General features: G+C 69.9%; 57 protein-coding genes and 1 pseudogene (2 of these 58 cut by a window edge). 33 read left to right on the top strand and 25 right to left on the bottom strand.

The annotated features are described in order from the left end of the window. Positions 1-804: the 3' portion of a long-chain-fatty-acid--CoA ligase gene (locus tag BJ964_RS06255; RefSeq protein WP_188119789.1), read on the top strand. Its footprint begins 747 nt before the window's first position; the window shows 804 of its 1,551 coding nt (coding positions 748-1,551); its start codon lies off the left edge, out of view; its stop codon occupies positions 802-804. Here BJ964_RS06255 and BJ964_RS06260 read toward each other — a convergent pair. Beyond that, entirely contained in the window at positions 801-1,226 is a 426-nt protein-coding gene (locus tag BJ964_RS06260; protein WP_188119790.1) for a (deoxy)nucleoside triphosphate pyrophosphohydrolase, read from the bottom strand. The two genes, BJ964_RS06255 and BJ964_RS06260, sit on opposite strands and share 4 nt — an antisense overlap. Positions 1,227-1,409: 183 nt before the next feature. Between BJ964_RS06260 and BJ964_RS06265 the strand changes: the two genes are divergently transcribed. Then, positions 1,410-1,721, top strand: a complete 312-nt coding sequence (locus BJ964_RS06265) for a 4a-hydroxytetrahydrobiopterin dehydratase (RefSeq protein WP_188119791.1) — start codon at positions 1,410-1,412, stop codon at positions 1,719-1,721. 24 nt (positions 1,722-1,745) lie between these two features. After that, positions 1,746-2,108 (top strand): PH domain-containing protein, encoded by a 363-nt coding sequence (locus tag BJ964_RS06270; protein ID WP_188119792.1) that lies wholly within the window; start codon positions 1,746-1,748, stop codon positions 2,106-2,108. A gap of 6 nt (positions 2,109-2,114) precedes the next feature. Here BJ964_RS06270 and BJ964_RS06275 read toward each other — a convergent pair whose 3' ends face one another. Further along, positions 2,115-3,014, bottom strand: coding sequence for a hypothetical protein (locus BJ964_RS06275; RefSeq protein ID WP_188119793.1), 900 nt, complete (start codon positions 3,012-3,014; stop codon positions 2,115-2,117). Between the two features lie 274 nt (positions 3,015-3,288). Between BJ964_RS06275 and BJ964_RS06280 the strand changes: the two genes are divergently transcribed. Beyond that, complete coding sequence (locus BJ964_RS06280; protein ID WP_229806592.1) at positions 3,289-3,471, top strand: hypothetical protein; 183 nt, start codon at positions 3,289-3,291, stop codon at positions 3,469-3,471. 185 nt (positions 3,472-3,656) lie between these two features. On the opposite strand, the gene BJ964_RS06285 is transcribed toward BJ964_RS06280, so the two are convergent. Further along, positions 3,657-4,490: a nucleotidyltransferase domain-containing protein gene (locus tag BJ964_RS06285; protein ID WP_188119795.1), complete on the bottom strand. Its 834-nt coding sequence runs from the start codon at positions 4,488-4,490 to the stop codon at positions 3,657-3,659. 25 nt (positions 4,491-4,515) lie between these two features. Further along, positions 4,516-5,385, bottom strand: coding sequence for a G5 domain-containing protein (locus BJ964_RS06290; RefSeq protein WP_188119796.1), 870 nt, complete (start codon positions 5,383-5,385; stop codon positions 4,516-4,518). Between the two features lie 186 nt (positions 5,386-5,571). Here BJ964_RS06290 and BJ964_RS06295 point away from each other — a divergent pair, with 186 nt between their 5' ends. The 3 genes from BJ964_RS06295 to BJ964_RS06305 all read left to right on the top strand — a co-directional run bounded on the left by BJ964_RS06295 (position 5,572) and on the right by BJ964_RS06305 (position 7,566). Next, the gene (locus tag BJ964_RS06295; RefSeq protein ID WP_188119797.1) at positions 5,572-6,060 is read left to right on the top strand and encodes a MarR family winged helix-turn-helix transcriptional regulator; all 489 of its coding nucleotides are present in this window, start codon (positions 5,572-5,574) and stop codon (positions 6,058-6,060) included. 117 nt (positions 6,061-6,177) lie between these two features. Next, positions 6,178-6,789 (top strand): phosphoesterase PA-phosphatase, encoded by a 612-nt coding sequence (locus tag BJ964_RS06300; protein WP_229806593.1) that lies wholly within the window; start codon positions 6,178-6,180, stop codon positions 6,787-6,789. Between the two features lie 195 nt (positions 6,790-6,984). Further along, positions 6,985-7,566 carry a Uma2 family endonuclease gene (locus BJ964_RS06305; RefSeq protein WP_188119798.1) on the top strand — a complete coding sequence of 194 codons (582 nt, stop codon included), beginning with the start codon at positions 6,985-6,987 and terminating at the stop codon, positions 7,564-7,566. A 385-nt stretch (positions 7,567-7,951) separates the two neighbouring features. Here the strand turns inward: BJ964_RS06305 and BJ964_RS06310 are convergent, their stop codons facing one another. Genes BJ964_RS06310 through ychF form a run of 3 tightly spaced genes read right to left on the bottom strand, consistent with a single transcriptional unit; the run spans position 7,952 to position 9,759 of the window. Beyond that, positions 7,952-8,365, bottom strand: a complete 414-nt coding sequence (locus BJ964_RS06310) for a DNA-binding protein (RefSeq protein WP_188119799.1) — start codon at positions 8,363-8,365, stop codon at positions 7,952-7,954. Further along, a complete protein-coding gene (locus BJ964_RS06315; protein WP_188119800.1) occupies positions 8,347-8,631 on the bottom strand; it encodes a hypothetical protein in 285 nt (94 codons plus the stop codon). The genes BJ964_RS06310 and BJ964_RS06315 overlap by 19 nt, the downstream gene beginning before the upstream one ends. 39 nt (positions 8,632-8,670) lie before the next feature. Next, positions 8,671-9,759 (bottom strand): redox-regulated ATPase YchF, encoded by a 1,089-nt coding sequence (gene ychF / locus BJ964_RS06320; protein WP_188119801.1) that lies wholly within the window; start codon positions 9,757-9,759, stop codon positions 8,671-8,673. 347 nt (positions 9,760-10,106) lie between these two features. Here ychF and BJ964_RS49025 point away from each other — a divergent pair, with 347 nt between their 5' ends. Next, complete coding sequence (locus BJ964_RS49025) at positions 10,107-11,537, top strand: GGDEF domain-containing protein (RefSeq protein ID WP_188119802.1); 1,431 nt, start codon at positions 10,107-10,109, stop codon at positions 11,535-11,537. A 72-nt stretch (positions 11,538-11,609) separates the two neighbouring features. Here the strand turns inward: BJ964_RS49025 and BJ964_RS06330 are convergent, their stop codons facing one another. Continuing rightward, positions 11,610-12,404, bottom strand: coding sequence for an alpha/beta fold hydrolase (locus tag BJ964_RS06330; RefSeq protein ID WP_188119803.1), 795 nt, complete (start codon positions 12,402-12,404; stop codon positions 11,610-11,612). A 635-nt stretch (positions 12,405-13,039) separates the two neighbouring features. On the opposite strand from BJ964_RS06330, the gene BJ964_RS06335 reads away from it, so the two are divergent. The 6 genes from BJ964_RS06335 (at position 13,040) to BJ964_RS06360 (ending at position 19,676) form a co-directional block, all read left to right on the top strand. Continuing rightward, positions 13,040-14,611 carry a DNA-3-methyladenine glycosylase 2 family protein gene (locus BJ964_RS06335; RefSeq protein WP_188119804.1) on the top strand — a complete coding sequence of 524 codons (1,572 nt, stop codon included), beginning with the start codon at positions 13,040-13,042 and terminating at the stop codon, positions 14,609-14,611. A gap of 146 nt (positions 14,612-14,757) precedes the next feature. Further along, entirely contained in the window at positions 14,758-15,252 is a 495-nt protein-coding gene (locus tag BJ964_RS06340) for a methylated-DNA--[protein]-cysteine S-methyltransferase (RefSeq protein ID WP_188119805.1), read from the top strand. A 51-nt stretch (positions 15,253-15,303) separates the two neighbouring features. Next, complete coding sequence (locus BJ964_RS06345; protein ID WP_188119806.1) at positions 15,304-16,029, top strand: protein DA1; 726 nt, start codon at positions 15,304-15,306, stop codon at positions 16,027-16,029. A 232-nt stretch (positions 16,030-16,261) separates the two neighbouring features. Then, positions 16,262-16,981: a vWA domain-containing protein gene (locus BJ964_RS06350; RefSeq protein WP_188119807.1), complete on the top strand. Its 720-nt coding sequence runs from the start codon at positions 16,262-16,264 to the stop codon at positions 16,979-16,981. 20 nt (positions 16,982-17,001) lie between these two features. Beyond that, positions 17,002-18,540 carry a protein phosphatase 2C domain-containing protein gene (locus tag BJ964_RS06355; RefSeq protein WP_188119808.1) on the top strand — a complete coding sequence of 513 codons (1,539 nt, stop codon included), beginning with the start codon at positions 17,002-17,004 and terminating at the stop codon, positions 18,538-18,540. Continuing rightward, positions 18,537-19,676, top strand: a complete 1,140-nt coding sequence (locus BJ964_RS06360) for a protein kinase family protein (protein WP_188119809.1) — start codon at positions 18,537-18,539, stop codon at positions 19,674-19,676. Before BJ964_RS06355 ends, BJ964_RS06360 begins: the two co-directional genes overlap by 4 nt. A gap of 13 nt (positions 19,677-19,689) precedes the next feature. Here the strand turns inward: BJ964_RS06360 and BJ964_RS06365 are convergent, their stop codons facing one another. Beyond that, entirely contained in the window at positions 19,690-21,030 is a 1,341-nt protein-coding gene (locus BJ964_RS06365) for a DUF4407 domain-containing protein (protein WP_188119810.1), read from the bottom strand. Continuing rightward, positions 21,027-22,790 carry a hypothetical protein gene (locus BJ964_RS06370; RefSeq protein WP_188119811.1) on the bottom strand — a complete coding sequence of 588 codons (1,764 nt, stop codon included), beginning with the start codon at positions 22,788-22,790 and terminating at the stop codon, positions 21,027-21,029. Before BJ964_RS06370 ends, BJ964_RS06365 begins: the two co-directional genes overlap by 4 nt. Positions 22,791-22,964: 174 nt before the next feature. On the opposite strand from BJ964_RS06370, the gene valS reads away from it, so the two are divergent. Further along, on the top strand, positions 22,965-25,496 hold the full coding sequence (valS, locus tag BJ964_RS06375; RefSeq protein WP_188119812.1) for a valine--tRNA ligase: 2,532 nt from the start codon (positions 22,965-22,967) through the stop codon (positions 25,494-25,496). A gap of 23 nt (positions 25,497-25,519) precedes the next feature. Beyond that, positions 25,520-26,065, top strand: a complete 546-nt coding sequence (locus tag BJ964_RS06380; RefSeq protein WP_188119813.1) for a hypothetical protein — start codon at positions 25,520-25,522, stop codon at positions 26,063-26,065. 10 nt (positions 26,066-26,075) lie between these two features. Here BJ964_RS06380 and BJ964_RS06385 read toward each other — a convergent pair whose 3' ends face one another. Continuing rightward, positions 26,076-26,762 (bottom strand): hypothetical protein, encoded by a 687-nt coding sequence (locus tag BJ964_RS06385; protein ID WP_407650791.1) that lies wholly within the window; start codon positions 26,760-26,762, stop codon positions 26,076-26,078. Between the two features lie 54 nt (positions 26,763-26,816). On the opposite strand from BJ964_RS06385, the gene rmuC reads away from it, so the two are divergent. Next, the gene (rmuC, locus tag BJ964_RS06390) at positions 26,817-27,950 is read left to right on the top strand and encodes a DNA recombination protein RmuC (protein ID WP_188119814.1); all 1,134 of its coding nucleotides are present in this window, start codon (positions 26,817-26,819) and stop codon (positions 27,948-27,950) included. Here rmuC and BJ964_RS06395 read toward each other — a convergent pair. Then, a complete protein-coding gene (locus tag BJ964_RS06395; RefSeq protein WP_223149486.1) occupies positions 27,947-28,993 on the bottom strand; it encodes a 4-hydroxy-3-methylbut-2-enyl diphosphate reductase in 1,047 nt (348 codons plus the stop codon). The genes rmuC and BJ964_RS06395 overlap by 4 nt on opposite strands. A 9-nt stretch (positions 28,994-29,002) precedes the next feature. On the opposite strand from BJ964_RS06395, the gene BJ964_RS06400 reads away from it, so the two are divergent. From BJ964_RS06400 to BJ964_RS06415, 4 genes are read left to right on the top strand one after another with little or no spacing between them, the layout of a single operon-like run. After that, entirely contained in the window at positions 29,003-29,494 is a 492-nt protein-coding gene (locus BJ964_RS06400; RefSeq protein WP_188119816.1) for a hypothetical protein, read from the top strand. A gap of 46 nt (positions 29,495-29,540) precedes the next feature. Continuing rightward, positions 29,541-30,086 carry a hypothetical protein gene (locus BJ964_RS06405; protein WP_188119817.1) on the top strand — a complete coding sequence of 182 codons (546 nt, stop codon included), beginning with the start codon at positions 29,541-29,543 and terminating at the stop codon, positions 30,084-30,086. A 9-nt stretch (positions 30,087-30,095) separates the two neighbouring features. Continuing rightward, positions 30,096-31,322, top strand: coding sequence for an exodeoxyribonuclease VII large subunit (gene xseA, locus BJ964_RS06410; protein WP_183222672.1), 1,227 nt, complete (start codon positions 30,096-30,098; stop codon positions 31,320-31,322). Continuing rightward, positions 31,322-31,525 (top strand): exodeoxyribonuclease VII small subunit, encoded by a 204-nt coding sequence (locus tag BJ964_RS06415; RefSeq protein WP_188119818.1) that lies wholly within the window; start codon positions 31,322-31,324, stop codon positions 31,523-31,525. Before xseA ends, BJ964_RS06415 begins: the two co-directional genes overlap by 1 nt. A 3-nt stretch (positions 31,526-31,528) precedes the next feature. Here BJ964_RS06415 and BJ964_RS06420 read toward each other — a convergent pair whose 3' ends face one another. Next, positions 31,529-32,083, bottom strand: coding sequence for a DUF4245 domain-containing protein (locus tag BJ964_RS06420; RefSeq protein WP_229806594.1), 555 nt, complete (start codon positions 32,081-32,083; stop codon positions 31,529-31,531). 100 nt (positions 32,084-32,183) lie between these two features. Here BJ964_RS06420 and glpX point away from each other — a divergent pair, with 100 nt between their 5' ends. Then, positions 32,184-33,188 carry a class II fructose-bisphosphatase gene (glpX, locus tag BJ964_RS06425; protein ID WP_188119819.1) on the top strand — a complete coding sequence of 335 codons (1,005 nt, stop codon included), beginning with the start codon at positions 32,184-32,186 and terminating at the stop codon, positions 33,186-33,188. Positions 33,189-33,490: 302 nt separating this feature from the next. On the opposite strand, the gene BJ964_RS06430 is transcribed toward glpX, so the two are convergent. The 4 genes from BJ964_RS06430 to BJ964_RS06445 form a co-directional block, all read right to left on the bottom strand. Next, positions 33,491-34,108: a rhomboid family intramembrane serine protease gene (locus BJ964_RS06430; protein ID WP_188119820.1), complete on the bottom strand. Its 618-nt coding sequence runs from the start codon at positions 34,106-34,108 to the stop codon at positions 33,491-33,493. Between the two features lie 48 nt (positions 34,109-34,156). Beyond that, complete coding sequence (locus tag BJ964_RS06435; RefSeq protein WP_188119821.1) at positions 34,157-34,939, bottom strand: S1 family peptidase; 783 nt, start codon at positions 34,937-34,939, stop codon at positions 34,157-34,159. A gap of 68 nt (positions 34,940-35,007) precedes the next feature. After that, positions 35,008-35,697 (bottom strand): aggregation-promoting factor C-terminal-like domain-containing protein, encoded by a 690-nt coding sequence (locus BJ964_RS06440; protein WP_188119822.1) that lies wholly within the window; start codon positions 35,695-35,697, stop codon positions 35,008-35,010. 213 nt (positions 35,698-35,910) lie between these two features. Continuing rightward, positions 35,911-37,323: a PhoH family protein gene (locus BJ964_RS06445; RefSeq protein WP_188119823.1), complete on the bottom strand. Its 1,413-nt coding sequence runs from the start codon at positions 37,321-37,323 to the stop codon at positions 35,911-35,913. A gap of 276 nt (positions 37,324-37,599) precedes the next feature. Between BJ964_RS06445 and otsB the strand changes: the two genes are divergently transcribed. Beyond that, entirely contained in the window at positions 37,600-38,406 is an 807-nt protein-coding gene (gene otsB / locus BJ964_RS06450) for a trehalose-phosphatase (RefSeq protein WP_188119824.1), read from the top strand. A gap of 229 nt (positions 38,407-38,635) precedes the next feature. Here the strand turns inward: otsB and BJ964_RS06455 are convergent, their stop codons facing one another. Next, the gene (locus BJ964_RS06455; RefSeq protein ID WP_188119825.1) at positions 38,636-39,406 is read right to left on the bottom strand and encodes an isoprenyl transferase; all 771 of its coding nucleotides are present in this window, start codon (positions 39,404-39,406) and stop codon (positions 38,636-38,638) included. 162 nt (positions 39,407-39,568) lie between these two features. After that, positions 39,569-41,374 carry a phosphoenolpyruvate carboxykinase (GTP) gene (locus BJ964_RS06460; protein WP_188119826.1) on the bottom strand — a complete coding sequence of 602 codons (1,806 nt, stop codon included), beginning with the start codon at positions 41,372-41,374 and terminating at the stop codon, positions 39,569-39,571. Between the two features lie 301 nt (positions 41,375-41,675). Between BJ964_RS06460 and BJ964_RS06465 the strand changes: the two genes are divergently transcribed. The 3 genes from BJ964_RS06465 to BJ964_RS06475 are packed head-to-tail and all read left to right on the top strand — an operon-like array spanning position 41,676 to position 43,570. Next, the gene (locus BJ964_RS06465; protein WP_188119827.1) at positions 41,676-42,440 is read left to right on the top strand and encodes a sigma-70 family RNA polymerase sigma factor; all 765 of its coding nucleotides are present in this window, start codon (positions 41,676-41,678) and stop codon (positions 42,438-42,440) included. A 52-nt stretch (positions 42,441-42,492) separates the two neighbouring features. After that, positions 42,493-42,993: a GtrA family protein gene (locus tag BJ964_RS06470; RefSeq protein ID WP_229806595.1), complete on the top strand. Its 501-nt coding sequence runs from the start codon at positions 42,493-42,495 to the stop codon at positions 42,991-42,993. Positions 42,994-43,030: 37 nt separating this feature from the next. Continuing rightward, entirely contained in the window at positions 43,031-43,570 is a 540-nt protein-coding gene (locus BJ964_RS06475) for a GtrA family protein (RefSeq protein WP_188119829.1), read from the top strand. On the opposite strand, the gene BJ964_RS06480 is transcribed toward BJ964_RS06475, so the two are convergent. From BJ964_RS06480 to BJ964_RS06490, 3 genes are read right to left on the bottom strand one after another with little or no spacing between them, the layout of a single operon-like run. Beyond that, complete coding sequence (locus BJ964_RS06480; protein WP_188119830.1) at positions 43,567-44,082, bottom strand: PH domain-containing protein; 516 nt, start codon at positions 44,080-44,082, stop codon at positions 43,567-43,569. The genes BJ964_RS06475 and BJ964_RS06480 overlap by 4 nt on opposite strands. A 4-nt stretch (positions 44,083-44,086) precedes the next feature. Further along, on the bottom strand, positions 44,087-44,908 hold the full coding sequence (locus BJ964_RS06485; protein ID WP_188119831.1) for a biotin--[acetyl-CoA-carboxylase] ligase: 822 nt from the start codon (positions 44,906-44,908) through the stop codon (positions 44,087-44,089). A gap of 9 nt (positions 44,909-44,917) precedes the next feature. Beyond that, positions 44,918-45,814, bottom strand: coding sequence for a chromosomal replication initiator protein DnaA (locus tag BJ964_RS06490; RefSeq protein WP_188119832.1), 897 nt, complete (start codon positions 45,812-45,814; stop codon positions 44,918-44,920). Between the two features lie 124 nt (positions 45,815-45,938). Here BJ964_RS06490 and BJ964_RS06495 point away from each other — a divergent pair, with 124 nt between their 5' ends. Continuing rightward, entirely contained in the window at positions 45,939-47,510 is a 1,572-nt protein-coding gene (locus BJ964_RS06495; protein ID WP_188119833.1) for an acyl-CoA carboxylase subunit beta, read from the top strand. Positions 47,511-47,647: 137 nt separating this feature from the next. Here the strand turns inward: BJ964_RS06495 and BJ964_RS06500 are convergent, their stop codons facing one another. From BJ964_RS06500 to BJ964_RS49500, 3 genes and pseudogenes are all read right to left on the bottom strand, one after another. Then, a complete protein-coding gene (locus BJ964_RS06500; RefSeq protein WP_188119834.1) occupies positions 47,648-48,373 on the bottom strand; it encodes a M50 family metallopeptidase in 726 nt (241 codons plus the stop codon). A gap of 23 nt (positions 48,374-48,396) precedes the next feature. Beyond that, on the bottom strand, positions 48,397-48,612 hold the full coding sequence (locus BJ964_RS06505; protein WP_188119835.1) for a hypothetical protein: 216 nt from the start codon (positions 48,610-48,612) through the stop codon (positions 48,397-48,399). A 1,480-nt stretch (positions 48,613-50,092) separates the two neighbouring features. Then, positions 50,093-51,337, bottom strand: a pseudogene (locus BJ964_RS49500) (serine/threonine-protein kinase); the annotation flags it as partial. 101 nt (positions 51,338-51,438) lie between these two features. Here BJ964_RS49500 and BJ964_RS06515 point away from each other — a divergent pair. From BJ964_RS06515 to BJ964_RS06540, 6 genes are all read left to right on the top strand, one after another. Then, complete coding sequence (locus tag BJ964_RS06515) at positions 51,439-51,636, top strand: acyl-CoA carboxylase subunit epsilon (RefSeq protein ID WP_229806597.1); 198 nt, start codon at positions 51,439-51,441, stop codon at positions 51,634-51,636. 115 nt (positions 51,637-51,751) lie between these two features. Beyond that, positions 51,752-52,138: a hypothetical protein gene (locus tag BJ964_RS06520; protein ID WP_188119836.1), complete on the top strand. Its 387-nt coding sequence runs from the start codon at positions 51,752-51,754 to the stop codon at positions 52,136-52,138. Next, complete coding sequence (locus tag BJ964_RS06525) at positions 52,138-53,445, top strand: hypothetical protein (protein ID WP_188119837.1); 1,308 nt, start codon at positions 52,138-52,140, stop codon at positions 53,443-53,445. Before BJ964_RS06520 ends, BJ964_RS06525 begins: the two co-directional genes overlap by 1 nt. Further along, entirely contained in the window at positions 53,446-54,597 is a 1,152-nt protein-coding gene (locus tag BJ964_RS06530; protein WP_188119838.1) for a S8 family serine peptidase, read from the top strand. It abuts the gene before it with no gap. 139 nt (positions 54,598-54,736) lie between these two features. Beyond that, positions 54,737-55,369: a Maf family protein gene (locus tag BJ964_RS06535; protein ID WP_229806598.1), complete on the top strand. Its 633-nt coding sequence runs from the start codon at positions 54,737-54,739 to the stop codon at positions 55,367-55,369. Between the two features lie 472 nt (positions 55,370-55,841). Continuing rightward, positions 55,842-56,275: the beginning of an acetyl/propionyl/methylcrotonyl-CoA carboxylase subunit alpha gene (locus BJ964_RS06540; RefSeq protein ID WP_188119839.1), read on the top strand. 1,312 nt of this gene lie beyond the right edge of the window; the window shows 434 of its 1,746 coding nt (coding positions 1-434); its start codon is at positions 55,842-55,844; its stop codon lies beyond the right edge, outside the window.

Raw genomic sequence — 56,275 nt, forward strand, 5'->3', positions numbered from 1 at the left:
CTCAGGGAGAAGGTGACGATCTTCCACGGCGTGCCGACCATGTACATCGGCCTGCTGGAGGCGGCGGCCAAGGCGGAGACCCTGCCACGGCTCAAGCTCTGCGTCTCCGGTGGCGCCTCGCTGCCGGTCGCGGTTCTGGAGAAATTCGCCGGAGCCTTCGGCTCGACGATCTGGGAGGGGTACGGGCTGAGCGAGACCTCTCCGACGGCGACCACCAACCAGCCGGCGTTCGGAGCCAAGCCCGGTACGGTCGGGCACCCGATCTGGGGTGTCGAGGTGGAGATCGCCCGGCCGGAGGTGCCGGAGCGGATCGAGTTCCTGCCGGACGGCGAGCTGGGCGAGATCGTGATCCGCGGCCACAACGTGTTCGCCGGCTACCTGAACCGCCCGGAGGCGACCGCCGAGGCCCTGATCGACGGCTGGTTCCGCACCGGCGACCTGGGCGTACGGGACGAGAACGGCTTCATCAGCATCGTCGACCGCACCAAGGACCTGATCATCCGCGGTGGCTTCAACGTCTACCCGCGTGAGGTCGAGGAGGTGCTGGCCCGGCACCCGTCGATCCAGCAGGTCGCGGTGATCGGCGTGGCCGACGAGACCCTGGGTGAGGAGATCTGTGCGGTCGTGGTGCTGGAGGACCCCAAACCTGAGGAGGGCAGCCTGACCGAGGCCGAACTCATCGAGTGGTCGAAGGAGCGGCTCGGCAAGCACAAGTACCCGCGTCAGGTCCGGTTCACCGAGTCGCTGCCGCTGGGCCCGAGCATGAAGGTCCTCAAGCGGGAGCTGCGTAAGCAGTACTCCTAGACGTTGAGCAGTGGCGGCAGCTCCGCCACGATCGGCACGTCGGCGGGCAGCCACGGGACGCTGTCCAGCTGGTCCACGGTCAGCCAGCGCATGGAGCGGTGCTCCAGCGCCTCCGGCACGTCGCCACCGAGCAGGGTGACGGCGTAGACGCGGAGCACGGCCCGGCCGTGGGCCAGCGGCACGTCCGGGCCGATCCGGTCGCCGACGTCCACCCGTACGCCGAGCTCCTCGGCGCACTCCCGGGCCAGCGCCTGCCGCTCGGTCTCCCCCGGCTCGACCTTGCCACCGGGGAACTCCCACCGCCCGGCCGCCTCCGGCGGGGAGCTGCGCTCGCAGGCCAGCACCCGGCCGGCGGTAATGATCACAGCAGCCACGATCACCCTGGGTGACGGGGCGCGCTTGACGTACTGTTCGGGCCGCATGCGATCAAAGATCGCACAGAAGTTCGTCGTTCAGGTTGCCCACTGGTGCCCTGATCGTCACGCAATCACGGATATGTGGCCGTGGACACGAGTGTCCGGACGGACGAAACTGTGGAGCACCGACCATGACGACACGGCGACAGTTCGGCCACAAGCCGGCAACGACGCTAGGGGGGTGCGGCAGTGCGGGCCAGAAGACGCCGGGACTCCGGCGCGGATTATCTCAGCGATGCCCTTGCGCTACTCAGCGGATGGACCCGCGACGGGGTGCAGCTCCGGCGGGACCTGGCATGTGACGACAGTCAGCACGCCGCGTTGACCGAGCGGATCAAGGTCGCGGCGGACACCCTTCACATCAGGCCGACCATTCGGCGCGTCAACGGTCACACACAGATCTGCCTGGGGCCGCAGGACGGTTCGACCATCACCGACGGTGAGGTCACCCTGGCGGCCCGGATCGAGGATTTCTACCGCACCGTGGTCGGAAGGCCGTAGAACGGGCGGACTACGCTGCGCCGCATGACTGACGTGGCGTACGACAACAAGGGCCAGCTCGAGCAGATCCAGAGCGGTCTGCTGGAGGGCGAGCAGATCATCGCGGTCTACGACGCGATCGGCGCCGGGACCGGCTTCATCGGCCTCACCAGCCGGCGGATCATCATCCAGGACAAGTCCTTCGTCGGTAAGCGCTTCGCGATCACCAGCATCCCCTACTCCAAGGTGAGCAGCGTCAGCGTGATCAGCAACAAGAGCTGGGCCGGCCAGTTCTTCTCGTCCGGCACGATCGGCATCACCGTCGGCACCCACGTGTACGAGATCGAGTTCCGTGGCTCCGACAAGGCCCACCACGTGCACAACCTGATCCTGTCGCACGCCTCCTGACCGGGTTCAGTGCCCGCCGACCGCCTGCGTGAGATCCCAGACGTAGCGGCGGCCGGCGGGTTTCTCGTCCCGCCACACCACCTCCCAGCGGCCGCGGGCGTCGCGTTCGGGTTCGCTCATCCGCCCGTACCCCTGTCGTTCTTTGACGCTCGGCGGCTGATCGCTGTCCGGGAAGCTGAAGGTCACCTGGAAGCGGGTGAAGGCGGACGGGGTGCCGCTCGCGGTGGGCAGGCGGTCCTCCCAGACCAGTTGGTCCCAGCCTCGTTCGCGCAGTGGCCGCCACAGCCCCCGGGGCCGGTACTCGACCTGCCACTCGGTCGGCGTGGTCATCGCCGGGTCGAAGATGAGCCAGACCCGCAGCAGCCGGGTCTGTTCCAGGGGCAGCGCGGTGATGGTGCCGCCGACCGGCCGCAGCGTCTTGAACGAGATCTCGTCGAGGCGGGCCAGCCGGTCGGTGTCGGTGGGCACGATCGGGCGCATGGTCCGGTGGGTGACCAGCGGCTCCGGGGTGGTGACCCGTTTCTCCACGATGCGGTCGCTGTCGTCGTCGGGGCCGATCGCGACGAGCACTTCGAGGGTCTCCGTGAAGAGCGGCTTCTCCCGGTCGCTGATCCGCTGGATGGCGTCCAGGTAGTGCTGGTGCCCGGCCTGCTGGAGGGCGAGCCGACTGGTGGTCTCCCGCAGGTCGGCCTTCAGGTCGCGGATCCGGACCACGAAGGCGAGCTGCCACAGGCGGACGACGAAGTAGAGCAGGCAGGCCAGGGATATCGCGGTGAGTGCCCACTGACCGATCCGGGTGGGTATCTCGGCGAGCTGCGCGACACCCGATGCCAGACCGATGAGCACGACCGAGGCGTTCAGGGTGCCCCTGAACAGTGCGTGGTACGTCGACGGTGTCTCCGGCATCGCCCTAATGATGGCGAAGTGAGTGTTACCGACAAATCCTCACATAGAGTGAATGGTCACGGCGCGGGACGCCTGTTCGCCCGATATCCGGTGACCGATCAGGGGAACGACCATGCCAGACCGGCCCACCCACGACGGTTACCGACGAGTAGCCATTGCTCGCCGAATCCGGCCCGCCGCATGCTACCGGGAGTCATCGCAATCGATCGAGTAACGCCGTTCGATCCTCGACCCCCGGAGGCGATCACCGGTGCTCACCCATCTGACGAGGCCGTTGACCCGGAGATACCGGACGGAACTCTTCGGTCACGACCTGGATCCGGTCCCGGCGCCGGGCGGCGGTGAGGGCGGTCAGCCCCGTCGGCGGGCGATCCTGCTCGGTCACAACACCGTCTTCGCGGTGGCGATGCTCCTGTCGGCGGTGCTGGTGGGCCTCGCCACGGTCGCTCTGCACTGACCGGGACCGAGACCCACGTCAACGTCAGCTACCGCCTTCGCCGCCCTTGCCGGACATGGTTCTCCTCACACCTACGAATGGACTCCGAAGTCACAACGGAGCCGGTCGCCTCCGGGTTGCGGAATTTCGGCTTCAGCCTAGCGAGCCGGCCCGCGGGCGGCAGCGGAGTCCCGAGAACCCGCAGGTCACCGCAACATCGTCGCGCACGCGTCGGTGGTCTCCAGGACCAGGTCGGCGGCCAGATCGATCGCGGCGGCGAGGCGTACCGGATCACCGTCGACCGTGGCGAACACGGCGTCCATCCGGGTCTTGAACCGGGCCGGCGCGCCGGGCAGCGCAGCCGCCGCGGTGACCGCGCCCTTCTCGTTGATCAGCCAGTGGCCGGCCGCGCCGTGCAGCGCGTGCGCCAGCACCCCGGCCATCCGGAACAGGCACCCCGCGACGTACGCGCTGTCGCCACGGGACACCGCCTTGCGGGCCAGCCCGACCAGGAAGTCGGCCTCCCACAGCCCGGCCACCAGGGCCTCGGCCAGCGGCCTCGGATAGACCCGCATCCCCGCGCGGAGATCGGCCAGCTCACCGGAGGGATCGGCCAGGATGCGGCCGGATGCCAGTTCACCGGGGTACGAGAAGTCGGTCACGCCCAGCGGATGGCCGGTCTGGACGTGGAACGCGTACCGGCCCTGCTCGGCGTCGGCCCAGCAGGCCCGGACCCGGTCGACGTCCCGGTAGATCCAGTCCACCGGGCCACCGTCGACGGTCAGCCAGCCGCCGCCGTCCACCCACGGCCCCCACTCGCCGGTCGCCGTGACCCGGGCGCCCGGGCCGGCCACCTCCGCGGCCAGTTCGCCGAGGCGGCCGGTGTCCAGCGATCCCCGGTAGTAGAGGCCGAGGTCGGTGTCGGAGTCCGGGGTGTGCGTGCCACGGGCCCGGCTTCCGCCGAGCACCACCCCGACCACGCCGGGCACGGTGACGAGGCGCTCGGCCAGCTCGCCCAGACGGGCATCGGTCAATCCCATGTCCCCGATCATCGCCTCGCGGCGGTCAGCACACGGAGGCGGGCTCCAGGAGCACGCCGTCGAGCAGTTCCTCACCGGCGGCCAGCAGGTCCGCCTCGGTCACGAGGGTCCCGGGCGTCGGCGTCGGCGTCACCGCCACCGTCACCGCCGGGCCGGGGGTCGCCTCCGGCGGGCACACCGCGGTACGCCCCATCGGCACACAGAAGTGCAGCCCCGGCTCGCAGGCCGGGCCCAGGTCCGGCTTGCGGAAGGCGCCGAAGACCACGACCCGGTTCTCCGGTTTCCGTGTGACGGTCGTGCCGAGCAGCCGGCGCGCGGTCTGCTTTCCGTCGGTGAGGGTGACCAGGTACCGCGCGGTCGCCACACCGGGTGCACCGGGGAACCGCACGTACCGCGTGCCGCGCGGCAGCGCCGGGTCACGGATCACCTTCGTCCGGAACGGGATGGCCCGGGTCTGTTCGTCGGTGCGGGTGGTGACGACCGGGCGGGCGGCCGGTTCCCGCCGGTCCCGGCCGGCGCGCTTCCCGCTGGTGTGCGCGGGCCGCGGCCCGGTCCGGTCGGCGCGCTCGTCGGCGACCCGGGCGCGGCTCAGCTGGTCGGTGCCGGCCGGCTTCCCGGTGGGGGCCGGCGCCGCCGGGGTGTGGCCGCGGCGTTTGGGCAGCGGCTGGGCGGCGGCCGCGGCACGGCTGACCACCTCCGGGTCCTCGTCCAGCCGGGCGGCGCCCGGGTCCGGCTGGACTGCCGCTTCGGCGGTGGCCTCGACCGGCGTCCCGTCCGAGGTGGTCATCGTGGAGATCCCCGCAGCTCCGCCGCCGACGAGCAGGAACAGCGCGCCCGCACCGGCGGCCATCCGGACACCGAACGGCAGCTGGGCCCACCAAGACTTTCGTGGCATTTCGAGCAGATGCTGCCAAGAGTCACTAGTTGTCTGGTTTTGCACCAAAGCATTGTTACTCTCTCCAGCGCGCAGGCAAGTCTCCAGCGGTCACCCGAATCGGGGACCCGCGCAGCCCGCGACCCGGCTCACGCGTTGCCCCGGCGAGGCGCAGAGTGGTTCGCGCCCCGGTCGTAGGATCGATCCATGTCCCCGACCGGCCCCGTACCGCTCAGCCCGGACGAGGAGGCCGTGATGCGGGCGCTCGGCCGGTTCCTGCTGGTCATGCCGCGTGCGCTGGACGCTGATCTGATGCACGAGCAGCGCATGTCCGCCAGCGAGTACGCGGTGTTGCGCCACCTCTCCGAGACCCCCGGCCAGCTGATGCGGATGAGCGAGCTGGCCACGGCGTGTGACATGTCACTGAGCGGGATGACCCGGCTCGCCGCGAAACTCGAGTCGCTCGGCCATCTGCGCCGGATCCGCTGCCAGGAGGACGCGCGCGGCGCCAACGCCGTCCTCACCGAGAAAGGGCTGGCCCGCCTGCGCGAGGCCTGGCCCACCCATCTGGCCAGCGTCCGCCGCCACATCTTCGACCACCTCGGCGACCTGGACCTGAAGGCATTGGCCGCCGCTTTCCAGGCCATGGCTGAGCCTGATGGCTCCGCTTCGCTCCGCGGGCAAAACGCCTTGTAACCGGTGAGAAGGCACGTGATTTTCCGACACCGCAAACCCCACGGCGTCGGAAAATCACGTGCCTTCTCACCGGCGGCGTTTTGCGGGTTATGCGGCAGCTGTTGCGATGATGGGGACGTGATCAACGCCGTCGCCGAAGATCGCCGGAACGCTCTGGACCGGCTCGCCACCGTCGTCTCCGAGGTGCTGGCCCCCGCGGTCCTGGTGGCCGCGCTGCTGTTGACCGTCGGCTGGCACGCCGGCGACACACCCGGCGTCTCCCGCTGGTGGGGCCTGCCCGGAGCACTCTTCGCCGCGGTGATCCCGCTCGGCTACGTGCTCCACGGCGTCCGCAAGGGACGGCTCACCAACCACCACATCCCGGAGCGCGCCGCCCGGCGGATCCCGCTGCTGTTCGGCACCGCCTCGCTGATCGCCGGCCTGCTGGTGATGCTCGCGCTCGGCGCCCCGCGCGAGGTCCTCGCCCTGCTCACCGCGGGCGGCACCGGTCTCGCCGTGTTCGCCCTGGTCACCCACTGGTGGAAGATGTCCATCCACGCCGGCGTCGCCGCCGGCACGCTCACCGCTCTCACCGCGGTCTACGGCCCGGTGATCCTCATCGGCACCCCACTGGTCCTGCTCGGCTGCTGGGCGCGGGTCCGGCTCACCGCGCACACTCCCGCTCAGGTGGTGGCCGGGGCCCTGGCGGGCGTGATCATCGCGGGCACGATCTTCCCGGCGCTCCGCTGAAAACCATTTCCGGTACGTCTACGGGAAAAGCCGCCGTACCAATGAAGCGGCCTCACCGCCGGTCCCGGCCGTAGCGCCCGCGCCGGGCGTGAGCCTCTGGCCACCCAGAAGATCAGACTCGCCGCGTACATCGGCTCCGATCTCTCGATTCGCTACGAACGCTCCCCGGGCATCGCCGCTCACTAACCTAGTCCTATGACAGCGCTGCCCGACTGGATGCGCCCGCCACGCGCGGAAGGCTGGTTCGCCGACGACCTGGACCGCCTGCCCGAGGCCCCCCGCCACACCGAACTCATCGACGGAGCGCTCGTCTTCATGATGTGCCCGCAGCACGCCTGGCACAGCCGCACTGTCTCCGCTCTCAAACACGAGCTCGCGGCACAGGCGCCGGCAGGTCTCGAGGCCGACCAGGAGATGACGATCCGGCTCGACGAACGCAATCGGCCGGAGCCGGATGTCGTGGTGACCACCGCCGCCTACGACCCCGGCCGCACCTACTTCACGCCCGACGTGGTGCGACTGGTCATCGAGGTCGTCTCCCCCGAGTCCGCCCACCGAGATCGCACTGTCAAACTCCGCAAATACGCGGAATCAGGAATCCCGCACTACTGGCGCGTCGAAGAGGAGGGCGGCGGCAGACCGGTCGTCCACGCCTACGAACTAGATCAACCGACTCGCGCTTACGCCCCCACCGGCATCTTCCGCGGAACCCTGCGCAGCCCGGCGCCCTTCGACATCACGATCGACCTGGACGGGCTCACCCCACCCGGCCGCTGACAGCCGCCCACCAGCGCCCAGACCCGTTATGACGCTCCTGTGCACCGAATGCGCCAGGTTCGCCCTAAAGCGTGATCTCCCACCGAAACGGGGGCCGCGTCGGCTGGTTCAACATGAAATTGGCTCGGAATCTACAGCCGACCAAGGAGTCAGCAATGTTCATGCCCCTTTTCATGCTTTTCAGCGACCCTGACGGTCTCAAGTTCGTCGACCTCGGCGATGCCGGCCGCGCGATTTTCGGTGCAGGCGCCAACCTCTTCTGAGACCGTTGCCGCCGGGCCGGGCACGCACCCGGCCCCGGCGGCATCCGCTCACAGGTCGAAGCACAACCCGACCAGGTTCCGTCTTCGAGCAGCATCACACGCCAGCGCCACCGTAGGCGGACTCAAACTGCCACCAGTCGGACACGATCGCCGCAGAGCTTGACCATGTCGTCGATGTCGGAGGTCAACATGACCACGGGCCGGTGCTGACGCAACGCGGCCTCGGCGACCGCCGCATCGATCGCGTACTTGTGCCCATGCAGACCGGCACCCATCAGCAACTTCGACGCCGCCCTCGCTTCCTCCTCGCCCACCGGGATCACGCGTAACCCGGATAGCACCCAGCTCAGGCGAGCCTTGTGGGTGCGGGCATGGACGGCCTCGATGATGGTGAGTGCACTGATCACGGCTTCCATGCCACGCGAGCGTGCCTCGGCGATAATCGCCACCACCTGCTCGTCGTCGGCGAGCAGCTTCGAGAGCCCCTCGCTGTCGAGGATCAAAGTCCCTTGGTGGATCAGCTTGCGGCGGGCCATGCGCCCTCCTCGGCGAACACCTCGTCGAAGACCTGCCGCGCCCGCTGACGAGCCTTCTCGGAGACCGGCCCCTTGCGGCTCTCGTAATCCGCCAGGTACTCGTCAAGCACCTGCCCGCGCAGCTCCCGCTCGACCGCCTCGGCGATGAACGCGGAAAACTCCCGTTTGCCGACCCGCGCCCGAATCGCCTCGGCGGTCCCCTCCGGCAGCGACAGGCTCACCCGCGTCGCCGGACCTTCCCCGATGCTGTAGACCGTCTCGCCCATGACCCGAGTGTGTCAAACGAGTAGGAAAAGGGCCACGACCTAGACGTTGAAGCGGAACTCGACGACGTCGCCGTCCTTCATGACGTAGTCCTTGCCCTCCATGCGGACCTTGCCGGCGGCCTTGGCGGCCGACATCGAACCCGCCGCCATCAGGTCGTCGAAGCTGACGATCTCGGCCTTGATGAAGCCGCGCTGGAAGTCGGAGTGGATGACACCGGCGGCCTCGGGGGCGGTCGCGCCGACCGGGACCGTCCAGGCGCGGGCCTCCTTCGGGCCGGCCGTGAGGTAGGTCTGCAGGCCCAGGGTGTCGAACCCGACGCGGATCAGCCGGTTCAGGCCGGGCTCCGACTGGCCGGTCGACTGGAGCAGCTCCAGGGCCTCGTCCTCGTCCAGCTCGATCAGCTCGGACTCGATCTTCGCGTCCATGAAGATCGCCTCGGCCGGGGCGACCAGGGCACGCAGCTCGTCCAGGAACGCCTCGTTGCCCAGCTCGGCCTCGTCGACGTTGAACACGTACAGGAAAGGTTTGGTCGTGAGCAGGTGCAGCTCGCCCAGCAGGTCCAGGTCGATGCCGGCGGCGCCGGCGCCCTGATAGAGGGTGATCCCGTCGTTGAGCAGCTTGAACGCGGCCTCGGCCGCGGCCACCGTGGCGGCCTTCTCCTTCTTGAGCTTGGCCTCCTTCTGCAGGCGGGGCAGCGCCTTCTCGACCGTCTGGAGGTCGGCCAGGATCAGCTCGGTGTTGATCGTCTCGATGTCGTCGGAGGGCGACACCTTGCCGTCGACGTGCAGCACGTTCGGGTCGGAGAAGGCCCGCACCACCTGGCAGATCGCCGACGCGTCACGGATGTTCGCGAGGAACGCGTTGCCCCGGCCCTGACCCTTCGACGCGCCGCGGACCAGGCCGGCGATGTCGACGAAGCTCACCGGCGCCGGCAGGATCTTCTCGCTGCCGAACAGCTCGGCCAGCTTCCCGAGCCGCTCGTCGGGCAGGCCCACCACACCGACGTTGGGCTCGATCGTCGCGAACGGGTAGTTCGCGGCGAGCACGTCGTTCTTGGTCAGGGCGTTGAACAGGGTGCTCTTGCCGACGTTGGGCAGGCCGACGATTCCGATGGTGAGTGACGACATACGAACGCTGCAACCTTCCGCCCATGACTTCCCGATCTCGGCTCGGCGTCATCCGCCTGTCGAGCTACTACGACGAGTCTACGAGTACCGTCCGGGGCCTCTCGGCCGGTCAACAGCACAGGCCTCATGCCGGCACTGTCCGGTTCGCCGCCGCGGCAATGGGCGCTTGGTCCTTGCCGGGCATGACCAAAGCCCCGACCCCGGCCCCGCGGTGGAAGCCCACCTAATCCCTGGTCCCGCCTCGCCGAAAAGAGCGCTGTCTTTTTGGCAGGGGGAGTGAACAAATGAGCGAGCGATGGCGACGACTTGGTACCTGCGGAGTTTTCTACGGAATCGCCGGATATCTAGTGATCGCAATCGTTCTGTCACTCGTGACGAACGACAGCCCTGAACCCAGCCTCGCCGCCCACCGGGGTTTCTTCCTCATCGACATCATGGCCTTGGCCTGCGCGGTCAGGGCCGCACTTCGTCGCGATCTCGGTCGCTGGACACGACGTGCCTGGTGGTTCATCGGCGCCGCGTGCGTACTGCTGGCCCTGGACGCGCTCGGACCCGAATTCTTCCCCACTCGGCCGGAGCTGGGCGGGGCGCTGCGATTGGCTTTCGTCCCGGTCATGCTGGCCGGCCTGTCCTGCCTGATCCGTGGGGGCGACGACCGGATGCCGATCCACAAGATCCTGCTGGACGCCGGGACCGTCGCGGTCGGCGCCGCCATGGTGATGTGGTACTTCGTCACCGGTCCGGCACTCGCGCGCGCCTTGGCCGACACCGCGCGTTCCGGGCCCGGCGGACCGGACGTGCCAGGCGGTGGGAACCCGTTGGCATCGGCCATCGCCTTTCCCGTCGGCTACGCCGTGCTTCTCTTCGGGGTCACCCTGGCCCTGATGTACGGGATCGACAGCTCCGCGCAGCGATCCGTGCGCCTGCTGGCGGGCGCGGTGTTCTGCCAGGTCGCAGCACATGTATATCTGTCATACGCCATGACCCGGACCGGCCCGCTGCACGGAGTCGCCCTGCCGTTCACCAGCATCGCCGTCTCGCACTTCCTGCTGGTCGCAGCCGCGTTCGAGCAGAGCAGGGCAGCGCAGACGCAGATACGGAGGCGCCTGTCGAAGTCGGCCGTAACCCTCCTGCCATACGCCAGCGTGCTGGTCGGCGGCTGTCTTCTGATCACCATCGCGGTTCAGGAAGTGGACCGCTACACCCGCATCGGCGTCACGATCGGGTCGGTGCTGCTGACGTTCCTCGTGATGTTCCGCCAGATCACGGTGCTGCGCGCAAACCATCAGTTGGCGACCACCGACCCACTCACCGGGCTGGCCAACCGGACGCGGCTCAACGAGGCGCTCGGGCTGGCCCTCGCCCGCTCGGCGCGCAACGGCAAGGCGATCGGGATCCTGCTGGCCGACCTGAACGGTTTCAAGGAGATCAACGACACGCTTGGTCACGAAGCCGGCGATCAGATGCTCGTGGCGTTCGCCGAGATGCTGCGCCGGTCCGTGCTCGGCTACGACGTGGTGGCCCGGCTCGGCGGCGACGAGTTCATCGCGATCCTGCACGACATCGAATCCGCGACCAACGCCGAGGCGGTCGTCCGGCGGCTGCGCGAGGAGATGAAAACGCCGGTCATGGTCGGCGACACGGCCGTACGGGTGCGTTCCGCCATCGGAATCACCATCGCCGACCCGGGAGAGAGCGACGGAGGTGCCCTGCTGCGCCGAGCGGACGAGGCGATGTACGAGAACAAGCACCTGATCAAGAGCGGCGGGTCCCGATGAGCGCGGCTCCCATCGTTCCGGCCGGCCGATCCACGAGGACGAATTGGCCTTTCATCCCGTGCAGGCCGGTTCTCAACCGAAGAACTTCCGCAGTTCGGCAGCGACCAGCCCGGGCCGGCCGCTGTTGTCGGCGGCGACATGACCCACGCCGGTCAAGGTCACCCGGCGCACTCGCGGCAGGACCGGCTCAAGGCCGTTCAAGACCCCTTTGAGGTACGCCGGAGAGCGCTCGCCACCCAGCAGGAGCGTCTCCGCCGTGACGCCCGCATAGGTGCTCAGCGGGCCGGCCGCGTCCTCGACGACCGCCGCGTCCAGGCGCATCGTCGGAATCAGGTCACCGATCCGGCGGCCCTCCCCGGCGCGGAGGGCCAGGCCGGCCATCGGGATCAGGGCCGCGCGGGGCGCGTACCGGAAATCGCCTGTGCCTTTCACGACGGTGACGAACGCGGCGGCCCGCCGGCCCCGGGACAGCTCCCTCTCGAATCTCGGCAGCCAGGCCACCGGATCGTGGTCACCGTGCTTGAGCGGCGGCTCGTAGAGCGCGAGCCGGTCGATCGGCAGCTCCATGGCGGCGCGCAGCGCGATCACCGCGCCCGAGCTGAGGCCGAACACGTTGCGCGCCCCGGTCTCGGCGAGCAGCGCCGCCAGGTCGTCGATCTCGGCGCGCAGGCCGTGACCGGGCGCGGCCGGACCGCTGAGCCCGCGGCCACGCCGGTCCGGGACGTAGACGGTGAATTCGGGCGCGAGGGCCTGGGCCAGCTTCGTGAAATTCGCCGAGGTCTGCATGCCGCCGTGCAGGAGCACGACCTTGGGGCCGCCACCGAGGACGCGCCACCGGATGTCCGTCGTCACCGCCATCGCCTTCATGCCGTCAACCGTAGTTGACAGCCACGGAAGCCGTCAACCCAAGTTGACAGGAGCCTTTCCGGGAACCCTCTGCGGAGGATCACCGGCTACCTGGAGCCTGCCTCGGTTGTGGGCGGCCGCGATGTGTCGCACATTCGGATGGCGTCATCCCGATTCGCCGGCAATCGTGACCATCGGGTCGATCTTGATTCCCGATCGCTGTCCGGCGGTCGATTCGCCCATGACCCATTTCCGCTGGAAGATCTTGGGGTATCGAATACAGCCCGGAGTCTTCTCCCTGGGCGTTTGCGGTTCGACGTCAAGCGCCTGGTCGGGCGAAGGGGCCGCCATCCGCCGCGCTAGGTGGAAATGGGGCTTTCGCCGGGAACAGATGCCCGTTTCGCCCGCTTTACAAGCCGACGCTCTGCGATCTTGAACGATTGGTCACCCGAGACGGTTATAAATCGACCAAGATCGCTCAGGATGACGCGTCCGCTGGACGAGGGATTGCGGATTCGGCCGTGGGCAGCCGACTCTCGGATAGCCGCGATCGCGCAAGATTGCGCCGATCGAACACCGACCCGGGCAGCCCTGACCCACGGTCATGTCCGAATCCCGCCAGCCGGACGGCCCGGCACGGAGGCAGACTCGACGGCATGGAGCTGGACTTCGAACGCTGCTACCGGGCCGTCGACAGCCGCGACCAGCGGTTCGACGGATGCTTCTACACGGCCGTACGCACCACCGGCATCTACTGCCGGCCGTCCTGCCCGGCCGTCACCCCCAAACGGGAAAACGTCTCGTTCTACGCCAGCGCGGCCGCCGCACAACGCGGCGGCTACCGGGCCTGCCGACGGTGCCGGCCCGACGCCGCCCCCGGCTCACCGGAATGGGACAGCCGCGCCGACACCGTCGGACGGGCCATGCGGCTCATCGGCGACGGCATCGTCGACCGGGAAGGAGTACCCGGACTCGCCGGGCGGCTCGGCTACACCGAACGGCACCTCAACCGGATGCTCACCGCCGAACTCGGGGCCGGGCCACTCGCGCTCGCCCGGGCCCAGCGCGCCCAGACCGCGCGGATCCTCGTCGAGACGACCGACCTGGGGCTCGCGGAGATCGCGTTCGCGGCCGGGTTCGGAAGTGTGCGGCAGTTCAACGACACCATGCTCGAGGTGTACGCGCAGGCGCCCAGCCAACTGCGGGAACGGCGGCCGGCGGAACGGGGCGAGGCCGGGGTCGTCAACCTGCGGCTCGCCTACCGGAGCCCGTTGCACTCCGGGGCGCTGCTGTCGTTCTTCGCGGCCCGGACCCTGCCGGGGGTGGACGAAGTGGACGGGCAGACGTACCGGCGAGGGCTGAACCTGCCGCACGGCGGCGCGGAGGTCGCGCTGCGGCCGGGAGACCGGTGGGTGCACGCGACGCTGCGGCTCGAGGATGTGCGGGACCTGGCGCCGGCGGTGGCGCGGTGCCGGCGGTTGTTCGATCTCGATGCCGATCCGGTGGCGGTGGATGCGATGTTGGGGGCGGATCCGGGGTTGCGGGAGGTCGTGGCGGCGGAGCCGGGGGTGCGGGTGCCGCGGGCGGTGGACGGGTTCGAGATGGCCGTCCGGGCGGTGGTGGGGCAGCAGGTGAGTGTGGCGGGGGCCCGGACGACGCTGGGGCGGATACTGCGTGCCGCGGCGGCGTCTTCGGGGGAACCCACCCCCATCCCCCAAACCGATCCCGCATCCGGCCGCCTGGCCGGACACCCCGTCGCCGATCTCCCCGACGACGCCTTCGGCAGACCGGCCACCGGCCACGACACCACCCGGGTTCAGGTGGCCGCCGACGGCAGCGCATCCGGCCGCCTGGCCGGTTTCCCGGCCGCGCACACCGTCGCCGACCTGCCCGACGACGCCTTCGGCATGCCGGCCGCCCGCCGCGACACCATCCGCGCCCTGGCCCGAGTGGTAGCCGACGGCAAGCTCGACCTGGACCCCGGCGCCGACCGGGCGGAGACCACCGCCCGCCTGACCGACCTGCCCGGCATCGGCCCGTGGACCGCCGGTTACATCGCCATGCGCGCGATCGGCGACCCCGACGTCTTCCTGGCGACCGACCTGGCCGCCCGCCGTGGCGCCACGGCGCTGGGCCTGCCGGACACGGCCAGATCACTGACCGAACACGCGGAACGCTGGCGTCCCTGGCGTTCCTACGCGTTGATCCGTCTCTGGCGCGCGGCCTGACTCGGAATCTACCCCGTTCCGCCCCGGGGCGAATGGTTGTCCACATTGGCGAACGGGCTGCCGCGGTTGTCCACAGGCGGACCGGATTTCCGCCCACGCCCCCGGAAAACGCGCCACGCTGGTGGCCCCCTCGTGAGGAGAAGACGATGTTGAAGTATTCGACGATGGACACTCCGGTCGGCCCGTTCACGCTGGTGGTGAGCGCGGCCGGGGCGGTGCGGGCGGCCGGTTTCACGACCGATGTGCCGGAGCTGCTGAGTCTGGTGCATCCGATGCTGCTGGAGCCGGTGCAGGCGGTCGACGCCACCGAGGTCGACGCGCCCGTCCTGGCGTATCTCGACGGTGATCTGACGGCGATCGACGCGGTTCCGGTGGAGCAGCACACGGCCGGCGCGTTCATGCGGCACGCGTGGCGGGTGATGCGGAGCATCAAGCCGGGCGCCCCGGTCACCTATACGGCTTTCGCCGAGTTGTCGGGGCGTCCGGCGGCGGTGCGGGCGGCCGCGGCGGCGTGTGCCCGCAACCCGGTGGCGCTGTTCACGCCATGCCATCGGGTGTTGCGGACGGACGGTTCGCTGGGCGGCTACCGGTGGGGTCTCGGGGTGAAGGAGTGGCTGCTGAAGCACGAGTCGGGCGATTGAGGCGGTGGCGTGGGGCGGGCACACTTCACGTGACCGCCGCGCGGAGGTGTCATGGGGTTCGCGGAGTGGCTCGCCGCCTATCGTCGTCTGGCGTCGAGGGTGGTGCACGTCTGTTCGGTGTGCGGCCGGCCGATGACGTCGTCGTTCTATCGGGCGTCGACCGGGGAGACGTATTGCGCCCGGCATGCGGGCGAGCGGCCGTGCCTGTGTTGTGGCATGCCGTCGGATTCGCGGCTGGTCATGGAGATTCCGCTGTGCGGTCGTTGTGCGGCGACGGCGGTGCGGGATCAGGCCGCGGTGAAGCGGGTGCTGCCGCCGATCGCGAAGCGGATCCGGGCGCTGTCGATCCGGACGACGACGCCGGTACGGGTGCGGCTGGTGGCGCGCGACGAGTTGCGCAGCCACCATCCGGAGGGCGCGAATGCGCTGGGTATGACGATTTCGATGGGCACTCGGGTGCTGGATCTGATGGTGGTGCGGGATCTGCCGTTGGTTCAGTTCGGTTCGACGGTGGCGCACGAGGTGATGCACGCCTATCTGGCGCAGCAGGGTTTCGGGGTGCTGCCGCCGCCGGTGGCGGAGGGCCTCTGCCAGTTGCTCGCCTACGCGTGGTTACGGGATCAGCCGGATCCGCTGGCGGCGGTGGAGCGGCGCCGGATCGCGGAGGATCCGGGGCCGGTGTATGGGGACGGTTTCCGGGCGGCGCGGGCCGCGTCTCAACGGTTGGGGGTCCGGGCGATGCTCGATCACGTGCGCCGGAACGGCTCGTTTCCGTGATCGGGGAAAGCGGATCACGTGTTGCGGCGGAGCTTGTGGATGATCGTCCGGTCGGCGGCAGCCGAATCGGTGATTTCGCCGGGTTGGCGTCCAACCTGGAGGGGTGAATCTGGCATCGGGTGGGCGGGCCTCGATAGGCTCACGCTCAACGTCGCAGCTATTGATCTTCATCGTGGGGCGGGATCCCCGACTTTGCCAGCACAATTCCTGACCTAGCAGCGCAGGAGCGGATATGGCCGACTCACGACAAGTAAATGACGACAGGGTTCTGGCTCTGGCGTTCTATCTCCTGGTCGACGTCTCGTATTCGATGGACGGCGCTCCACTGGACGCGGTGAACCGGATTCTGCCCGAGGTCATCGACACGATCGAGGAGAGCCCGACGCTCGGTGACATCGTGCGGTTCGGGGCGCTCGACTTCGCCGATGACGCGCGGACCGTTCTGCCGCTCGGCGATCTGCGGGATGTGGAGAACATCCCGAGTTTCACGGCCCGCGGGGGTACGTCGTATGCGGCCGCCTTCCGCCAGCTTCGTAAGGACATCGAGCACGATCTGGCGCAGTTGAAGAGCGACGGCTACAAGGTCTACCGGCCGGCGGTCTTCTTCATCACCGACGGCGCGCCGACCGACAACATGACTGATGTGCAGGCGGCGTTCAGCGATCTGACCGATCCGGGCTTCCGGGGCCGTCCCAACATCATTCCGTTCGGGGTGTCGCCGTCGCTGTCGAAGGCGGTGCTGGACCCGTGGGTGTCGCCGAAACCGGCGGAGAGCAACAAGGCGATGCGCAGTTACGTCTACAACGGGGCCGGTGATGCGGCGACGGCGATCAAGCAGATCGCCGAGGTGCTGATCAGCAGCATCGTGGCGTCGGCGACGTCGGTGAACGACGCGGGTGCGGCGGGCGGGTTCGTGCCTCCGGACGACGACGACCTGGACGACTGGATCTAGCGCGGGGACGACGGATCGGCATGGTCAATCGGAGGAAGCCGCAGGAGCCCGAGCCGACGAGGGTGGAGTTCCCGCCGCATGTCCCGGCGAACCGGCCGGAGTCGTGGGAGGAGACCTGGGAGGAGCCGCCGGAGAGCGGGTCGTCCGGCGGGGCGTTTCCCGAGTTGGAGGCGCTGGCGCCGCCCCGGCGCCAGCAGGGGCAGGTGTATTTCTCCCGCCGGCATGAGGTGGATCGGTACGACGAGCCGGACGACGACGCGCGGTACGCCGATCCGGCCCCGCCGCAGGATCCGTACGAGTCGTTCGACATGCCACCACACCACCATGACGGGGGCGGGCAGGGCTACGACGGGGGCCGGCACTCCGAACGCGACCCACAAGACCGGGAACGCGACCCGCAGGACCACGAACCGGACCCGCAAGGCCACGACGAGGGCCGGCGACGCCACGAACCGGACCCGCAGGGGTACGAGGAGCCGCGCCGGCATGAGGAAGACGCCGGCGAGGTGGCCGCTCCGGAGGAGGAGTGGGACACGGCGCCCGCTCCGCGGCGGCCCGGGGAGGACGAGGACCGGACTCGGCCGTGGGAGCGGTATCCGAACGACCGTTGGGTGGTCGGCGACGCCGGGAACCAGCCGGCGGTTCGCCCGCGGGTGCCGCACAAGTTCCGTAATCCGCCGCCGGACACGGTGATCGACGGTGCGGAGATCGGCTCGATCTCGTACCGTGCGGCGTCGGTGCGTGGCATCAGTCATCAGGAGCGGGGTGAGCCGCGGCAGGACGCGTACGCCGTGCATTTCACCCGCGATCAGGACTGGCTGGTGGGGTGCATCTCGGACGGGGTGTCGCAGGGGACGCGCTCGCACGAGGCGGCGGCGGCCATCTGTGAGCGGATCAGCCGCGCCCTGGTGGATCATCTGATCGCGTCGCCGCCGTCGGCGGACAGTGGGCGCTGGCCGGAGGAGATCGGGAGCATCCGGTGGAAGGACGCGGTCCGGTCGGCGAATGCCGCGGTGTGTGAGCTGGCCCGGCCGTACCTGCGGAAGTCGGCGCAGAAGCGGGGTGGTCCGCCGCCGGTGGATCCGGGGGATCCGGTGCCGTTCGCGCAGGCCCGGTTGATCATGTCGGGGACGGCGCTGGCGTTCGTGGTGGCGACGGAGCCGTCGCCGAACGGCACGTTCCGGGCGATGTTGGCGAATGTGGCGGGTGATTCGGCGGCGTTCGTGGTGCAGGACGGGAGCTGGCTGCCGCTCACGATGATCAAGAACGAGGGTGAGGCGATCTTCTCGAGTTCGGTGAAGGCGCTGCCGGCGGACACCCCGGTGCACGCGAAGCCGTTCTATCTGGAGCCGGGCCAGCCGTTGATCATGATGACGGACGGGCTCGGTGATCCGCTGGGGGCGGCCCGTGGCGCGGTGAGCCGGTTCCTCGGCACGCAGTGGCACACGCCTCCGGATCTGCTGGCGTTCGCGCAGCATCTGGCGTTCTACCGGAAGACGTTCACCGACGACCGTACCGCCGTGGTGGTGTGGCCGGGCCCGGTCCGGAGCGGGAGATGACCGCTCCGCTGGAGTTGACGCTGGGGCAGCTCGGCCGGTTGGACGAGCTGGCCCGCGGCGGCACGGCGACCGTCTTTCTCGCCCCGGAGTTGCGGCTGCCGGGTCTGGGTGACGAGCGGTTCGTCTACAAGAAGTACAACGAGGCCACGAAGCAGGGCGCGGGCCCGTCCCTGGGCACCGGTCTGTCGAATTTCGTGCGGTTCCGGGAGCGGCTGCCGGAGGAGCAGCGGGAGGCGTGGGACGCGCGGATCATCTGGCCGGTGTCGGTGGTGCTGGACGATTCCGGCGCCGCCGACGGGGTGATCATGCGGTTGATCCCTGAGCGGTATTTCCAGGAGTTCACCAAGCGGGCCGGTGGGGTGAACCGGAAGCCGCGCGAGGTGGAGACGCTGTTCGGCGACGACGTGACGTCGGCGCGGAAGGGTCTGGCGGGGGTCGATCTGCCGGCGCGGATCCGGCTGATCCGGGCGATCGCCGCGGCGTACGGGATGATGCACAAGCAGAACGTGGTGGTGGGCGACATCTCCGGCCGCAACATCATCTACGACCCGGATCCGGCCCGGCCGAGCATCATGGTGGTGGATGTCGACAGCGCCCGGATCAAGGGCAACCGGGCGGTTTTCGGGATGCAGCCGCACACCCCGAACTGGCAGCCGCCGGAGGCGCTGCTGGCGAGCACGGCCCTGCAACGGGCGTCGCGGTCGTCGCCGTCTCCCCCGGTGGAGATGCTGGACCGTCTGCGCAGCCGGTGGGCGATCCAGACGACGGCCACGGATGTGTACAAGTTCGCCCTGATGACGGTGCGGATTCTCAGCAACGGCCGGGGTGGCGCGGTGAGCCGTGATCCGGCGCGGGCGCGTGGGGTGCTGAAGGCCCGGATCGGCGACACCGCCGCCGATCTGCTGGACGCGAGTTTCTCCGACGACGCGAAGCAGCGGCCGACGATGCGCGACTGGTACGACGCCCTTCAGCACCGCAAGCCGGGGTCGAAGACGCCGTCCCCGCGGGTGGCCGCGGACGAGACGCCGGCGGCGGAGAAGTCGTCCACGCTGCTGGCGAACGGCCATCAGGTCGGCCAGTGGGTGTGGGTCGAGGGCCAGGGCTGGGTCCGGCGGAACTCCAGGCCGCGACCCTAGGAGGGCCGCGACCCTAGGGGGTCCGCTGCCCCGGGACGCCGTTCTGCTGGTGTGTCCCCGCGTAGCCGGGCGGGCTGACCGGCCCGGAGTCGCGGACCCAGTGCCGCAGGTCCTCCTCGGCCTGTTCGATGGCCCGCTGCTGCCACGTCTCCAGGACCCGGGTCATCACCTCGGTCTGGGTGTCGACGACCACCTGGTTGCCGGCGATCGCGGCGTCCGCGGCGCGGCGCAGCCGGTCCTGTTCGGTGCGCAGTTCGTGGTCGCGGCGTTCCCGGTCGAGGCGTTGCCGGTGTTCGCCGTCCTCCCGGGCGACCTTCTCGTAGTCGGTCTCCGGGCCGAGCACCTGCAACGTCTTCATCAGCACCGGCAGCAGTTCGAGGGAGAGGAACAGCAGGAACAGCAGGATGTGCGCGGTCTGGAGGGTGGGCCGGTCGCCGGCGATCTCCTCGAGCGCTTCGAGGCGGGCGAGCAGGCCGGTGTCCTCCTTGGACGCGGCCGCGTGTGCCGCCTTGTCGGCTTCGAGGCGGTCGCGGAGTTCGGTGAGGCGTTCCCGGTTGCCGGTGAGGCGGGTGCGGGCGGCGTCGGCGGCGCTGGTCTGGGCGGTGCTGAGGGCGGCGCGGGCGTCGGCGCGGGCGGCGGTGAGCCGGGCGAGGGCCTCGTCGCGGGTGTCGCGCGCCTCCTCTTGGATGCCGACCTTCTCGCGGTAGGCGATTCCGGCGCCCGCCGCACCGGACCCGCAGGTGCCCTCCTTCTCGCAGACCACGTTCGCCTGGGCTTTGAGGAACGTTTTCTGGGCGGCGTCGTACTGGTTGCGGGCGTCGACGACGGCCGGGTCCTTCTCGATGGTGATGCCGGCGCCGCCGGCGGCGACCTTTTCGTCGGCGGCGATGGTCTTCTCGAGTTCGGGGATGCTCGCGTAGTCGGGGTTCTGTGCGGTTTCCCGGTTGTATTCGGCGACCTGCCGGGCGTGCATGACGGTGAGCTGGGTCTCGATCTCGGCTTCGAAGATCTTCAGCACGACCGGGGTGGAGATGACGGCGCCGAGCACGATGGCGAGCAGGAGCCGCGGGATCGCCATCATCAGGGTGAGCCGTCTGCTGCCCTGCCGGGTCATCTGCACGACGAGCAGCCGGTCCAGGTTGAAGATGATCAAACCCCAGGCCAGACCGATGAGTACGGCGACGAGCACCCCGGTGCCGAGGGCCATGTGCACGGCCATGGCTGCGGACGCGGCCGCCACCAGCGCGGTGGAGACGATGACGCCGCCCATGGCCGCGTACCGGAGTTCGTCGCCCGGGGTGACCCCGAGCAGCTTGCTCTGGCCGCCCGCGAATCCGGCGAGTGTCCGTTTCAAGCCCATGGTCTCCTCAGGAATCTCGGCCACCTGCGCCGGGGCCGTTCGGGCCGCTCCCCGAAGAAGCGTGCGACGTCGATCGGGAATCGGGTCAGCGACAGTGCGGCGGGTGGCTCCGCGGGCACCGTCACCGGCGGCATCTCGGGCAGCATGCGCCGGCTGTAGTGGGCGAGCATGTCGGGCCACCGGTCGGTACGCGGGTCGCGCGCGTCCAGTGGGGTGCCGGGGAGCCGGATCTCGGTGAGCCGGGGCAGCCGGAAGACGTGGACGTGCGCGGTGTCGGCCCGGTGGCTGCCGACCGTGTTGCCGGCCCGCAGCCGGACCGCCCCGGGCCGGGTCATGACCATCTGGACCTGGCCGTGGTCGCGGCCGGTGGCGACGACGACGGCCCCGTCCGGTCCGGTGATCTCCAGCCGGTCGATCCAGCGGCCGCGCCAGCGGACGGTCACGGGTGAGCCGTCCGGCACGATCGCCGGGCTGACCTGGACCTGTTCGATGACCGGCGGCCCTTGGAGGATGACCGCCCGGCGGTTCAGGTAGTCGCTCCATTCGGCCGCGGACGGCAGCCGGTCGGCGACGTTCGAGCGGGCCCGCCGCAGCAGTGCCTGCCCTTCGGTGTCCAGGAACGCGAACACGCAGTGGTCCACGAACCGGCCCAGCCAGGTCAGGTCGGTGGCCGGGCCGTCGCCGAGCCGGGCGCCGGCGCAGTCGGTGATCAGCACCTCGGGGTCGGTTCCGGCGGTGTACGCGGCCGATTCCAGGGCGGTCTCGCCGAGGACGGCGCCGTGCGTGTGGGCGGTGTCGACGGCGTCGGCGAGGGCGGCGCAGATCCGGGTCCGCAGCACCCCGTCGGAGGCGGCCGGCGTGTCCGGGCCGGACAGCGGCTCCGGTCCCCGCGCGCTCATCCGGCCGGCGGTGAACCGGTCCGGCACCAGCGGCAGCAGCAGGCCCACGGCGGTGGCCGGGTCGTCGCCGACCACCACCCGGTACGGCCACAGCAGCCGTTCCGCCAGTTCGTCGCCGCCGGGGTCGGCCCGGATCGCGACGAGGTCGATCAGTTCGGCGGTGGGCCGCCCACCGGGTTCGGCGAAGCGGTGGAACGCGTCGACGGCGCGTTCGGCGACGACCCACCGGGCGTAGCGCAGGCGGGCGAGGCCGTATTCGGCGGACTGGCGGGCGCCGCGGCCGATCCAGTGCGCCACGTCCGGCACGTCGGCCAGTGACGAGATCACCTGGGCGTCGACGTCGGCGTGTTCGGCGGCCAGGTCCTTGGCCAGGGTGCCGTCGGCGCCGGGCAGGCTGAGCAGCAGCACCATGGGCGTCAACTGGAGCAGGGCGTCCAGTTCGGCGGCGCGGTCGGCGGCGCTGTCCAGGGAGACTCCGGAGGTCGCCACGATCACGATCGGCGGCCGGACCTCGGCGGCGTCGGCTTCCAGCAGGTCGATGTCGCCGGTGATGCGGCGGCGCAGGGCGCGCAGCGCGGCGGCCAGGGTCGGTTCCTCGATGGTGGTGACCATCTGCGGGATGCGTGAGATCAGGTCGACCTGTTGCAGCTGCATGAGGGTGGTGGTGTGGTCGGCGTTGTCGTACAGCTCGATGCCCCAGCGGACCGCCGACGCCAGCAGCGGATCGCCGGTGATCTCGTCGGCGAGGTGGCCGAGGAGCAGGTTGACGGCCGCCAGGTCCTCCTCGCGCATCCGTACGGACGCGTCGCAGAGCAGGTAGAGCGGTTGCAGTGTCTCCTGCGGGATTGGCGTCACCCGGCTCCTCGACATCTCTCCGGGGCGCGGGCCCGGCCCGGATCACAGTAGTCAGGCGACTCCACATCGCACATCGCCGGAACGGGCCGGACGGTGATCGTCCAGTGCGGAGGGCCGCAGCGACACGGTCAAAACGCCTGGCCGGTCCGGCCGGGTCGTCCTACGCTGACCGGCATGACTGATACGGGAACCGGACGCCACGGTGTCCCCGAGAAGCCGTCGCTGGACGGCCTCGAGGACCGGTGGGCGCCGCGCTGGCAGGAGGAGGGCACGTACGCGTTCGACCGTTCCAAGGAGCGGGCCGACGTGTACGCGATCGACACACCTCCGCCGACCGTATCCGGCTCGTTGCACGTCGGCCACGTCTTCTCGTACACGCACACCGACACGGTCGCCCGGTTCCAGCGGATGCGCGGCAAGACGGTCTTCTATCCGATGGGTTTCGACGACAACGGGCTGCCGACCGAGCGGCGGGTGCAGAACCTGTTCGGTGTCCGATGTGACCCGTCGCTGCCGTACGACCCGGCGTGGGAGCCGTCGGCGGGCGGCGGTGAGGAGCGGATCTCGCGGCGCAACTTCGTCGAGCTGTGCGGCCGGCTGACCGTCGAGGACGAGAAGGGTTTCGAGGCGCTGTGGCGGCGGCTCGGGCTGTCGGTCGACTGGGGGCTGACCTACACGACGATCGGCGCGACCGCGCGGGCCGTCTCGCAGCGGGCGTTCCTGGCGAACCTGGCGGCCGGTCTGGCGTACACGGCGGAGGCCCCGACCCTGTGGGATGTCGGTTTCCGCACGGCCGTCGCCCAGGCCGAGCTGGAGGACCGGGAGCGCCCGGGGGCGTACCACAAGTTGCGCTTCCACGGCCCGGACGGGCCCGTCGAGATCGACACCACCCGGCCGGAGCTGCTGCCGGCGTGTGTCGCCCTGGTGCATCATCCGGACGATCCCCGCTTCGCGGGTCTCACGTCCGTGCGGACCCCGCTCTTCGACGTCGAGGTCCCGGTCCGTGCCCACCCGCTCGCCGACCCGGGCAAGGGTACGGGGATCGCGATGGTCTGCACGTTCGGCGACCTGACCGACGTCACCTGGTGGCGCGACCTGGCTCTGGACACGCGGGTGGTCCTGGGCCGCGACGGCCGGTTCCTGCCGGACGCCCCGCCCGGTGTCCCGGTCGCCGCCTACCGGGGGCTGACCGGGCTGACCGTGGCGGCGGCCCGCGCCGAGACGGTCCGGCTGCTGCGCGGGTCCGGTGATCTGATCGGCGAGCCGCGCCCGGTCACGCATCCGGTCAAGTTCTACGAGCGCGGCGACCGGCCGTTGGAGATCGTCACGAGCCGGCAGTGGTTCATCCGCAACGGTGGGCGCGATGCCGGGCTACGGGAGCGGCTGCTGGCCCGGGGCCGGGAGCTGCGGTGGACGCCGGAGAGCATGCGGCACCGCTACGACCACTGGGTGGGTGGCCTGACCGGGGACTGGCTGATCAGCCGGCAGCGGTTCTTCGGCGTGCCCATCCCGATCTGGTACGCGCTGGACGCCCACGGCGAACCCGACCACTCCCGGCTGCTCGTCCCGGACGACGCGGCGCTGCCGGTGGACCCGTCGTCCGACTGCCCGCCCGGTTTCTCGGAGGATCAGCGGGACGTCCCGGGCGGGTTCACCGCGGACCCGGACGTCATGGACACGTGGGCCACGTCGTCGCTGTCACCGCAGATCGTCACCGGCTGGAGCACCGACGCCGATCTGCACGCCCGCACGTACCCGATGGATCTTCGCCCGCAGGGGCAGGAGATCATCCGGACCTGGCTGTTCTCCTCGGTGCTGCGGGCCGACCAGCTCGGCGGCAGCCTGCCGTGGCGGCGGGCCGTGCTGTCCGGCTGGATCCTCGACCCGGACCACAAGAAGATCTCCAAGTCGCTGGGCAACGCCGTCGAGACACCGATCCAGCTGCTCGAACAGTACGGGTCGGACGCGGTCCGCTATTGGGCGGCGAGCGGCCGGCCGGGCGCCGACCTGGCGTTCGAGCCGGCGCAGCTGAAGGTCGGGCGGCGGCTGGCGACCAAGTTGCTGAACGCGTCGAAGTTCGCGCTCGGGCTGGGCGCGGCGGCGGCGCTGCGGCAGCCGGTCACCGAACCGCTGGACCGGGCCATGCTGGGCCGGCTGGCCGAGGTGGTCGTCACGGCGACGACGGCGTTCGACGAGTACCAGCACACCGACGCGTTGCAGGCCACCGAGACGTTCTTCTGGACGTTCTGCGACGACTACATCGAGCTGGTCAAGGACCGGGCGTACGCGCGGGGCCCGGGCGGCGACTCGGCGCGGGCGGCGCTGGCGGCCGGGTTGTCGGTGCTGTTGCGGCTGTTCGCGCCGTTCCTGCCGTACGTCACCGAGGAGGTCTGGTCGTGGTGGCGCTACGGCTCGGTGCACCGTTCGACCTGGCCGACGAGGTACGAGCTGACCCGGGTGGCGCCGGAGAGCGATCCGGGTCTGCTGGACCTGGCCGGTGAGGCGCTGCGGCAGGTCCGCCGGGCCAAGTCGGACCGGAAACTGTCGATGCGGACGGAGATCCCGCTGGCCGAGGCGCTCGGCCCGGCCGACATGCTGGACCGGCTCGCGCTGATCGACGGCGACTTCCGGGCGGCCGGCCGGATCGGCAAGCTGGACCTGCTCCGCGACCGCACCCCGGAGCTGGTGATCGCCTGCGCATTCTGAGCGGGGCCGCCACCATAGGAGGCATGTCGCTCACCCCTGAGGAGGTCCGGGCCCCGGCCCGCGACGCGGTGGTGTTCCGGTCGTCGCGCGCCCGGACCTTTCTCGTGGTGTTCGCCGTGCTGATGGCCGCCTACCTGGTGGTGTCCCCGCTCATCGACTGGATCGCCGGGGGCAGCGGCGACCCGTGGTGGGCGATCCTGCTCCAGGGGGCGCTGATCGGGGCGGGTTTCGCCGGCGCCTACGCGGTGTCCGCCCGGGCCGCCCTCAGCACCTGGGTGCGGGTGTCCTCCGCCGGCCTGGAGATGGCCTCGCAGGAGTCCGACCCGATCATGCTGGCGTGGGGGGACATCGTGGCCGTGGTGTTCCGCCGGGACGGGCTGCGGACGGTGCTCGAGGTGCTGCCGGCCGGCATGGACAGCGTGCACCCGGTGCAGGACGGCGCCACCGGCGGCCCGGCGCTGGCCGACACCTCGCGCGGTCCGGTGTTCACCGCCGACCTCACCCAGATCTGGCCGAGCCCGCGCGCGCTGCGCCGCGAGATCGCCCGCCGCACCCGGGGCCCGAAGTAGCCACGCGGGGCTAGAAGTCGCCGCCGAAGTCCCCGAAGTCGCCGAAGTCGCCGCCGAAGGCATCGCCGACGTCGCCGTCGAAGTCCATGTCGCCGAACCCGGGTGACAGCAGCGCGTCGAAGATCAGCATGCCGCCGAGCACACCGGCGCCGGCCCCGAGCGCCGTCTTCCACACCGGCGTCGAATACCAGCCGGCCGGCACCGGCCGGCCCTGCACCCGCCCGCCCGGGTAGTAGTAGGGGGTGTCGGCGCCCGGCCGCGGCCCCGCCTTGTACGAATGCCCCTCGACCGTCACCTCGCGCTCCTGGGTGATCTGCCCGGTGCCCTGGGCGGAGTGCAGCGGTGGCAGGTCGGGGCCCGGGTCGAGGCCCATGGCCAGGCGGGCGGCCCGCACATAGGTGAGGCCCTCCAGCGCCGACTCCCGCGCCAGCGCGAACTGGCGTACCGAATTGGCCTGTCGCAGTTGACCGCCGGCGGCGTTGTAGCGCTCGCCCGCGTCGGCGAGCGCCTGCCGGGCGGCCGGTTCCTCGGAGCTGAGGTTCATCACCTGCCCGCCGAGCCGCTCGTACCACCGTTGGGCCTCGGCGCGGGCGTCGTCGAGTTGCGTCTGGCGGCGGGTCTGCCCGCTGCGCTGCACGGCGGCGATGAACAGCAGCACCATTGCGACGATGGCCAGGAGCAGCAACACGCGCATCATGTTTTCCACGCTACCCCCGCCTGCTGTGTCCGGTCTTTCTGGCAATCTGCGGTGGTGACGTTCTCGACACTGGCCGTGGTCCTCGCCTGTCTGGCCGCCGGGGCGGCGATCGGCTGGCTCGCCGCGCGGGCCCGCGCCGCCACCGACATCGCCCGCCTGGAGGCGACACTGGAGGCCGCCCGGGAGGGTGAGCAGCGGCTGGAGCAGTCGCTGCGGGCGCTGTCCTATGAGGCGACCGCCCAGTCCCAGGAGGCGGTGGCCCGGGCCGTCGCCCCGCTGCACGACACCCTGCAACGGTACGAGCAGCGCGTCGCCCAGCTCGAGCACGACCGGGTCGACGCGTACGCGGAGCTGCGTGAACAGGTGCGGTCGATGGGTGTGGTCTCGGGTGAGCTGCGCACCGAGACCCGGCAGCTGGTGGCCGCGCTGCGGGCCCCGCAGGTGCGCGGCCGCTGGGGCGAGCACCAGCTGCGGCGCATCGTCGAGGCGGCCGGGCTGCTGGAGCACTGCGACTTCGCCGAGCAGGTGACCGCCGCCACCGACGATCAGGGGGTGCGGCCCGACCTGGTGGTCCGGCTGCACGGCGGGCGGACCGTGGTGGTCGACGCGAAGGCCCCGCTGGAGGGCTACCTGTCGGCGATGGAGGCCCGTGACGAGCACACCCGCGACGGGCACCTCGACCAGCACGCCCGGCACCTGCGCATGCACGTGGACGCGCTGTCCGGGAAGCGGTACTGGTCGGCGTTCGAGTCGGCGCCCGACTTCGTGGTGCTGTTCGTGCCGGCCGACCCGTTCCTGGACGCCGCCCTGCAACGGGACCCGGCGCTGATGGAGCACGCCTTCCGCCGCAACATCGTGCTGGCCACCCCGGCCACGCTGATCGCCATGCTGCGGACCGTCGCCTACTCGTGGCGGCAGGAGGCGCTGACCCGCAACGCGGCCGCCGTGCACGGGCTGGCCCGCGAGCTCTACGGGCGGCTGTCCACCCTCGGCGACCATGTGGACAAGCTGGGGACATCGCTGTCCGCGGCGGTCGGCGCCTACAACCGGGCGGTCGGGTCGCTGGAGTCGCGGGTGCTGGTCAGCGCCCGCAAGCTGGCCGAGATGGGCGTCTCCGACGAGGAGCTGCTCCCGCCCGTACAGGTGGAGGTGGCCCCCCGCCAGCCGCAGGCCCCCGAACTCAGCTAGCTCGCCTTCCCCGCGGCCTTCATGTCGCGGCGCAGCTCCTGCGGCAGCGAGAAGGTGAGGCGCTCCTCGGCCGTGGTGAACTCGGTGACCTCGCCGAAGCCGCGTTCGGCGAGGTGCGCGAGCACCTCCATGACCAGCTCGTCGGGCACGCTGGCGCCGGACGAGACACCGACCGTGGTGGCGCCGGTCAGCCACTCGTCCTGGATCTCCGAGGCGTAGTCGACCAGGTGGCCGGCCCGGGCGCCGGCGCCGAGAGCCACCTCGACCAGGCGGACCGAGTTGGACGAGTTGGTGGAGCCGACCACGATCACCACGTCGCACTCCGGCGCGATCTCCTTGATCACGTGCTGCCGGTTCGAGGTGGCGTAGCAGATGTCGTCGCTCGGGGGCGACTGGAGCAGCGGCAGCCGCGTCTTGAGGCGGGCCACCGTCTCCATGGTCTCGTCGACGCTGAGCGTGGTCTGGGACAGCCACACCACCTTCGCCGGGTCGCGGACCACCACGTTCTCCACGTCGTCGGGGCCGTCGACGAGCTGGATGTGCTCGGGCGCCTCGCCGGCGGTGCCGATGACCTCCTCGTGGCCCTCGTGGCCGATGAGCAGGATGTCGTAGTCCTCAGCGGCGAACCGCTTGGCCTCGTGGTGCACCTTCGTCACCAGCGGGCAGGTCGCGTCGATCGCCTTGAGGTTGCGCTCACGGGCCTGGTCGTGGACCTCGGGCGCCACGCCGTGGGCGGAGAACACCACGGTCGAGCCCTCGGGAACCTCGAAGTTCTCCTCGACGAAGATCGCGCCGCGGGCCTCGAGGGTGCTGACCACGTGCTTGTTGTGCACGATCTGCTTGCGCACGTAGACCGGGGCGCCGTAGAGCTTCAGCGCCTCCTCGACGGTCTGCACGGCGCGGTCGACACCGGCGCAGTAGCCACGCGGCTTGGCGAGCAACACCCGCTTACGAGGTTCAGTCACCCGGCCATGGTACGTGCCCCGCCGGGAGCCCCGCCGCTCTGCGATCAGCGCCACAGCCCGCTGGCGCCGACTTGCCATACTGCGCGCATGACGGTGACCGAAAAGATCGATGTGATCGGCCCGGTGCGCGCGGGGATCGGCCTGTTGAGTGTGCTCGCGGGCGGGTTCTGGCTGGTCATGAGCCCGTTTGGCGGCGACCTGACGGACGCGTTCATGGGTGCCGTGGTGGCCGCCGGCGGGCTGGTGCTGCTGCTGTGGCATCGGCTCGGGCTGTCCGGACGGCTCGTCTCGGTCGCCGCGGGGGTGACCGGGGTGACCGGAGCTCTGGCCGGCCTGACCGTGTACGCCAGCGGCCTCTGTTGCATGTTCAGCTTCTTCGAGTCCCGCGGCTGGCCGCTGACCTGGCTGGGCCGGGGTGCGGTTGCCGACACGTCGGACGAGGCGATCCGGCTGGCCCGGGCCGAGTCGTGGGGCGTCTACCCGTCGGATCTGGTCATCGATCTGGTCGTCTGGGCGTACGCGGGAATGGTCCTGGCGGTTTTGATCGGCCTCGTCGTGAGAGCCATCCGCAGCCGGTAAGCCCGTTTTGGCCCGGATACGCGGTTAGCGGCTTGATAATCGGTACGTGAACGCGGAGTTGTGGCCCTCGATTCCGGCTGTCCTCCGCGTGATGGCCGGATGGTTCCTCGTCGGCGTCGGCCTGCTGAACCTGGCGGCCTCGGCCGACGGCGGCCTCACCGACACCTTCCTGGTCTTTCATGTGGTCCTGGTGGCCGGGGGCGTGCTGCTGCTGATGCGGCGGCGGCTGATCCCGAGCCGGCCCGGGATCCTGGTGGGCACCGGTCTCACCCTGGCCGGGATGGTGGCGACCATGCTCCCCACCACGACGCGGTGCTGCATGGCGGACTACCCGGAGCGGTACGGCTTCCCGTACCCGTTCCTGGGCCTCGGCGGCGGCAGCCCGCACGTCGACGTCAAGTACCTGGTCGCCGACCTGATCTTCTGGGCCTGTGCCGGGCTGCTCGTGCTGGCCGCGATCGCACTCGTCGAGGCCCTCCTGCCGGAGCGGCGCACACCGGTCGATCTGACCCGGTACGGCGGCCACGCCGAGCCCCGCACGACGGACACGGCCGAGGATCGCACCGGCGAAAATGTCGGAGGGCTTACGTAGTCTGGCCGGGTGAACGAGCCCGACAGCACGGCGCGCAGCACCCCGGAGGACCCGTGGCCGGTCCGCGTGGTCAGCCAGAAGATCAGCGGGTGGATAGCCAAGCTCGGCTGGGTGTGGGTCGACGGGCAGGTCGCGCAGATCAGCCGCCGCCCCGGCTCCGGCGTGGTGTTCCTGACCCTGCGTGACCCGTCGGCCGATCTGAGCCTCACCGTGACGGCGCACCGTGACGTGCTCGACGCCGGCGCCCCCGAGCTGTCCGAGGGCGCTCGGGTGACGATGCACGCCAAGCCGGAGTTCTACCCGGCCCGGGGCACGCTCAGCCTGCGCGCCGACGAGATCCGCCAGGTCGGCCTCGGCGAGCTGCTGGCCCGGCTGGAGAAGCTGAAGCGCCTGCTCGCCGCGGAGGGCCTGTTCGCCCGCGAGCGCAAGCGGCGGCTGCCGTTCCTGCCGCGGCGGATCGGCCTGATCACCGGCCGGGCCAGCGCCGCCGAGCGCGACGTGCTGATGAACGCACGCCGCCGCTGGCCGTCGGTGGACTTCCGGGTGATCAACGTGCCGGTGCAGGGCGCCACCGCGGTGCCGCCGATCATCGACGCGCTCAAGGTGCTCGACCACGACGACACCGTCGACGTGATCGTCATCGCCCGGGGCGGCGGCAGCGTGGAGGATCTGCTGCCGTTCTCCGACGAGGCGCTGTGCCGGGCGGTGTTCGCGGCGCGCACCCCGGTGGTCAGCGCGATCGGCCACGAGACCGACACGCCGCTGCTCGACTACGTGGCCGACCTGCGCGCGTCCACGCCGACCGACGCGGCCAAGCGCATCGTGCCCGACCTGGCCGAGGAGCAGAAGCTGATCACCCACGCCCGGGCCCGCCTGGACCGGGCGGTGATCACCCTGATCGACCGGGAGCGGCAGCGGATCGAGGCGTGGCGGTCCCGGCCGGTGCTGGCCCGCCCCGAGGTGCTGCTCGACCAGCGGGGCGCCGAGGTGACGGCGCTGCGCGACCGGGCCGGGCGCAGCCTGGAGCACCGGCTGCGCCGCGCCGACGACGCGCTGGAGCACACCCTGGCCCGGCTGCGCGCCCTGTCGCCGGCCAAGACGCTGGAGCGCGGTTACGCGATCGTGCAACGCCCCGACGGTCATGTGGTCCGCTCCGCGGACGAGGTGGCCGCGGGTGACCTTCTTCGGATCCGGCTCGCCGAGGGCGAGCTGCAGGCTGCGGTGGTGGAGAGCTGATGAGCGACGAGAAGCTGACGTACGAGCAGGCCCGCACCGAGCTGGCGACCGTGGTGGAGCGGCTGGAGCAGGGCGGCGGCACCCTGGAGGAGTCGCTGGCTCTGTGGGAGCGCGGCGAGAAGCTGGCCGACGTGTGCCGCCGCTGGCTGGACGGCGCCCGCGAGCGCATCGAGACCGCCCGCGCCGCCCGCACCGACGACTAGCGGCTAGGACAGCGACGAGGCCAGCTTCTCCAGGTTCTCGGTGTCGCTGTCGTCGCCGATGATCACGATGGTCCGGGCCGGCTCGGTGAAGATCAGCGCGGTCTCGCCGGGCCGCCCGGCGTACTCCATCCACACCCGCTCGTCGGTGCGGTAGGCGCCGGTCCGCTTGCCCGAGTCGCCGACCTCGGCCGGGATCAGCGTGGTCGGGGCGACGGTGCTCTGGACGAGCTGCATGGCCTTGCCGGCCGGGCCGACGTAGCCGATGCGCAGCGTGGCGCCGCCGTCGACGCGGCGGAAGGCGGCCGACGAGACGTGCCAGTCGTCCTCACCGAGCCCCCGCGGCTGGGCCACCGGGAACGCCCGCTGGGCCGTCTGGATCGTCTCGGCCGGATCGATGGAGATCGGCTTGTCGCCGTCCAGCACCACCCGGTAGAAGGTGAGGCACAGCGCGATCGGCACCAGCAGCACCAACAGCGACGTGATCATGTCGCGCGGCGACCGGCCCTCCCGGGCGGAAAGGCGAGGCGAAGGCTGGGGTTCGGCTGGGGTGGGTTCCACCAAGCCATTGTTAACCATGTCGCTGAACCGAGACTTGGCACGTCCCGAGGTGCCAGGATCAGGAGAGTTGACAGCCCCGCAACGTCGCGAGGAGGCCGCCGTGCCCGCCCGAGTCCCCCAGGACCTCGACCGTAACATCGCCCTCGACCTCGTCCGCGTGACCGAAGCCGCCGCGATGGCTGCCGGCCGCTGGGTCGGCCGCGGTGACAAGAACGGCGGTGACGGCGCCGCCGTCGACGCCATGCGCAAACTCATCAACTCGATCCAGATGCGCGGCGTCGTCGTCATCGGTGAGGGCGAGAAGGATGAGGCGCCCATGCTCTTCAACGGGGAGCGGGTCGGCGACGGCACCGGCCCCGAGGTGGACGTCGCGGTCGACCCGATCGACGGCACGACGCTGATGAGCAAGGGCATGCCCGGTTCGATCGCGGTGCTCGCGGTGGCCGAGCGCGGCGCCATGTTCGACCCGAGCGCGGTCTTCTACATGGACAAGATCGCCGTCGGCCCGGACTGCGCCGACGTGATCGACATCGACGCCGGCGTGAAGGAGAATCTGCGCCGCATCGCCAAGGCCAAGCGGTCCACCGTCTCCGACGTGACGGTGTGCATCCTCGACCGCCCCCGTCACACGAAGCTGGTCGAGGAGGTACGGCAGGCCGGCGCCAACATCAAGTTCATTTCGGACGGTGACATCGCCGGCGCCATCTCCGCGGCCCGCCTCGAATCCGATGTGGACGTGCTGATGGGCATCGGCGGCACGCCGGAGGGCATCACCGCGGCCTGTGCGCTCAAATGTCTCGGCGGCATGATCCAGGCCAAGCTGTGGCCGCTGGACGACACCGAGCGGGAGAAGGCGATCGCCGCCGGGCACGACCTCGACCGCGTCCTGACCACCGACGAGCTGGTCACCGGCGACAACTGCTTCTTCGTGGCGACCGGCGTGACCGGCGGCGACCTGCTCAAGGGCGTCCGCTACCGCTCCGGCGGCGCGCACACCCAGTCGATCGTGATGCGGTCCAAGAGCGGCACCATCCGGGTCATCGACTCCTATCACCGCCTGGAGAAGCTCGCCCTCTACTCGGCGGTCGACTTCGACGGCCGCTGAGTCTGATTGCTCCGCTTCGCTCCGCGGCAAAACGCTGGGCCCAATGGCTCCGCTTCGCTCCGCGGCACTGGGCCTGATTGCTCCGCTTCGCTCCGCGGCAAAACGCTGGGCCCAATGGCTCCGCTTCGCTCCGCGGCAAAACGCCTTGTAACCGGTGTCGAGGCAGGCGATTTCCCGCCGCAGCACACCCCGCTGCGTCGGCAAATCGCTTGCCTCGACACCGGCGGCGTTTTGCGGGGGTGGTGAGTGCACCGCCGTCCGGCTTAGGGTGCGCCGTTCCGTGAGTGGGCTGGGCACTGTGGTCAGCGGCGGCGGAAGACGATCGCGGCGATGACACCGCCGAGCAGGCCGAGCCCGTGGCCCTGCCAGGAGATCCGCTGGTCGGTGGGCAGGATGTTGAAGAACTGGTACCAGTACAGCAGGCCGATGAACGCGGCCACCGCCAGATGCCACCAGCTGCGCTCGACCAGGCCACGGGTCAGCAGCAACCCGAGATAGCCGAAGATCACACCGCTGGCGCCGACCACCACCGTGTCCGGGTCGCCGATGAACCAGACGCCGAGCCCGGCGACCAGCATGATCAGGGCGGTCGACCAGAGGAACCGGCGCACTCCCCCGGCCAGCACGAACGTGCCGAGCAGGATGAGCGGGACGGCGTTGCCGTACAGATGCTCCCAGTCGCCGTGCAGGAACGGGCTGAACAGCACCCCGTCGAGCCCCGCCACGTGGTGCGGGATGATGCCGCCGGCCACGTCGAGCGTGCCGGCGCCGAGGGCGACGTCGATCGCCTCGATCAGGAACAGCGCCGGGACCACGGCGCACATCGTCACGAACGCCCGGCCCAGCGACGCGTAGAAAGCCTCGGTGCCGAAACGCCCCGCATCGTCCGTGCGTGCGCCGGCCGCCCACCCGTAACCCATGCCTCGATGGTCGCAGGGCGGCGCACCCTCGGCCACCGGAGGAGACGGTCAGCTCAGTTTGCGTACGGCTTCCCGGATCGCGTCCCGGTAGACCGAGATCTGCGTGTAGACGCCGAAATATCCGTCCCGCGCACAGCCCAGCCCCCAGCTGACGATCCCGACCTGCGCCCAGCGCCCGGCCCGGTCACGGCGCACCATGGGCCCGCCGGAGTCGCCCTGGCAGGTGTCGACGCCCCGCCGCCCGGCACAGATCGACTTCTCCTTCATCACCTTGACGCCGATCTTGCGGTACGCGGCCGCGCACTCGGCGTCCGGGATCGTCGGCACGGTCGCGTAGTGCAGGCGGCGTTCCTGCTGCGGCGAGGTCTCCCGGGTCTGTCCCCACCCCATCACCGTGAAGGTGCCCTGATCGGCGTCGTCGGCGACGAGTTCCAGGGTGGGCAGATCCAGTTCGCGTTCCAGGCGCACCACCGCCCAGTCGTCGCCGGAGGTCTCGGTCACGAAGTCCGGCGAACGGTAGACCTCGACGGATTTCACGGTGATCGCCTGCCGGGACTCCAGGTCGGTGGAGCCGGCGGTCACGGTGATGCGGTCGTTGGGCCCGGTCGGCCCCACACAGTGCCCGGCGGTGAGCACCACCCGGGGCGCGGTGAGGGCGCCCCCGCAGCCCATCGAGAGCCGCACCGCCCAGGGAAACCTGCCGTTGCCGGCGACCTTGCCGCCGACCACCTCACGGACCGGTGGTTTCGCGGTCTCGGCACGGGCGCCGCTTCCGCCCGGTGTGACCGAACCCAGGACCACGAGCAGACATAAACCCGCTTTGGGGACCATATGGACATTGGATCACAGCGAAAACGGGGCCGCGCGGATTGCCGCGCAGCCCCGTCAACGAGCTCGGATCAGTACCAGCCGACGTCCTGTGAGTGGCCCCAGGCGCCGCACGGGGTGTCGTAGCGGCCCTCGATGTAGCCGAGACCCCACTTGATCTGGGTGGCCGGGTTGGTCTTCCAGTCGTCGGCGACCGAGGCCATCTTGCTGCCCGGCAGAGCCTGCGGAATCCCGTACGCCCCGGAGGAGCTGTTCTCGGCCTTGTAGTTCCAGCCGCTCTCCTTCTTCCACAGCTTGTCCAGGCAGGGGAACTGGTCGAGGCCGAAACCGGCGTCGAGCATCAGGGCGCAGCCGATCTCACGGCTGCCGCTGTACTCGTTGCAGGACGACGGGATCTCCCCGGTGAAGACGACCGGGCCGGACGCCTCCTCGGCCTCCTTGGCCTCGGCGGCCTCCTTGGCCTCGATGACCTTCTTCTCCAGCGTGCGCGCCTTGGACGCGGCGGCCTTGACCTCGCTGGCCGCCTTGGCCGCGGCGGCCTCCTCGGCCTGCACGCGGTGCGCCCGGGCCGCGGCGTGATCCGCCTGACGCTGCTTCAGAAGCCGGATCTCGTCCAGGTTGGCCTGCGCGACAAGCTGCGCTTCGGCGCCCTGCTGCTGAACGTCCCGGTCCTGGCCGAGGTACACGCCGCCGGTGAGACCCGCCGCGAGAATACCGACGGATGCAGCACGAACTCCGAGCCGGCTCCAGAGCCGCTTCACGAAGATTCCCTTCGTCGGGGGCAATGACACGGCGCGTCCGCTCAGGAGCGAATCGCGCCGCGAGCACCGCGACCCGACCGGGGCCACCAGATGGCGCTCGCCAAAGACCATGGCGCAAGGTGAAGTGGATGTGAAACGCCAGCGCGGAGTTGTGACCTCAATCACATGACTTTCTGGGCAAATTCGGCACGAAATCCCCGCGCTGGCGCTACCTCACAGAGGGATCTCCTCCAGCAGATCGGTGACCACCTCAGCAATCGGCGACCGCTCGGAGCGGGTGAGAGTGACATGGGCGAAAATCGGGTGCCCCTTGAGAGCCTCGATCACCGCGGTCACGCCGTCGTGCCGGCCGACCCGCAGGTTGTCGCGCTGTGCCACGTCGTGGGTCAGCACCACCCGCGAGTTCTGCCCGATCCGGGACAACACGGTGAGCAGCACGTTGCGTTCCAGCGACTGTGCCTCGTCCACGATCACGAACGCGTCGTGCAGGCTCCGGCCGCGGATGTGGGTCAGCGGCAGCACCTCGAGCATGCCGCGGGCCAGCACCTCCTCGACCACGTTGGCGTGCACCACCGAGCCGAGGGTGTCGAAGACCGCCTGGGCCCACGGCGACATCTTCTCCGACTCGCTGCCGGGCAGATAGCCGAGCTCCTGGCCGCCGACCGCGTACAGCGGGCGGAACACCACCACCTTCTTGTGGCGGTTGCGCTCCATGGTCGCCTCGAGGCCCGCGCACAGCGCCAGCGCCGACTTGCCGGTGCCGGCCCGGCCACCCAGCGACACGATGCCGATCTGCTCGTCGAGCAGGATGTCCAGCGCCACCCGCTGCTCCGCCGACCGGCCCCGCAGCCCGAACGCGTCCCGGTCGCCACGGACCAGCTTGACGGTCTTGTCCGGGTTGACCCGGGCCAGCGCCGAGCCACGCGGCGAATGGATCACCAGGCCGGTGTGGCAGGGCAGGTTCTCCGCCTCCTCGGCCTCCAGCTCCTCACCGGAGTACAGCGAGTTCACCTGCTCCTCGGACAGCTCCAGATCGGACATACCAGTCCAGGTGGGGTCGCTGGCCTGGCCGTGCCGGTACTCGTCGGCGGTGATGCCGACCGACGCCGCCTTCACCCGCAGCGGCATATCTTTGCTCACCAGGGTGACATCGCGCCCCTCGGCCGCCAGACCGAGCGCCACGGAGAGGATCCTGGTGTCGTTCGAGTCGTTGCGGAACCCCTGCGGGAGCACGCTCTGGTCGGCGTGGTTCAGCTCCACCCGCAGCGTGCCGCCCTCGTCGTTGCAGAGCACCGGCTGGTCCAGCCGCCCGAACTTGATCCGCAGCTCGTCCAGCATCCGCAGCGACTGCCGCGCGAACCAGCCGAGCTCAGGGTGGTGACGTTTGCCCTCCAGTTCGGAGATGACCACGAGCGGGACGACCACCTCGTGGTCGGTGAACCGGCGGAACGCCGCCGGGTCGGACAGCAGGACCGAAGTGTCCAGAACGAAGACCCGGCCGGCCGGGGCGGGTTCCGCGTCGGCGTGCCGGTCCCGGGTCTTACGGCGCCCGGTGGTGGCGCGGCTGCTGGGCACTTTGTCGGCCGGGTTCTGGTCGATCCCGGCATCGGTACGGCGAGATGTCACAGGCCTGCTCCAGCGGGCGTGCAACCCGGTCCGCCCGCGGTCCGCCACCTACCGGTCGCCGGCCCTCTGCACGGGGTCGGATTGCGGTCCCCGTGGCGCAGTCGTCGCAGGTCCGGGCCGACCGGCTGGCCCGGGACGACCCCGCGCCATGACTCAAACGCTAGCGGTCAACTACGCCTTGCGGTAGTGCGCAAAATCAGTCCCACAAGGGTGACGACCGCCGCACCCGAAAATCACCAGGCTTAAAAGACGACCATCCGCGGGTAGTCTGGGCCCGTGGCAGAGACTGCACGTCCGACCCATCCACTGACCACCGACGAGGCGTGGGCGTTCACCGCCGAGCGCGCCTCCGCGACAACCTTCTTCTTCGATTTCGACGGTGTTCTATCTCCCGTCACCGAGGATCCGGACGCCTCCCAGCCGGTGCCCGAGGTGCTCGGAGTCCTGGAGCGACTGGCCGAGTCGGTCGCCCGGGTGGCCATCGTCTCCGCCCGCCCGGTCAGCTTCCTGCGGTCCCGTTTCGAGACGCTCGGCAATGTCGACCTGCACGGCCTCTACGGCCTCGAGGTGTGGCACGACGGCCAGGTGGTCACCGAGCCGGCCGCCCTCGACTTCGTGCCCACGATGGCCGACCTGGCCGACTCCGCCCGCGCCGAGCTGCCCGCCGAGATCCTGGTGGAGTTCAAACGGCTCTCCGTGGCACTCCACTACCGCACCGCCCCCGACCACGCCCGCACCGTCGAGCGCTGGGCCCACGAGCAGGCCGAGCGCCTGGGGCTGCGCATCCAGCACGGCCGCATGGTGGTCGAGCTGAAACCCCCGGTCGACCAGGACAAGGGCGTGGTCATCACCGAGGGCGTCCGCAACGCGGGCTGCGCGTGGTATTTCGGCGACGACATGTCGGACGTCAAGGCCTTCGACGCGCTGCGCGCCCGGGAGGCCGTCGACCCGGCCTTCTTCGGCATGGCGGTGGCCGTGGCCAACCCGGAGACGGGCGCCGAGGTCTCCAGCGCCGCCGACCTGACCCTGGAGTCCCCCCACGCCGTAGCCGCCTTTTTGACCGAAGGCCTCCGCAGGTTCTAACCAGACCCACCCCGACCGACCACCCGTTCCGCCAAGCGGGACGACCCCTCGCTCATCCCGCCCACGGAACATTCACGCTGAGCTGGACGGCGGTGCACTCGGCGTCCCCGCAAAACGCCGCCGGTGTCGAGGCAGCTGATTTGCCGACGCAGCGGGGTGTGCTGCGGCGGGAAATCACCTGCCTCGACACCGGTTACAAGGCGTTTTGCCGCGGAGCGAAGCGGAGCAATCAGGCACCGTAGCGGCGCTGGCGGGTGGCGTAGGAGCGTAGGGCCCGGAGGAAGTCGATGCGGCGGAAGTCGGGCCAGTTGGCGTCGTGGAAGTAGAACTCCGAGTGCGCCGACTGCCACAGCAGGAAGCCGGAGAGGCGCTGTTCGCCGCTGGTGCGGATGACCAGGTCGGGGTCGGGCTGGCCGCGGGTGTAGAGGTGTTCGGCGATGTGCTCGACGTCGAGGATCTCGGCGAGTTCCTCGATGGTGCCGCCGGTGGCGGCGTGTTCGTAGAGCAGGGAGCGGACCGCGTCGGTGATCTCGCGACGGCCGCCGTAGCCGACCGCCATGTTGACCTCGACGCCGTCGCCGCGGTCGCGGGTCTTCTCCTGCGCGGCCTTGAGGGTGGCGGCGGTGGCGGCGGGCAGGATGTCGAGGGCGCCGACCATGCGCAGCCGCCAGGGGTTGCCCTCCTCGGCCAGCTCGGTCGCCAGATCCTCAATGATCTTGACGAGCGGGTCCAGCTCGGCGGACGGGCGGCGCAGGTTGTCGGTGGCCAGCAGGTAGAGCGTGACGTGCTCGATACCGGACTGGTCGCACCAGGTCAGCAGGTCCTTGACCCGGGTGGCGCCGACGCGGTGGCCGTCGTTCGGGTCGACGAAGCCCATCTCCCGCGCCCACCGGCGATTGCCGTCGCACATCACGCCGATGTGTTTGGGCACGGGCTTGCCGGCCAGCTTCCCCGCCAGCCGCCGTTCGTAAAAGGTGTAGACCAGAGAACGCACGCTCATCACCCCAAAGCGTAGCCACCCCCGCCGCAGGCTCAAGCGGGGACGGCCCGCCCCGGGACCAAGTGCCCGGAGGATGCGCCCGATCGTGCTATCGGGCGCATCGGCCGACCGGCCGGTCCCCGCCCGGGCGCCGTTGCCGCGAGCGGGGGACCAGCCGGTTGTTCATGCGTCGGCGAGACGGGCTTTCAGCGCGTCCAGCTCGGCCCAGAGGACCGCCGGGAGCTTGTCGCCGAACCTGTTGAACCACTCGGTGACCTGGGGGATCTCGGCCTGCCACTCCTCCGGGTCGACCCGCAGAGCCGCCGCCAGGTCGGCCGGGTCGAGGTCCAGGCCGGTCAGGTCGAGCGCCTCCGGGGTGGGCACGTGACCGATCGGGGTCTCGACGGCGTCGGCCTTGCCGTCGAGGCGCTCGACCACCCATTTGAGAACCCGGCTGTTCTCGCCGAATCCGGGCCACAGGAACCGGCCGTCGTCGCCGCGCCGGAACCAGTTGACGTAGAAGACCTTGGGCAGCTTGGCGGCGTCGCCGGACGCGCCCTTGGCCATGTCGATCCAGTGCTGGAAGTAGTCGCCGGCGTGGTAGCCGATGAACGGCAGCATGGCCATCGGGTCACGCCGGACCACGCCGACCTGGCCGACCGCGGCCGCGGTGGTCTCGGACGACAGGGTGGCGCCCAGGTAGACCCCGTGCACCCAGTCGCGGGCCTCGCTGACCAGCGGGATGGTCGTCTTGCGGCGGCCGCCGAAGAGGATCGCGTCGATCGGGACGCCGCGCGGGTCGTAGTACTCGTCGGCGAGGATCGGGCACTGCTCGATCGGGGTGCAGAACCGGCTGTTCGGGTGGCTGGAGACGGCCTCGGAGCCGGGCGCCCAGTCCTTGCCCTTCCAGTCGATGAGGTGCGCGGGCGGCTCGCCCATGCCCTCCCACCAGATGTCGCCGTCGTCGGTGAGCGCCACGTTGGTGAAGACCGAGTTGCCCTTGGCCAGGGTGCGCATCGCGTTCGGGTTGGTGTGGAAGTCGGTGCCGGGCGCGACGCCGAACAGCCCGAACTCGGGGTTGGTGGCCCAGAGCCGGCCGTCCTCGCCGAACCGCATCCAGGCGATGTCGTCACCGATGGTCTCGACCTTCCACCCGTCGAGAGTCGGGTCCAGCATCGCGAGGTTGGTCTTGCCGCAGGCCGACGGGAACGCGCCGGCGATGTAGCGGACCACGCCCTCCGGCGAGGTCAACTTCATGATCAGCATGTGCTCGGCGAGCCAGCCCTCGTCGCGGGCGGCCACGCTGGCGATGCGCAGCGCGAAGCACTTCTTGCCCAGCAGCGAGTTGCCCCCGTAACCCGAGCCGAACGACCAGATCTCCCGGGTCTCCGGGAAGTGCGAGATGTACTTGGTCTCGTTGCACGGCCAGGCGACGTCGTCCTGACCTTCCGCCAGTGGCGCGCCGATCGAGTGCAGTGCCGGCACGAAGTCGGCGTCGTCGCCCATCACCTTGAGGACCTCGGCGCCCATCCGGGTCATGATGCGCATGCTGGCCACGACGTACGGGCTGTCGGTGAGCTCGACGCCGAACATCGGCTCGGCCGCGTCCAGCGGGCCCATGCAGAACGGGACGACGTACATCGTCCGGCCCGTCATGCAGCCCTTGTACAGCCCCGTCATGAGCTGCTTCATCTCGGCCGGGTCCATCCAGTTGTTGGTGGGACCGGCGTCGGCCTCGTCGACCGAGCAGATGAAGGTGCGCTCCTCGACGCGTGCCACATCGGACGGATCGGTACGCGCCCAGAACGAGTTCGGCTTCTTCTCGTGGTTGAGGCGGACCAGGGCGCCCGACTCGACGAGCTCGTCGGTGAGGCGGGTCCATTCGGCCTCCGAACCGTCGCACCAGACGATCCGGTCGGGCGTGGTCAGGGCGGCGACCTCGTCGATCCACGCCAGCAGGCGCGGATGCGAGGTAGGGGGCTGAGACAAGGTGAAGCTCCTTCGGTCGGCACTGACCTATGACAAAACTGCCGGAGGATCCGGCCGTCTTCATGGGAGTTACGTCAGCGTAAGCCCGACAGTGCGTTGAGTTCATCGGCTTCACCTGTGGACAACCGCACATTCTTTGGTTGCTGTGCGCGCAAACGATCGATTCTTCGCCGCAACGTGCACGAGCTTGCAAGCCCGCCCGAGCCACACCGTTCTCGCGACAACTTTCACAAAACGGACTTAGCACCTTAGACTTTCACCTAATCGGGCTTTCCTCGCAGTTCCGGCCACAGGAGGCGGAATGACGGTGCCGGGTGACGGCGCGGACTCGGACACCGATCTGCTCGGGGCGGTCCGGACCGGTGACACGGCCGCGTACGGGACGCTCTATCAGCGGCACCACGCGGCGGCCCGCAGGTTCGCCTTCGGTCTGGTGAGCCATCCGGCGGACGTCGACGACCTGGTCGCCGAGACGTTCGCGAACGTGTTCGCCACGCTGCGGGCCGGGCGGGGGCCACTGGTCGCCTTCCGCGCCTATCTGCACACCACCATGCGGCACCTCTCCTACCGCCGGGCCCGGGTGGACCGCCGGCTGGAGTTCACCGACGACCTGACCCGGTACGACGCGTGCGAGCCGTTCACCGACCCGGCCCTGGACCGTCTGGAGCGCAGTTTCGCCGCCGCCGCGTTCCGGCAGCTGCCCCCGCGCTGGCGGGACGTGCTGTGGCAGACCGAGGTGGAGGGCAGCACCCCGGCCGAGCTGGCCCCGCGGATGGGCCTTACCCCGAACGCGGTGGCGGTGCTGGCCCACCGCGCCCGGGAGGGTCTGCGCAGCCTCTATCTCCAGCAGCACGTGACCGCGGCCGATCACCCGGAGTGCCGGTGGGCGGGCGAGCGGCTGGGCGGCCAGGTGCGCGGCCGGCTGGCCCCGCGCGACGCCCACCGGATGCGTACCCATCTCGGGTGGTGCGGGGACTGCCGCAACCGGCTCGCCGAGATCCGTGAGGTCGACGGCTTCCGTAACCCTCCGTACCGACAGCGTCACCACGTCGAGACGTCCGGTTAAGACCCGGCAACGGGGACAGCGATCCGTGACCCGCGCCGGTACCCTCGGATCCGTGCCCCCGAATTCCCCGCAGGCGAGTGGCCTGCGCACCCGGATCAAGGCACTCATCCCTGAGTTGGGCAAGTTCGGCCTGGTGGGCGGTTTCGCGTTCACCGTCGACTTCGTGCTCTACAACCTGTTGCTGCGGGCCGGCGCCGAGACGCTCACCGCGAAGGCCACCTCCACCGTGATCGCCACGACCATCGCCTTTCTGGGCAACCGGTTCTGGACCTGGCGGGACGGCGACCACACCAACATGGCCCGTCAGTACACGACCTTCTTCGTGCTGAACGCCATCGGCCTCGGCATCGCCCTGGCCTGCCTCGGGATCAGCCACTACGGCCTCGGCCAGATCTGGCCCGCGCTGCGCAGCCCGTTCGCCGACAACATCTCCGGCGTGATCATCGGGACCGCCCTAGGGACACTGTTCCGCTTCTGGTCCTACCGCCGTTTCGTCTTCCGGGCCGCTGCCGCCCCGGTTCCCGCTGCGACGCCGTCGTCCTACTCACAGTGACTCGGCGTAATCACCCCCGTTCCCTTAAGGTTGCCCAATGCCCTCAGCCAGCACGCTGACGGAACGCCTCCGCCGTCTCGCACCCGAAGCCATCGCCTTCGGCATCATCGGGGCCGGCAACACGCTTCTGTACCTCGCGATCTACTACGTGTCGATGCCGATCGGCCCGGTGAAGGCGAGCGTTCTGGCGACGGTCATCACGACCACCCTGGCGTACGTGGCGAACCGTTACTGGACGTACCGACACCACACCCGGACCGCGCTGCGCCGTGAGTACACGCTGTTCTTCGGGTTCAACCTGGTCGGCATGCTGATCCAGTCCGGCCTCACCTACCTGGGCAAGTACGGGTTCGGTTTCTCCGAGCACGACGACAAGATGGCGCTGCTGGCGCTCACCACGTTCGGCATCGGGCTCGCGACACTGTTCCGGTTCTGGGCGTACCGGACGTTCGTCTTCCTCAAGCCGCCGGTCGACGGTCACGAGGGCGCCATCGCCGACCTGGACGCGACCGCCGGCCTGGCCGAGCTGAGCGCGGTGGACGAACCGGGCAGCGTGGCCAGCCTCGACCTGCGCTAGCCCACCTCTTCCTCCTCGGCCTCCTCGGCCGGGGCCAGCTCGATCAGCTCGTAGAGGGTGCTCTGCACCAGTTCGGCGGCCGGCGCCCCGGCCAGCACCACGCTCTGCTCGCCGATCGAGTCGACGGTGAGGGTGCCGCTGCCGAGCAGCCGGTCCAGCAGCGACTGGGTCAGGGCGTGATCGTTGATCCGGTTCAGCGGCAGGTCCCGCCGTTCCCGGGTGAGCAGGCCGCGCTGGAACAGGATCCGCTCGGTGGTCAGCACATAGCGGGTGGCATGCCACTCCAGCAGCGGCAGGACGCCGTAACGGACCGCGTAGTAGAGCATGATCGCGGCCACCAGCAGCAGGCCGATCCGGCCCGCCTCGGTCCCCGGCAGCTTCACCCAGCCCAGGACCAGGCCGGTCAGGGTCAGCGCCAGGATCAGGACCGGGGCGACCGCCGCCTTCCAATGCGGACGCAGGTGGAGAACGATCTCCTCCTCGTCCGCGAGCACATCTTCCGGGAACGCCACGCGTTCAGCGTACGTGCAGCACGTCCCCGGCCGAGACGGAGAAGTCAAGCCCTTCCACCGTACGGATCACCAGTTGCCCGCCGGCGTCCACCGAGACCGCCTCGCCGGTCCGCTCGTCACCGCCGGGCAGCAGCACCCGCACCCGGCGGCCCAGGGTCGCGCAGATGCGCTGGTACTCCCCCATCAGCCCGCACATCTCGGCGTCGCCGCCCGCCTCGCGCCAGCCGGTGTACCAGCGTTCCAGGCCACGCAGCAGCGCCCGCAGCAGGGGATCGCGGTCGGTGTTCTCCGCGCCGGCGATCCGCAGCGAGGTGGCCTCGGCGCCGGTGGTGGCCGGTAGCTCCTCGGCCCGGGTGCTGACGTTCAGCCCGATCCCGATCACCACGGCGTCACCGGACACCTCGGCCAGGATCCCGGCGCATTTACGCTCGCCGACCAGCAGGTCGTTGGGCCATTTCAGGGCGGCCTCCACCCCGGCCACCCGGGTCACCGCCTCGGCCAGCGCCACCCCGGCCATCAGTGGCAGCCAGCCGAAGGAGGCGGCCGGCACCGACGGGCCGGGCCGCAGCAGCACGCTCAGCGTGAGCCCGGCCCGGGGCGGCGACGTCCACTGCCGGTCCCGGCGGCCGCGCCCGGAGATCTGGCTCTCGGCCACCACGACCAGGCCCTCCGGTTCTCCGGTCCGGGCGGCGGCGGCCACGTCGGCGTTCGTCGAGCCGGTCTCCTCCGGGATCTCGAGCCGCGACCACAGCCCGCCGGGCACCACCAGGGCGCGGGTCAGCGCCCGTACGGACAGGGGCGGGCGGTCGAGCTCGGTGTAGGCCACCCAGCGAGCTTAAGCCGGTGGGCCTGCGGAATGGCGGCTGACGTACGGACGGGGCCGCGGACTGGGCCGGGACTCCCCACCCCGCTGGCCGTCACGGTCCGTCCAGGATCGGGGCAGCCGGGCCGCCCGCTGCTCATGCGGGGGCCACTCCGGCTCGGCGGGCACCACCGGCAGGTCGAACCCGGTGGCCGGCTCGTAGGACGGCACCGGGGGCAGCCGGTCAATACCCTGGGAGGGGTAGAGGTCGTCGGGCACCGGGGTCCAGTAGTCGCCGGACGGCGGGCGGCCGTCGACGTCGACGTCGGACCAGCGGGGCCAGTCCCAGTCCGGCAGCGGCTTCTCGTCGTCCGGTCCGGCATAGCGTCCCGCGTACCCCGAGGGGCTCTCGGCGTCTCGCCGCGCCCAGGCCGGGCCGTCCGGTTCCGGATCGCGCCGGCGGCGCGACGGCCAGAAATCGTCATCGAGGTAGCCGTCCTCGTAGCCGAGCCGTTCCTCCTCGTCGAAGAACAGCGGCCCCAGCTCGCCGAGGTCCTCCTCCTCGCCGGGGTCGTGGTCGGCAAAGCCGATCCGGCGGTGGGCGTCCTCGTCCTCCTCGTCGGCCAGCCCGATGGAGGCCAGTCCGCTCGGGAGGGCGTCCGGCTCGGCCGGCCCTCCGCTGAAGGCGGCCGCCAGCCTTCGACGGCGGCCGAACCGGGGCTCCTCGCCCGCTACCGGACCGGCTTCGACCGCGGGGCGTGGTCCGGGTGTGGACCTCACGGTGGATTCCGGGCGCCGGCGGCGAGCGGATGAGCCGGCCCGGTTCGCCCGACGAGCCTCGCCGCCGAAGAGCACGGTGCGGAAGCTGATCAGTGTGGCGAGGCCGCCTGCGATGAAGGCGAGCCCGGCCGCGGTCATCCAGTTCGTCACGCCACTCGTAACGAATGGGGCATTGGGTATGAAACGCACGCGTAGCGACGCCCTCCGCGTGCGACGAGATCTGGTTACGATGCTGATCGTTGCCTTAACGAGCGCTCAGAGGGTGGAGACCTTCGTGACGACAGAGCCCGACATCCACACCACCGCCGGTAAGCTCGCCGATCTCACCCGCCGAACCGAGGAGGCCGTGCACGCGGGCTCCGCGCGGGCCATCGAGAAACAGCACGCCCGCGGCAAGAAAACCGCGCGGGAACGCATCGAGCTGCTGCTCGACAAGGGCTCCTTCGTGGAGCTCGACGAGCTGGCCCGGCACCGGTCCACCGCCTTCGGCCTGGACCGCAACCGGCCGTACGGCGACGGCGTGGTCACCGGCCACGGCACCATCGACGGCCGGCAGGTGTGCGTCTTCTCGCAGGACTTCACGGTCTTCGGCGGATCCCTCGGCGAGGTCTTCGGCGAGAAGATCGTCAAGGTCCTCGACCTGGCCATGAAGATCGGCTGCCCGATCATCGGGATCAACGACTCCGGCGGCGCCCGGATCCAGGAGGGCGTGGTCGCGCTCGGCCTCTACGCCGACATCTTCTTCCGCAACGTACGGGCCAGCGGCGTCATCCCGCAGATCTCCCTGATCATGGGCCCCTGCGCGGGCGGCGCCGTCTACTCCCCGGCCATCACCGACTTCACCGTCATGGTCGACCAGACGTCGCACATGTTCATCACCGGCCCGGACGTCATCAAGACGGTCACCGGTGAAGAGGTCGGCATGGAGGAGCTGGGCGGGGCACGTACCCACAACACCCGCAGCGGCAACGCGCACTACCTCGCCAGCGACGAGGAGGACGCGGTCGAGTACGTCCGGGCCCTGATCTCCTACCTGCCCAGCAACAACCTGGACGAGCCGGTGGTCTACGACGAGCCGGCCGACCTGGAGCTGTCCGAGCAGGACCGGGCGCTGGACACCCTCATCCCGGACTCGCCGAACCAGCCGTACGACATCAAGACCGTCATCGAGACCGTGGTCGACGAGTTCCTCGAGGTCCAGCCGCTCTACGCGCAGAACATCGTGGTCGGCTTCGGGCGTGTCGAGGGACGGCCCGTCGGCGTGGTCGCCAACCAGCCGATGAGCCTCGCCGGGACGCTCGACATCGCCGCGTCCGAGAAGGCGGCCCGCTTCGTGCGCACCTGTGACGCGTTCAACATCCCGGTGCTCACGTTCGTGGACGTCCCCGGCTTCCTGCCCGGCACCGGACAGGAGTGGGACGGCATCATCCGGCGCGGGGCGAAACTCATCTACGCGTACGCCGAGGCCACCGTGCCCAAGGTCACCGTGATCACGCGGAAGGCGTACGGCGGGGCGTACGACGTGATGGGGTCCAAGCACCTCGGGGCCGACGTCAACTTCGCCTGGCCGACCGCCCAGATCGCGGTGATGGGCGCCCAGGGCGCGGTCAACATCCTCTACCGGGCGGAACTGGCCGCCGCGGAGGATCCGGTTCAGCGCCGGGCCGAGCTCATCCGGGAGTACGAGGACACGCTCGCCAATCCGTACATCGCCGCCGAACGGGGGTACGTGGACGCGGTCATCCAGCCGTCGCAGACCCGTACCCAGATCGTCCGGTCGCTGCGGATGCTGCGCACCAAGCGGGAGTCCCTGCCGCCCAAAAAGCACGGCAACATCCCGTTGTAGCCCTCTGGGAACCCGCGATTCGCCGCCGGTGAGATGGCACGCGATTTTCCGACGTCCGTGGGGTTTGCGGACGGCGGAAAATCGCCTGCCATCTCACCGGTTACAAGGCGAATCGCCGCGGAGCGAAGCGAAGCCAGCTAGCTCAGCCACTGGCCGGCGAGCAAGAAAGCGCCGGCCAGCAGGGCCGCCACGTTCACCGCCAGGAAGACGGTCACCCAGAACAGGGCCGGCAGGTGGGTGAGCCGGGCCAGCTGGTCGGGGTCGGAGTCACGCATCCGGCCCCGGCCGCGCAGGCTCTGCAGCTCGAAGACCGGGCGGATCCCGCCGAAGAGCAGGAACCACACCCCGGCGTACGCGAAAGCCGCCTGCACGTCGGGTTCGGCGTACCAGGAGACGGCGAACACGATCGCGCCCGTCACCAGCAGCGAGATCACGCCGAACAGGTTCCTGATGTTGATCAGCATGAGCAGCAGCAGGGCCACCGCGAGCCAGAGCAGCAGCGTGATCCGGTTGCCACCGAGCAGCCAGGCGCCCAGCAGGCCCACCAGCGACGGCGCGATGTAGCCGCCGAGCAGGGTGAGGATCATGCCGAACCCGGTCGGGCGGCCCGCCGACAGGGTCAGCCCGGACGTGTCGAACTCCAGCCGGATGCCCCGCAGCTTGCGCCCGGTCAACAGGGCGAACAGCGCGTGCCCGCCCTCGTGGGCGATCGTGACGGCGTTGCGGGCCACCCGCCACACCGGGCGGATCGCCACCGCGAGGAACCCGGCCACCGCCGTGAGCAGCACCAGCATCCCGGGCGGGTCGGGCTGCGCACCGAACAGCTGGTCCCACAGGTCAGTCACACCGTCGATCGACAACACGCCGGGGACTGTAGCCGATTTCGCTAGCGGCGGCGGCGTGCCACGACCTTCACCGGTTGCGGCTCGGGCCGGCCCAGGGACCGGGCCGCCATCACGCCGACTCCGGTGACCACCGCGAGAGCGGCCAGGACCAGCAGGATCGCCAGCAGCCCGGTGGACGCCAGGATCGCGACGTCAGCCACCGCGACCAGCATCCACAGTGCGATCGTCGGCTTACTTCCGTGCCGTCGGCAGTTCATGATCCACCTCCATCCGTGATCCTGGATAACTACCCAGCCACCCAGGAATCACGCATGACGGCGGTCACTTACGGGGCTCGAACCCCTCGTAGATGCTCTCGAGGTCGGGCTTCGCCTTCTCCCAGTCCTGATCCTCGGTGTACCAGGTCAGCACGTACATCTTGTCCCCGACCAGCATGTACCGCCGCACCACGTGCTGGGCGCCGCTGCTGATCGCGCGGAAGTACTCCAGGTCGACCGCCTGGTACCCCTTGTACTCGAGCCTGGTGGGGCCGACCTCGTCGTACCCGCCGGTGTTGTCGCCTTCCTGGTATTCCATCGGGTCGACGCCGGTCGGCACGATGTCGAGGCGGATCTGCCGGCTCTTGCCCCACCCGAAGGTGCGCCCGCCGCCGGCGGCGCCACCCTCGTTGCGGGCGTTGTCCGGAACCGGAAGGGTGTAGCCGGAACCCCGGTAGAGGCGCCAGCCGTCCGGAAGCCCGGCGGCGGTCGGCGAACTCGACGGCGTCTGACTCGCGGGCGTGCTCTTGTCCGGCGACTGCTTGCCGCCGGACTGCTGCGTGGCGGCCGACGCACCGGCCTGCGGGACCTTCTTGTCGTCGTCGTCCGAACCGAACGCCTGCACCAGGATGATGCCGACGAGCAGCACGAACGTCATCACGATGCCGAGACCGATCGCCGCCTGCCGGCGGGTCAGGGTGGTTCCGAAGATCGTCACCCCACCGGTACGGCGGACCGCCGGCCGCAACTGCATCGGGGTCCAAGCCGGGCGGGACGGCCGGGCGAACTCCGGCACCGGCGCCCCGTCACCGACTCGGGTGGCATCCGTCACCGGGCGCCGCCGCGGCGGGACGCTGACCACCGAGGTGCGGTCGTCGTCCAGCGCCAGCATGGTCGTCTTCTCCTCGGCCGGCGCGGCCAGCACCGAGGTCATCTCCTCCACCGCGGGGCCGGCCTTGGCGGCCGGTGCCAGCAGCGTCGTTTTTTCCTCCGGTACGGGCGGGGCCGTCTCCTCCACGGCCTCGGCGGGCGTGTCCGCTTCCGCGGCCGGCTCGTCCTTCGCCTCGGTGCCGATCGCCGTCTCTGCTTCGGCCGGCGACTCCTCGGGCCCGGCGTCCGCGTCGGTCGTCGCCTCGGACGCGGCCTTCGACTCCGATCCGGTGTCGTCGGCAGTGACGGGCCCGGCGGTCTCGTCGCTCGTCGCGGCGTCCGGCTCGGAACCGGCGTCCGCGCTGGTGGCGGCCTCCGGCTCGGTGCTGGTGGCAGCCTTCGCCGCCGCCTCGGGCCCGGTCACCGGCGACGCTTCGACGGCCGGCGTCTCCGCCTGCCCGGCCGCGGGCGCCTCGGTGCGCGGGGTCACGACCGGGTAGCCGGCCGTGGCCTGGGCCAGCGACCGCTCGTGCTCGGGGGCGGCCTGCTTACGCCGGTTGGCGGCCACGTCGGCGGCCGTGAAACCGGTGCGCAGCGCGTTGGTGGGCGCGGAGCCACTCGCCATCGCCGACGGGGTGTCGGCCGGGCCGCTCTGCGGTGCGGTCGGGGGCGCCTGACGCGTACCCGAGGAGGAGTCGCGGACCGGAGGCGTGTCGAGGCGCGTGGCGTCCAGGGGTTTGCCGTCCCGGCCGACCGGCGGGACCTGACCGCCGACCTGGGCCTTGCCCTGCGCGAACGGCGTCGCCGGCTGCTGCGGCTGGACCGCTGGACGATGCGGCTGCCGGCCGTCGGCGGCCGGCGGCTGGGCGACCGGTGGACGCGGATTGGGTACCACCGGCGCCGAGCCGGTGGCGGTGCCCCACCCGGAACCGGGCAGAACCGGCGGACCACCCGGACCGCTCGGCAGCGACGGCCGCTCCCGGCCCACACCGGGCCGGCGCATGGTCGGGCTCATCGGGAACGTGATCTTCGACCGGCGGCCGGACGCGCGGTTCAGCAGACGCTCGGCCTCCTCCGCGTTGATGCGGTGCGCCGGATCCTTGCGCAGAAGCCCGTTGAGCACCGGCTTCAGCGGTCCGGCGTTCCGCGAGACCGGCACGTTCTCGGTGGCCAGGGCGGCCAGGGTGGCGATCGCCGACGGGCGGGCGAAGGGTGACTGCCCCTCCACCGCGGCGAACAGCGTGGCGCCGAGCGACCACAGGTCGGCCGCCGGGCCCGCCGTGCCGTCCCGGGCGCGCTCCGGAGCGATGTACGCCGGGGAACCCAGCACCAGGCCGGTCCGGGTCACGTTGGGGTCGCCCGGCACGGTGGCCAGGCCGAAGTCGGTGAGCACCACGCGGCCGTCGGCGCCGAGCAGGACGTTGCCCGGTTTGACGTCCCGGTGCACCACCCCGTTGCGGTGGGCGGCACGCAGCGCGTTGAGCACGCCGAGGCCGATCTCCGCGGTCCGCAACGGGTTGAACGGCCCGTCGGCGGCCAGGGTGTCCTGGAGCGATCGGGACGGCACGTACTCCATCACGATCCAGGGATCGGCATCCGTGCTGAGCACGTCGAAGACGCGCACCACGTTGATGTTGTTGAGCCGGGCGATGGCGCGCGCCTCGCGAAGGGAGCGCTCACGCATCTCCTGCCGCTCGGCCGGGGTCAGCCCCGGCGGCGGCACGAGCTCCTTGATCGCGACTTCTCGGTGCAGGACGACATCGGCCGCCCGCCAGACACGTCCCATCCCGCCCTGACCGAGCGGCGCGACGAGCCGGTACCGATCAGCGACAACGAGTGGGGGAGAAGAAGACATCACGCAGAAAATACCTGGTTCTGTCGAGCGGCCGCGAATTGATCAGCCGAGTGTGGGACGCGTGTCACCGGATCTCCAGTAGTCCGTCGTACGCTCGGCTGATGAACGAGGAACCGCTGGTCAGCGTCGTAAGAGGAAGCCTAGACGATCATGAGGTGGCGGCGCTGGTCGCCATCCTGACATCTCGATCTACTTCGGTCAATTCTCGTACTACCCCCCAACCCGTCTCAGACTGGATCCGATCAGCGCACCCCGCCGGACGGCCCCGGAACTGGCGCACCTCGGCACTCCCCCGCTGACCGTCGTCCACAGGGGGCGGAAGCCCGGCTCGTGATTCGCTAACCTCTCTGGGTCACGAGCTGCCGATCGATGGGAGGACGAACGTTGTCCGAAGCCAGGGATTCCGCGGGGTGGTTGGGCAATGTCGACTACACCGACTTCGGCGCCATCGAGGCCGACATTCACGCCATGGAGCAGTTCGCGGCGAAGCTGAAGCAGGACATCGAGCTGAACTACGCCCCATATGCGGACGCAGTGAGCAACACCATGATCAAACAGCTGCCCGACACGCCGTTCTACGAGCTGCACCTGTTCCTGTACCGGCACGACCAGGTGCAGATCGCCACCCAGATGAACGTCGCCGGCTACACCGACGGGACGTACAAGTTCGCCAGCGCCGCAAGCGGCATCAGCGAACAGTACCGGGGCTCCGACGCGTTCTCCCGGGCCAAGGTCGCCGACGTCGAGGCCCAGTTCGAGAGCACCGGGGAGACCTCGGAGCCGTTCACCGGAGGCGCGTGATGGGGATCGAGACCGGCGGCGGCATCAGCGGCACCAGCTGGAACGGCATGAGCGTCGACGCCATGTGGGAGCTGATCCACGATCACGACAGCGCCCCGCACCAGGAGATGGGCGACGCCTGGTACAAATCGGCCAAACTCCTGGAAAACCACGTGAGCCAGGTCCGGTCGTACCGCGACAGGTTGGCCGAGGCCTGGCCCCCGGAAAAAAGCCGGGCCGCGTACGCGTACATCGAACGCCTCGAGCAGCTGATCATCAGCCTGGAGGAGACACGGCTCGCCTCCAACACCAACTGGCGTGTCCTGACCACCACCATCGAGGCCGTCGAACAGGCCAAGGAAAAGGTCGCCGGCATCCAGAAGGAGTACGCGGCCAACCGCGAACAACTCCAGAAGTACGAGAAGGCCAAGAACGAGGTGGCGCTGGCCACCATGGACCCGATCGCCACGACGCCGCCGGTGCCGTACAGCCGTCAGGACGACCTGACCACCCAGGCCCGCGTCACGATGCAGTCCCTCTCGGCCGAGTTGGCCGCCGCCCAGTCCAACTTCATAGCCCCAAAGCCGTTTGACCCCAAATGGATCTACGGCGACAACTTCGACTCGCTAGATTCCGGCGGTACAGGGTCCGTCCCGGCATCGACCGTGCCGCCGTTCAACCCACGATCCATCACGCCGACCAAAACTTCGAAAACCACTGTTCCGGGGTCCGGAATCGACAAGAGCACACAGAACCCTGGCGGAACGAACGACAAGCCCGGAACATCCAAGCCTGCCCCGGACGGCCCCATCCTGGGTGGCACCAAGACTCAGCCTCCACCGACCACAACTCTTCCCACAACGAGCACCACCACGACAATCCCGCCCAATCCGAACTCCCCGAACCCGTACACCATCACGCCAACGATTCCGTCCACGACAACGACGGCCCCTCGCACTCCCGTGATGAACAACCCCTCGGTTGGCACATTTCCGCCAGCAGCGGGAGGCCGCGGCACGTCGGTTCCGCACGGAGGAGTCATCGGTGGATCACCCACCGGGATGCTGGGCGGCCCACCGCCCGGCAGAGGCGGTCAGCCCGGAATGTCCACTCGCGGCACTCAACGAGTGAACCCCATTGGCGGCCTGATCGGCCAAGACGGCGGCACCCGAGCTAGCCGTCGTCCGTCATCGAGGAACAACGAGGAAGCTTCCTCTCAGCGCTGGGATCCCGACAATCCATGGGAAACCGCAGAAGGCATCGACCCTGTCCTGCTTCCTCCCACCGAGCATCGAATCGATCCCGGACCCACCATTGGCGGCCGTTAGGTGAATAGCAAGAAAGGAGCGGCAATCGCTGTCACCCTGGGCACTATTGCCGCCACTCTTTACCCCGTCACGCCCGCCAACGCAGATCCAGCTCGGGATGCGCAGTGGCAGGTCAGTTTCCTCAAACTGACCCAAGCTCACCAGATCACCAAAGGCGGCGGCGTAACGATTGCCGTCGTTGACACCGGAGTTTCTCCTCACCGTGACCTAACGAAGAACCTCAAGGAAGGCGCCGACACGATCCGGGGAGGAGATGGCATCGGGCAGAAGGACGAAAATGGCCACGGCACCCAAATGGCGGGATTAATCGCCGGACATGGCCATAATTCAGACGACGGCATCCTTGGCATAGCACCCAACGCGTCACTCTTTCCCATCAAGGCAGCTAACGCCGAGGGCGGCGGATCCGGGCTCGAGCCTGGCATCAAACGGGCAGCCGAAGTGGGCGCCGATGTAATCAACGTCTCAGCCGGTAGAGCAAACTCCCGAGCGATGAATGATGCAATAGCTGCAACTGTTCTCGCAGACTCAGTAGTTGTCGCGGCCGCCGGAAACAAATCCGACACACTACGGCTCGGATATCCTGCCGCAATGCCTGAGGTCCTCGCAGTAGGCGCAATAGATGAAAAAGGAAATCTGGCAGATTTCTCGGTAACCGACCCGAAGGTGGGAATCTGCGCTCCGGGTGTAAATGTAGCGACGACAACCCTCAACAATGGCTACGGCAAGGGGAGCGGGACGTCGGAGGCCACGGCGATTGTTTCGGGGGCGGCTGCTCTGGTGCGGGCGAAGTTCCCCGATCTTTCGGCGGCCGAGGTGATTCACCGGCTCACCGCTACGGCTGACGACAATGGGCCGCCCGGGCGGGATGACCAGTGTGGCTTCGGGGTGCTCAATGTCGTCAAGGCGCTGACCGCCGAGGTTCCGCCGCTTGAGGGGGGCACTGCCGCGACCGCGTCGGCCCAGCCTTCGGTGGCCGCGCCGTCGGTGGGGGGTTCTGCGGTTCCGGCGGATCCGGAGAACAAAGCGGATCCGGAGAACAAAGCGGAGGAATCCAACCTTCCGGTCATCGCCGGTGTCGCGGGTGGGATCGCCGTCCTCGGGGTGCTTCTCGCGTTTCTGGTGCGCCGGCGGCGGAAGCCGACCGCATGAGTCCTGCGGGCGCCGCCCTCCGGGATCGGCGCCGCGGCTGGGAAGTGGGCACTGAGCTGCGCTATTTGTCCGAGATCGCCGCTGAAACGCCGCGCTTGAGCACCCTTTTGCACGCCTGCGGCTTGTAGGCTCGTTTCCCGTGCAGAGCGTGCAGAGCGTCCAGACCGACATCGTGTACCGCCTGGTTCTCGCCTCGGCCAGTCCCGCGCGGCGGGCGCTGTTGACCGGGGCCGGGATCGACGCCGAGGTGGTCGTCAGCGGTGTGGACGAGAGTGCCGTCGAGGCTGACGACGCCTATTCGACGAGTCTCGCCCTGGCGCGGATGAAGGCGCGGACGGTCGCCGCCGTGCTGCCCGCCGATCCGGGGGCTCTGGTGCTCGGGTGTGATTCGGTGCTGGCCTTCGATGGTGAGGTGCTGGGCAAGCCGGCCGACGCCGAGGAGGCGGCCAAGCGCTGGATGGCGATGCGCGGCAGGTCGGGGGTGCTGCACACGGGGCATCACCTGACCGGGCTGGTCAGTGGCCGGCAGGCGGAGGCGGTCGGCACGACGACGGTGCATTTCGCCGATGTGAGCGACGCCGAGATCGAGGCCTATGTCGCGTCGGGTGAGCCGTTGCACGTGGCCGGCGCGTTCACGCTGGACGGGCGGGGCGGGGCTTTCGTGGAGCGGATCGAGGGCGACCCGGGCAACGTGATCGGCCTGTCGTTGCCGCTGCTGCGCCGCCTCCTCGCCGAAATGGGCGTCCCGATCACCTCACTCTGGCGGCACTGAAGAGTCTTCTTCTCGGGTGTTCGCGGATTCTAGGTCAAGCGCCCGGTCAGGCGAACCGCCGAATGGAGCGCCGTCCGCCGCGCCAGGCTGAAATGAGGCTTTCGCCGGAAGCAGGCGCCCGATTCGCCCGCTTTGCAAACCGATGCTGGGCGACCTTGAACGATTTGCCACCCGAAACGGTGGTGAATCGTCCAAGATCGCTGGGGGTGACGCGACCCGCTGGCGAGGGATTGCGGATTCGGCCGTGGGCAGCCAGAAGAAGACCCTGAATCGAAACGATCGAACCGGCCATACTCAGCCGCGCGGTGCGGGAGCAGGGGCGATCGGGGCCGGCAGCGGGCCGTGGGCGAGGCCCGGCCCGCGAGACGAATCGGGACTAACTTAGCGGCGGATTTCCACAGCCCGGGAACGTTGCAGAACAGTGAAGATCGATCACGGCGGAACTACCTGAGGAACCGTTAGGCTCTACCCCGTGCGGAAGATATTGATCGCCAATCGCGGCGAGATCGCCCTCCGGGTAATCCGGGCCTGCAAGGACGCCGGCCTCACTAGCGTCGCCATCTACGCCGACAGCGACCGGGACGCGCCACACGCGCGGGCGGCCGACGAGGCCTTCGCGCTGGACGGTGAGACCGCCGCGGACACCTATCTCCGCATCGACAAGGTTCTGGAGATCGCGGCCCGCAGCGGGGCCGACGCGATCCATCCGGGCTACGGCTTCCTCTCCGAGAACGCCGAGTTCGCGCAGGCCGTACTGGATGCGGGTTTGATCTGGATCGGTCCTTCGCCGGAGTCGATCCGTGACCTGGGTGACAAGGTGACGGCGCGGCACATCGCGCAGCGTGCGGGCGCGCCGCTGGTGCCGGGCACCCCCGATCCGGTCGCGGACGCGGCCGAGATCGTCGC

The sequence above is a fragment of the Actinoplanes lobatus genome (assembly GCF_014205215.1).
In the GTDB taxonomy this organism is placed as follows: domain Bacteria; phylum Actinomycetota; class Actinomycetes; order Mycobacteriales; family Micromonosporaceae; genus Actinoplanes; species Actinoplanes lobatus.

Excerpts from the sequence above, each read along its gene's own strand:
- BJ964_RS06270 (WP_188119792.1), top strand. The coding sequence starts at position 1,746 with ATGACTGACGTGGCGTACGACAACAAGGGCCAGCTCGAGCAGATCCAG.
- BJ964_RS06295 (WP_188119797.1), top strand. The coding sequence starts at position 5,572 with ATGTCCCCGACCGGCCCCGTACCGCTCAGCCCGGACGAGGAGGCCGTG.
- BJ964_RS06305 (WP_188119798.1), top strand. The coding sequence starts at position 6,985 with ATGACAGCGCTGCCCGACTGGATGCGCCCGCCACGCGCGGAAGGCTGG.
- BJ964_RS06335 (WP_188119804.1), top strand. The coding sequence starts at position 13,040 with ATGGAGCTGGACTTCGAACGCTGCTACCGGGCCGTCGACAGCCGCGAC.
- BJ964_RS06455 (WP_188119825.1), bottom strand. The coding sequence starts at position 39,406 with ATGAGCGTGCGTTCTCTGGTCTACACCTTTTACGAACGGCGGCTGGCG.
- BJ964_RS06435 (WP_188119821.1), bottom strand. The coding sequence starts at position 34,939 with ATGGTCCCCAAAGCGGGTTTATGTCTGCTCGTGGTCCTGGGTTCGGTC.
- BJ964_RS06315 (WP_188119800.1), bottom strand. The coding sequence starts at position 8,631 with ATGGGCGAGACGGTCTACAGCATCGGGGAAGGTCCGGCGACGCGGGTG.
- BJ964_RS06310 (WP_188119799.1), bottom strand. The coding sequence starts at position 8,365 with ATGGCCCGCCGCAAGCTGATCCACCAAGGGACTTTGATCCTCGACAGC.
- BJ964_RS06475 (WP_188119829.1), top strand. The coding sequence starts at position 43,031 with ATGCCCTCAGCCAGCACGCTGACGGAACGCCTCCGCCGTCTCGCACCC.
- BJ964_RS06345 (WP_188119806.1), top strand. The coding sequence starts at position 15,304 with ATGGGGTTCGCGGAGTGGCTCGCCGCCTATCGTCGTCTGGCGTCGAGG.
- valS (WP_188119812.1), top strand. The coding sequence starts at position 22,965 with ATGACTGATACGGGAACCGGACGCCACGGTGTCCCCGAGAAGCCGTCG.
- BJ964_RS06275 (WP_188119793.1), bottom strand. The coding sequence starts at position 3,014 with ATGCCGGAGACACCGTCGACGTACCACGCACTGTTCAGGGGCACCCTG.
- BJ964_RS06360 (WP_188119809.1), top strand. The coding sequence starts at position 18,537 with ATGACCGCTCCGCTGGAGTTGACGCTGGGGCAGCTCGGCCGGTTGGAC.
- BJ964_RS06465 (WP_188119827.1), top strand. The coding sequence starts at position 41,676 with ATGACGGTGCCGGGTGACGGCGCGGACTCGGACACCGATCTGCTCGGG.
- BJ964_RS06260 (WP_188119790.1), bottom strand. The coding sequence starts at position 1,226 with ATGCGGCCCGAACAGTACGTCAAGCGCGCCCCGTCACCCAGGGTGATC.
- BJ964_RS06430 (WP_188119820.1), bottom strand. The coding sequence starts at position 34,108 with ATGGGTTACGGGTGGGCGGCCGGCGCACGCACGGACGATGCGGGGCGT.
- BJ964_RS06340 (WP_188119805.1), top strand. The coding sequence starts at position 14,758 with ATGTTGAAGTATTCGACGATGGACACTCCGGTCGGCCCGTTCACGCTG.
- BJ964_RS06285 (WP_188119795.1), bottom strand. The coding sequence starts at position 4,490 with ATGGGATTGACCGATGCCCGTCTGGGCGAGCTGGCCGAGCGCCTCGTC.
- BJ964_RS06355 (WP_188119808.1), top strand. The coding sequence starts at position 17,002 with ATGGTCAATCGGAGGAAGCCGCAGGAGCCCGAGCCGACGAGGGTGGAG.
- BJ964_RS06385 (WP_407650791.1), bottom strand. The coding sequence starts at position 26,762 with ATGATGCGCGTGTTGCTGCTCCTGGCCATCGTCGCAATGGTGCTGCTG.
- ychF (WP_188119801.1), bottom strand. The coding sequence starts at position 9,759 with ATGTCGTCACTCACCATCGGAATCGTCGGCCTGCCCAACGTCGGCAAG.
- BJ964_RS06515 (WP_229806597.1), top strand. The coding sequence starts at position 51,439 with ATGAACGAGGAACCGCTGGTCAGCGTCGTAAGAGGAAGCCTAGACGAT.
- BJ964_RS06400 (WP_188119816.1), top strand. The coding sequence starts at position 29,003 with ATGACGGTGACCGAAAAGATCGATGTGATCGGCCCGGTGCGCGCGGGG.
- BJ964_RS06330 (WP_188119803.1), bottom strand. The coding sequence starts at position 12,404 with ATGAAGGCGATGGCGGTGACGACGGACATCCGGTGGCGCGTCCTCGGT.
- BJ964_RS06350 (WP_188119807.1), top strand. The coding sequence starts at position 16,262 with ATGGCCGACTCACGACAAGTAAATGACGACAGGGTTCTGGCTCTGGCG.
- BJ964_RS06395 (WP_223149486.1), bottom strand. The coding sequence starts at position 28,993 with ATGGCAAGTCGGCGCCAGCGGGCTGTGGCGCTGATCGCAGAGCGGCGG.
- BJ964_RS06415 (WP_188119818.1), top strand. The coding sequence starts at position 31,322 with ATGAGCGACGAGAAGCTGACGTACGAGCAGGCCCGCACCGAGCTGGCG.
- BJ964_RS06505 (WP_188119835.1), bottom strand. The coding sequence starts at position 48,612 with ATGAACTGCCGACGGCACGGAAGTAAGCCGACGATCGCACTGTGGATG.
- BJ964_RS06290 (WP_188119796.1), bottom strand. The coding sequence starts at position 5,385 with ATGCCACGAAAGTCTTGGTGGGCCCAGCTGCCGTTCGGTGTCCGGATG.
- BJ964_RS06525 (WP_188119837.1), top strand. The coding sequence starts at position 52,138 with ATGGGGATCGAGACCGGCGGCGGCATCAGCGGCACCAGCTGGAACGGC.
- BJ964_RS06380 (WP_188119813.1), top strand. The coding sequence starts at position 25,520 with ATGTCGCTCACCCCTGAGGAGGTCCGGGCCCCGGCCCGCGACGCGGTG.